Source organism: Pseudomonas sp. YH-1 (genome assembly GCF_051990045.1).
In the GTDB taxonomy this organism is placed as follows: Bacteria; Pseudomonadota; Gammaproteobacteria; order Pseudomonadales; family Pseudomonadaceae; genus Pseudomonas; species Pseudomonas nicosulfuronedens.
On sequence record NZ_CP178184.1, the window covers coordinates 4,996,343 to 5,054,013 of the forward strand.

Below are 57,671 nucleotides of genomic sequence, written 5' to 3' on the forward strand. Positions count from 1 at the left end.
TTGGCGCCCAGCAACGCGAGTACTTCGCCCGGGCGGATGTCGAGGTTCAGGTCGACCAGCACGCGGTTCTCGGCAAAGGATTTGCCGACGCCATCGAGGCGGAGGAATGCGGCGGTAACGGACTGGGTGGACATGGGGCTCTCTGTACGAGACGCGAGTCGGCGCGGAAGAGCGAGAGCGCCGTATCAGAGCTTCGCCGTTGGACTGAGCGGCGATTCTTTTATAATCTCAAATCATGCATCAACTTATTTTTAATATCGTTTATGCATAAGCTAACAACCGCTCCACCGCTGCGCCCCTCGCTGTTCGCCCAGCAACAGCGGCCGAAAAAACGGCTGACGCGTCCGCAGGCGGACGGTTAGCATCCTGAGCATTCAACCCGGAAGTGAGTAGTCGAGATGGCGAACGAAACCTACATTCCCCCCCGCGTCTGGACCTGGGACAAGAGCAACGGCGGCACCTTCGCCAGTATCAACCGGCCCATCGCCGGCCCGACCCATGACAAGCAGCTGCCGCGCGGCAAGCACCCGTTGCAGCTGCATTCGCTGGCCACGCCCAACGGCGTGAAGGTCACCATCCTGCTCGAGGAGCTGCTGGAACTGGGCGTGACCGACGCCGAGTACGATGCCTGGCCGATCAAGATCGGCGACGGCGACCAGTTCGGCAGCGGTTTCGTCGAGATCAACCCGAACTCGAAGATCCCCGCCCTGCTGGACACCAGCGTCAAGCCGGAGCTGCGCATCTTCGAATCGGGCTCGATCCTGGTGTACCTCGCGGAAAAGTTCGGCCACTTCCTGCCCAGGGACCTGGCCAAGCGCACCGAGACGCTGAACTGGCTGTTCTGGCAGATGGGCAGCGCGCCCTTCCTCGGCGGCGGCTTCGGCCACTTCTACGCCTATGCGCCGGAGAAGTACGAGTACCCGATCAACCGCTACGCCATGGAGGTCAAGCGCCAGCTCGACGTGCTCGACCGCCAGCTCGCCGAAAACCGCTACATCGCCGGCGACGAGTACAGCATCGCCGACATGGCGATCTGGCCCTGGTACGGCGCGCTGCTGAACAACCAGGTGTACGAGGCGGCCGAGTTCCTCGACGTGGAGAGCTACACCCACGTGCGCCGCTGGACCGACGAAATCGCCGCGCGCCCGGCGGTACAGCGTGGCCGGCGGGTCAACCGCACCTGGGGCGATGATGCGTTGCCGGAGCGGCACAGTGCGGAAGATTTCACGCGCTGAGGCTGTCACTGATATCCCCGAGTGAATCGGGTTCGCGAGCAAGCTCGCTCCTACAGGACCAGCGCTGGCTTTGGCTTTGGCTTGATGAGTCTTCCAGAGAGACGCCCACACGCTCCGAACCGCCCCGTTCAGGAGGCCTCGTTGAATTGGAGTTTCAGGGGTTGAGCGACACGGATGTCGCGAGAGCGCTGTCGGGCCAGGGATGGCCCGTCAGCGCGTGCCCCTGAAACTTCAATTCAACGAGGGAATTTTTCGCCTAGGCGAAAAACCGGATGTCCGGGGCAAGACCTTTTGGTTCCTTTTGGGGCGTTTGCCAAAAGGGACTCGCCCGAGGGGGCGAAACCGGAAGTTCGCGCGCACGCCGAAGCGACGCTGGAAACCAAGGCGCGAGGCATACACATCGCGGACGGAGTCCGCTCCTACGAACAGGCGCCGTGCCACAGCGGTTCGCGAGCAAGCTCGCTCCTACGAAAAGCAAAAAACCGGGCCCTCTTTCGAGGCCCCGGTTTCTGCATTTCAGCGATCGCTTACTTGCCAGCCGTCAGCGCGTTGTAGCTGGTCATCAGATTCCGGTAATCCGGAATGTGGTTGGAGCACAACGCCGCCAAGCCTTCGATGTCGTTGCGCCAGTCGCGGTGCAGCTCACAGGCCACGCCGAACCAGGTCATCAGCTGCGCACCGGCCGCTTCCATCCGGCGCCAGGCGGCGTCACGGGTCATCTCGTTGAAGGTGCCGGAAGCATCCGCCACCACGAACACATCGAAGCCTTCGGCCAGGGCCGACAGCGCCGGGAATGCCACGCAGACCTCGGTCACCACGCCGGCGATGATCAGTTGCTTCTTGCCGGTGGCCTTCACCGCCTTGACGAAGTCTTCGTTGTCCCAGGCGTTGATCTGGCCGGGGCGGGCGATGTATGGGGCGTCCGGGAACTGGGCCTTCAGCTCGGGTACCAGCGGGCCGTTGGGGCCGGTTTCGAAGCTGGTGGTGAGGATGGTCGGCAGGTTGAAGAATTTGGCCAGGTCACCCAGCGCCAGCACGTTGTTCTTGAACTTGTCCGGATCGATGTCGCGGACCAGCGAGAGCAGACCGGCCTGGTGGTCGACCAGCAGGACGGCGGCGTTGTCTTTGTCCAGGCGGTTGTAGGTGGCGTTGGTCATGGTGAAATCCTCGATTTGCTTTCAGTGGGGCCGGCTGGGCCGGAAGGTTTTGGACTCGTCTGCAGTGCGTCACTGCATGGGAAGAGAGATTAAATTCGACACCCTTGCTCCACCAGACGGCAAAATTCGCTTCTAGCGTTCCATTTAAAGAACGATAAATAGCAACAATGCCGCCGGAGGTCGGGGCTAGCCCGCGTGCCGCCAGGTGGATTGACGCCTCTCGTCCAGGAAACGGCGCTGCCAGCTCAGCGGCGTGACGCCTTCGATGCGGCAGAAGATCCGGCAGAAATGCGCCTGGTCGCAGAAGCCGCATTGCAGGCCAATCTCCGCCAGCGCGAAGGCCGACTCGCGCATCAGTTGCTTGGCCTTTTCCACCCGCAGGATTCGCATCCAGGCCTGGGGCGAGTGGCCGGTGGTGACCTTGAACTTGCGGGTGAAATCGCTGCGTGACAGCGCACAGGCGGCAGCCAGGTCGCTGACCGTGATGCCGACGTCCAGATGCTTGAGCAGCAGCGCCTGGGCGCGCTCCTTCTGCCACGGGGCCAGGTCGCGCTTGGGGGCGCTCACTGGAATCTGGCTGATGAGTCTCTGAAACATGCTGGTCCCTCCCCTGCGATCTGCAGACCATTCTTTGTGGGCGCAGGGGTAGCGGCGAGTTAAAGCTGGTTAAACCGCATTAACCCGCAGAAGAGGAAAGACAGCAGTTCGACGGCCAGGAGCGAAGAATTCCAGGGTCCGCACGGCAGCTCGCGAACATGCCGAACGCGCCGGCAACTTGCCGCCTTGCCTTGTACTGCGTGGCTTGCAGCTCAAGAGAACGGCACAGCTGGCAGCCGGGCACCGTTTCGCCAGCCGTGCTACAGCGTGCCTGGCGTTAATCCTTATTAAGCCCGCCGGCAAAACTCCACGACCGGCACAGGATGGCTCAACGATGAGCCGTCGTTTACCCTGACCGCCATGACAGAAGAACGGCCAATCGACCGCAGAGTCGATGGACCTGTGCCACCAGGGCTGATGCCTGGACCGGCGTGAAACCTGCCCCCAGCGTGTGAAAGCGACGACCAGACGATGATTCCCGAGCCCGTGGCCACGGTCGAAACCGTGCTTCATTTCGGCCCCTACCAGATCTACCCCGCCTCCCGTGTGATCCTCGAAGCCGGCCGCCCGCTGCGCCTGGGACAACGCGCGCTGGACATCCTGCTGGCGCTGCTGGAGCGCGCCGGCCAGGTGGTCAGCAAGCGCGAACTACTGGCCCGAGCCTGGCCCGGCCAGGACATCGACGAAGGCAACCTGCGGGTTCACATGACCGCCCTGCGCAAGGCGCTGGGGGACGGCCAGAATGGTCGGCGCTTCATCGTCACGATCGCACTGCGCGGGTACAGCTTCGTCGAGCCACTGACGGCCTCGGCACAGGCGACGCCCGCTCCCGATGACGGCCAGTCGGCGGACCACAACCTGCCGCCCCGGCGCAACCGCCTGCTGGGCCGCGAAGCGGAGCTTGCACGCCTGGTCGCCGAGCTGCCGCGTCGTCGCTGCGTCAGCCTGGTGGGCTGCGGCGGCATCGGCAAGACCAGCCTCGCCCTGCACGCCGCCGAACACTTCATCGGCCAGTATCCCCACGGCATCCGTATGCTCGATCTCACCCAACTGCAGGACGCGCGACCGCTGAACAGCACGCTCGCCTGTGCGCTGGGCCTACCGGGGCTGGCAGGCGAATCGCTGGAACAGCTCTGCCGCCAGGTCGCCGACCGGCAGATGCTGCTGCTCATCGACAACTGCGAGCACCTGATCGAGGCCGCCGCGCACCTGGTGGAATGCCTGCTGCGCCACGCGCCGCGGATTCATATCCTCGCCACCAGCCGCGAAAGCCTGCGCGCCATCAGCGAATACATCCTGCCGTTGCGGCCGCTCGATTGCCCGCCGGTGCAGGTCGGCAGCGTCGAGGACGCCCTCACCTACCCCGCCGTCGCGCTACTCATCGAGCGAACCCGTGAGAGCCACGAGGACTTCGAACTCCGCACCGAGGACCTGCCGCGGATTGGCGAAATCTGCCGGCGCCTGGAAGGCATTCCGCTGGCGCTGGAACTGGCCGCCGGCCACCTGGGCCTGGCCGACGGCAGCCTCGACGCGCTGCTGCAGGACGGCTACCTGGACCTTCCGCTGCAATCGGAGGAATCGCCCAACCGCCACGAACACCTGCGCGCGATGCTCGACTGGAGCTATGCGCTGCTGCGCTCGGCGGAGCAATCCTGCCTGCGTCGCCTGAGCGTGTTCCGCGGCGGCTTCACGTTGGACTCCATCGCCGCCGTCCTCGGCCAGCCAGTGGACCTGGGCGCGGCCTTCGTGCTGGTGAACCAGCTGACCGCCAAGTCGCTGCTGACCACCGAGATCCGCAGCGACGAGGTCACTTACCGGCTGCTCGAACCGACCCGCCTGCACGCGCTGGAGAAACTCCAGGCCGCCGGTGAACTGCACGAAGCCCGCGAGCGCCATCTGCAGCTCTGCCTGAGCACAATGCAGGCTGCGCAGAACGAATGGGAAAGATCCGCCTCGCTGGGGTGGCTGAAGCGGCACTCACCGTGGCTCGCGGAAATCCGCGCCGCTCTCGACTGGGGCCTGCGCGCAGAAATCCGACACACCCAGGCGATCCATCTCGCAGCCTGCTCGGCGCCGCTGTGGCAGGAGCTGTCGCTGCTGCATGAATACGGCCCCTATGTCAGTGCGGCGCTCGGTCTGCTCAGCGCCGAATCCGCTTCGTCACTGCAACTGGCCATGCGCCTGGAGCTGGCGCTGGGCAACACCACCTACCACGATGTACGCAATCGTCAGGCGGACGAGGCCTTCCAGAACGCCCGCTTCCTGGCGCAGCAGCTTGGCGATCTCGACGGTGAACTCACCGCGCTGTCCGGCGGCCTGGCCGTGCTGCTGTGGGCTGGCCAGTACCAGCAGGCGGCCGAGCAGAGCCGCCACTTCGACCGACTGAGCAACGGCCAGGGCGAGATGCTCGCCACCAGCGCCCTGCGCCTGAAGGTGCTGGCGCTGCATTACTCGGGCAATCAGGTACGCGCCCAGGCCGTCGGCGAAGAAGTGCTGAATCGTCTGGAGCAACAGCGCCGGGCCAACCGCTTCGCCCCTTGCCTGGGCGTGCAATACGACCAGCAGGTCGCCTCCCTCGCCACCCAGGCGCGCACGCTGTGGCTGCGGGGCCGGCCCGAGCAAGCGGAGCGCATGGCGACACAGGCCATCGAACTGGCCCGCGAGATCGACCACAGCGCTTCCATCGCTTACAGCCTCGCGGTAGCCGGCTGCGTCATCGCCTTCTACAACGGCGAGTTCGACAAGGCCCGCCGCCGCGTGCGGCAGATGATCGAAGTCGCCGAGCGCCACCGCGTGCCGTTGTTCACCGACTGGGCGCGACACTACGCCTGGGCCATGCAACTCGACGAAACGGTTGGCGCCGCGACACCCGCCGTCGGCCTGGTGCGCGACATCGTGCAGACCCTCGGCGGTCGCCCCCTGCCCTCCGACCAGGCGCAGCTGATGCGCGCACGGACCGGCGCGGCGGGTTGGTGCGCTCCGGAAATCCTGCGCAACGAAGCCGTTGCCCTGCTGGCGCGCGGCGATCGCGAATCCCTCCTGGGCGGGGAAACCCTGCTCACCCGCGCCCTGACGCTGGCCCAGGAGCAAGGCGCGCAGGCCTGGGAGCTACGCTCGGCCACCTGCCTGGCGGAGCTGTGGAATGCGCAGGGCCAGCCGGAAGCCGCGCGGCAACTGCTGGAGCCGGTCTACCTGCGCTTCACCGAGGGTTTCGACTCACCGGACCAGCGCCGTGCACGGCAATGCCTGGAGCTCGTCAGCGCTCGCTGAGAGTCAGTAACGGCAGCGTCTCGGCACAAACCCCTTGTGCAACGCGGCGCACGAATAGAGAATGCGATTCATTGTCATTTGAACCCTTCCCCGATCATGTCGTCCGCTCCGCCCTCTTCCCTTCAACGGCTTTACGTCGAACACAATGGCTGGCTCAGGCAATGGCTGCGAGTGCGCCTGGGCAACGCCCAGGATGCGGCGGACCTGGCGCAGGACACCTTCCTGCGCGTGCTCACCTCGCGCAATACCGAGGCCATTCGTGAGCCGCGCAGCTACCTCAGCTCCATCGCCCGCGCGCTGATGATCGACGGCTTCCGCCGCCGCGCCATCGAACAGGCCTACCTGGAGAGCCTGGCGGCGCGGCCGGAGCCGCTGGATATTTCGCCGGAGCTGCGTCTGTCGATCCTGGAGACCCTGACCGCCATCGACAACATGCTCGACGGCTTGGGCGAGCGAACTCGCCAGATATTCCTCGCGGTGCAGCTCGAAGGGCTCACCTACAAGGCCGCCGGCGAACGTCTGGGCGTGTCGGTGACCACGGTGAAGAACCACATGATCCGCGCCATGACCCGCTGCCTGCTGCTGTGCGAGGACTGACTTCATGACACCAGACCTCAAGGTGCTCGAAGCCGCCGCCACCTGGTACGTACAGTTCAGCGCCCACCCGCCGCGCGACAGCGAACGCCAGGCGTGGCGCCAGTGGCTGGAAGCGGACCCCGCGCACCGCCTGGCCTGGGAGCGCGTCGAGCGCCTGCAGGGGCAATGGGCGGCACTGCCTCGGGACGTTTCGCTGAACACCCTCGCCGGAGTGCGCGCACGTCGGCGCGCGGTGCTCAAGACAGTCGCATTGCTGATTTGCGCGGGGGGTGCGGGCTGGTTGGCGACCGGTTCGCGCCCCTACCAGGCGCTGCTGGCCGGCGAGCGTACCGGAGTGGGCGAACGACGCCAGCTGCAACTGGCGGACGGCACACGCGTCGACCTCAACACCAGCACCGCGCTGGACGTGGCCTACGACGAGCGCCTGCGCCAGATAAAACTGCGTGAAGGCGAAATCCTCGTGGAAACCGGCAAGGACCCTGCCGGCCGCCCCTTCATCGTACAGACCGCGCAGGGCACGGTGCGCGCGCTGGGCACCCGCTTCAGCGTACGTTGCCACTCGAAAGACACCCGCGTGAGTGTGCTGGAGCACGCTGTGGAGCTACGCGCCCTGGAAGCAGCGGATCGACCACGGCGGCTGGAGGCCGGCCAGCAGGCGCGCTTCGACGAAGCCTGGGTCTCGCCGCCGACACCACTGCGCGAGGGCGAGGGAGCCTGGGCCAAGGGCATCCTCACCGTGGTGGACTGGCCGCTGGGCGAGTTCATCGCCGAGCTGGACCGTTACCGCCATGGCCTGCTGCGTTGCTCGGACGAGGTGGCGGGCCTGCGTTTGTCCGGCGCCTACCGCCTCGACCAGATCGACGCGATCCTGCAGAACCTGGGCAAGTCGCTGCCCGTCCACGTGACTTATCGCACCCGCTACTGGGTCACCGTCGAGGCGGCCTGACCGGCGCCGGAAAAAATCTTCAGGAAGGGTTGCCGATTTTCATTCTCGTTCGGCCAACACAGGAAGCAGCCATGAGCGCTGCCACTGCGTACCCGCCAACGAAAGGAAAATCGAATGTCGTACTCCCCTCCGAGCGCCGCCCGGCCCCTGTCCCGCGCCATCCACCTGGCGCTGCTGAGCCTTGCACTGGGTGGCACTTCGGCCCTGGGCGCACTGCCGAACCTGGCGCTGGCGCAATCGCTGGAGAACAGCCAGGTGACGGCCTTTCAGGTCCAGCCGGGCGAGCTCGGCCAGGTCCTGAGCCAGTTCGCCACCGACGCGCACATCACCCTGTCTTTCAGCGCCGAGCAGACGCGCGGCCGGCATAGCGCCGGATTGCAGGGCAGCTACAGCATCGACGCCGCTCTGGCGAAGCTGCTCGCCGGCAGCGGCCTGCGCGCCCAGCGCGAGGACAACGGCGGCTACGTGCTGGTGCGCGACGAGGGCGCGCTGGAGATGGACGAGACCACCATCACCGGGCAGCTGGGAGCCACCACCGAGGGCACCGGCTCGTACACCACCGGCTCGACCAGCACCGCCACCAAGATGAACCTGTCGATCCGCGAGACGCCACAGTCGATCAGCGTCGTCACCCGCCAGCGCATGGACGACCAGAACCTGCAGAGCATCTCCGAGGTGCTCAACCAGACGCCCGGCGTGACCATGTCCCAGGACGGCGGCGAGCGCTTCAACATCTACTCCCGCGGCAGCGCCATCAACACCTACCAGTACGACGGCGTGACCACCTACCAGGAGAACCAGACCCGCACCATGCCCAGCACCCTGATGGACATGGCGATCTACGACCGCGTGGAGGTGGTGCGCGGCGCCACCGGCCTGATGACTGGCGCCGGCGACCCCAGTGGCGTGGTCAACGTGATCCGCAAACGCCCGACCCGTGACTTCCATGCCTACGTGCAGGGCGGCGTCGGCTCCTGGGACTACAAGCGACTGGAGACCGACGTCTCCGGCCCGCTGACCGACACCGGCAACCTGCGCGGGCGCATGGTCGCCGCGAAGCAGGTCAACGACACCTTCATGGACTGGTACAAACAGGACCGTGACATCGTCTACGGCGTCATCGAGGCCGACCTCACCGACACCACGGTGGCGCGCCTGAGCATCGACCACCAGCGCTATCGCCCCACCGGCGCGCAGGGTGTGCCGATGCTCTACACCAACGGCGAGCAGACCGATTTCTCGCGCTCGACCAGTTCCGGCGCGCGCTGGAACGAGGACCGCTTCGACACCAACAACTACACCTTCGGGCTCGAACAGCAGCTGGCCAACGACTGGCAGCTGAAGGTCGCCGCGACCTACATGGAGGTCGACCGCGACACCCGCACCGGCTCCTACCAGAGCTCCACCGGTATGTCCTACATCCCCCCCGAGGGCATCGCCAACATCAACCAGGCGTACTCTGAAGCCAACCAGCGGCAGAAGGCTGTCGACGCCACTGTGCAGGGTCCGTTCGAGCTGTTCGGCCAGACCCACGAGCTGATCTTCGGCGCCAACTACCTCGACTACGTGAACCACCATTACGCCTGGACCGGGCCGACGGCGAAGGTGGACTTCAATACCTGGAACAACGAGCTGCCCAAGCCCGACAAGGACGGCTTCGCCCCCTCGCTGGACTACGACGTGGACACCCAGCAGAGCGGCTACTTCGGCGCCGCGCGTTTCAACCTCATGGACGACCTGCACCTGATCCTCGGTGCCCGTGGCAGCAACTACCACTATCACTACTACTCGAAAAGCATCGCCTCGGGATACGTGCTGGACTACGGCATGACCGAGCGCGGGGTGGTCACGCCCTATGCCGGCCTGGTCTACGACCTGACGCCGGACCAGTCCGTCTACGTCAGCTACACCGACATCTTCAAGCCACAGTCCAGCCAGGATCGCAGCGGCAAGGTGCTCGACCCGGTGGTCGGCAAGAACTACGAGGTCGGCTGGAAAGGCGCGTTCTACGACGGCCAGCTCAACGCCAACGTCGCCGCCTACCTGATCAAGCGCGACAACGTGGCCGAACTGGACGCCGGCTACACCGTGCCCGGCACCGACGAAGACGCCTACAAGGCAGTGAGCGGTGCCAAGACCAAGGGTATCGACCTGGAACTGGCCGGCGAACTGGCGCCCGGCTGGCAGTTGCAGACCAGCTTCAGCCACTCGCGTACCGAAGATGCCGACGGCGAGCGGCTGACCACCCAGCTACCGCTGGACACCTTCCGCCTGTGGAGCACCTACGACCTGCCCGGCCAATGGAACCGCCTGACGGTGGGCGGCGGCGCCAGCTGGAACTCCAGCAACTCGCTGTACTTCAGCCGCTACAACAGCCGTGTGGGTCAGGACGACTACACCGTGGTCAACCTGATGGCGCGCTACCGTCTCACCGACCAGCTCTCCACCACGCTGAACCTCAACAACGTACTGGACGAGAAGTACTACGCGGGGTTCTCCGGCAGCTACGCCCATTACGGTGCGCCGCGCAACCTGATGATGAACGTGCGCTACGACTTCTGAGCGCCTTGCCCCGGAACCTACGTAAAGGCCGCCGACGCTTGCTGTCGGCGGTCTGCATTGTGACGAGGAAAGGAATCTCGTAAACTAGAATAGTTCTCATTTAATGATTTCCCGTCATGGACTCGACACGGCGCGCGCCACAGGACAGCATCGGCACTCTCTACCAGGGCCATCACCACTGGTTGCTGGGCTGGCTGCGACGCCGCCTGAACTGCCCGCACCACGCGGCGGATGTCGCCCAGGACACCTTCATTCGCGTGCTCACCGCCGGCAGCTACGTCGCCCCGCGCGAACCCCGCGCCTTTCTCGCCACCGTGGCGCGCCGGCTGCTGATCGATAACGGTCGCCGCCAACGCCTGGAGCAGGCCTACCGCGAAGAGCTCGAGCGCTGCGCCGAACACATGGAGCAGGCGCCCTCCCCCGAGCAGATTCTCCAGGCCATCCAGGTCCTGGAAAGCATCGACCGGGCACTCGCGCGCATGAAACCGCGGGTGCGCGAAACCTTCATCCTGCGGCACCTCGACGGCCTGGCCCAGGACGAGATTGCCCGCCTCCACGGCGTCTCGGTGAAGACGGTGCAGAAAGACCTGATCGACGCCCTGCTGGCCTGCGATACTGCGATGACGGGGGCCGTATGAAAGCGTCAGACACCACGCTGCGCCAGGCAGCCGAGTGGCTGGTCCGCCTTGACGGCAAACCTGACGAAAATGCCCACCGCGACTTCCAGGCCTGGCTGGGCGAGTCCCCCGAACATGCCGCCGCTGTCGCCCGCCTGCAGGGCCATCTGGAACCCTTGCAGGGCCTTGCCAGCCGCGCGGCGGGCAAGGCCTTGCGCCGTCCGCGCGGCAAGCCCGCGGTGCGCGCGGTCCAGACGCTCGCGTTCGCCGCCTGCCTGCTGGGCACTGCGATGCTCGCTGGTCGTTACTGGCAGCAGGGCTACTGGCTGGCCGACCTGAACACTGCCAGCGGTCAGCGACTGGACCAGGTGCTGGCGGACGGCAGCCAGGTGCACCTGGACAGCGACTCCGCCATCGACCTGCAGATCGACGCCAACCAGCGGCGCATCCGCCTGCTTCACGGCGAGGTATTGGTGGAGGTTGCCAAGGACAAGCGCCCCTTCTACGTCATCACCCCGCAGGGCAGCGTGCGCGCCCTCGGCACGCGGTTCAGCGTGGAGCGCCAGGAACACGGCACCGTCGTGACCATGCTGGAATCCTCGACACTGATCGAAAGCTCCGGCAAGAGCCTGCAGCTCGATGCCGGCCAACGGGTACGCCTGGCGGAAGACGGCCCCGGCCAGGTCGAGCCGGTGGACGCCCACGCCCTGGATGGCGCCTGGCGTGATCGGCAGTTGCTCGCCCAGGACCAGCCACTGTCGGATGTTCTGGAGCGACTCTCGCGCCAGCAACGCGGCCTGCTGCTGTTCGACCGGGCAGCCCTGGCATCCCTGCGCGTCACCGTGATGCTGCCGCTGGACGACAGCCCGCGCGCCCTGCGCCTGCTCCAGCGGACGCTGCCGATCCAGGTCAGCCAGTTCACCCCCTGGGTGACTCGCGTGTCGCTCCGGGAAGACGGGGTACAAGAATAATTTTCATTTCCACTTCGCGTTTTCGATTCTCGGTCGTCCTCCTTGGGCCAACACCTTCACGAGAATCGAAAACATGAGCTTGTCCCGCTTCCTTCCCCCTCACCGCAGCCTGGCTTTCGCGGTCCGGCTGGCGGCTGTCGCACTGCCCGTCGCCCTTCCGGGCATGGCCGTCGCCCAGCAACAGGTGCAGCGCTACGACATCCCCGCCGGCCCGCTAGGCACGGTGCTCAGTCGGTATGCCCAGCTCAGTGGCGTTCCCATCTCGTTCCAGACGCGGCAGGTGGCCGGATTGAGCAGTCAGGGTGTCCGTGGAGAATTCAGCGTGGGCGAAGGGTTCGCGCAGGTGTTGCGGGGTACTGGGCTGATGGCGCAGTCGAGCGAGGATGGCTTCCTCCTTGCCCCGCTGCCACCCACCGAAGGCGCGCTGGAGCTGGGCGACCTCACCGTGGTTGGCCAGGGGCTGGGCGCCACTACCGAGGGAACCGACTCCTACACCACCGGCAGCTCGAACAGCGCCACCGGGCTCAACCTGTCCCTGCGCGAAACCCCTCAGACCATCAGCGTGATGACCCGCCAGCGCATGGACGATCAGAACCTGCGAAGCCTGGGCGAGGTGCTGCAGCAGACGCCGGGCATCAACGTGCAGAGCCCCGGTAGCGACCGCCTCTACGTGTTCTCCCGCGGCCTGGCAGTGGACAACTACCAGTACGACGGCATGCCGACCACCTCCTTCGCCTTCACCCAGGCGCTGCCGCAGGCGCTGTCGGACATGGCCATCTACGACCGGGTGGAAGTGTTGCGTGGAGCGACCGGCCTGCTCTCGGGCAGCGGCGACCCTTCGGGCACGGTCAACCTGGTGCGCAAGAAACCCACCGACACCTTTCGTGGCCACATCGATGCCGGCATCGGCTCCTGGGACCTGTATCGCGGCGAGGTGGACGTCTCCGGTCCGCTGAACGACAGCGCCTCGTTGCGCGGCCGGGCCGTGGCGGCCTACCAGCAGGGCAACAGCTTCACCGACTACCTGCAGCAGGAAAAGACCATCGGCTACGGCGTGCTGGAAGCCGACCTGAACGAGGACACCCTGCTCACCGTCGGTGTCGACTACCTGCGCAGCGATCCGCGCGGCTTCTCCACCACCGGCCTGCCAGTGGTGGACAGCCAGGGCCGCCAGTTCAAGACATCGCGTCACGACAACCCCGCCAGCCGGGACAGCACCAACCGGCAGGAATCGATCAACGCCTTCGCTTCGCTGGAGCACAAGCTGGCCTACGACTGGAAGCTCAAGGTCGCGGCCAACTACCTGTACGGCACCCGCGACTATGACTCGATCATCGTCGGCACCACCACCGGGTTCGTGAATGCGCAGACCGGCAACGGCCTGAGCTACACCGCCACCAAGGGCGACAATACCCAGGAGCAGAAAGGCCTGGATGTGATGGCCAGCGGGCCTTTCCAGCTGTTTGGTCGCGAGCATGAACTGGTCTTCGGCTTCAACCTGCAGGACTACGAAAACCGCCGCAACGGCTTCGGCAACCTGCTGGCCAATGGCACCAGCAACAACGGCGTCAGTGGCAAGCCGGTGAATATCTACACCTGGGACAACTACGCGCCGACCGCCAGCTACAACTTCAACCGCGAGGACGACAACATCGACCAGTGGCAGAGTGGCGTGTACCTGGCAACGCGGCTCAAGCCCACCGACGACCTTTCGGTGATCCTCGGCTCGCGGGTCTCCGACTACCGCTACGACGCGGAACTGATCTACCACGTCGCCAGCCTGATGCCTTACGGCACCGACGACCAGGTGCGCGTGCACGGCGAGGTCACGCCGTACGCCGGCGTCGTCTACGACCTCAGCGAAAACCACTCTCTCTACGCCAGCTACACCAGCATCTTCAAGCCGCAGCCCTACCGCGACCGCTCCGGCAAGTTGCTCGATCCGCGCCAGGGCGACAACTACGAGATCGGCCTGAAGAGCGAGTTCTACAACGGCCGCCTGAACACCTCGGCCGCCCTGTTCGAGGTCAAGCTGGACAACGACGCGATCGCCGACGGCACCGTGGACGGGAACGACCTGATCACCGCCTACCGCGCTTCGAAGACCACCACCAAGGGCATCGACCTGGAAGCCAGCGGCGAGCTGCTGCCGGGCTGGAACCTGGCCGCCAGCTACAGCCACAGCGTGGTCAAGGACGCCGACCATGACCGCGTGAAGACCACCATCCCCACGGATCTGGTGAAGGTCTTCACCACCTACCGCCTGCCAGGCGAACTGGATCGCCTGACCCTTGGCGGCGGGGTCAACTGGCAGAGCGGTATCCACATGACCGTGGATTCCTGGCGTCTGCCGGGGCCGGCAAAGGTCAAACAGGACGACTACGCCACCGTCAATCTGATGGGCCGGTATGACATCACTCGCCAATGGTCTGCCACCGCGACGGTGAACAACCTGTTCGACAAGAAGTACATCAGCTCGCTGGACGAGAACTTCTACAGCGGTTCATGGGGCGACCCGCGCAACGTCATGCTCAGCACTCGCTACGAGTTCTGATCGGCAACCAATGCGCCGGGCCGAGCCCGGCGCATCTGGATCAGAGGCCTAGCCAACGGCCTATTCCCAATCCAGCCCTCGCCCCTTACAATTGCGATTAATTCTTATCCGCACTCGAAAGGGAGTTCGTGGTGTCCGGAGTTCTGCCGCCTTCGCCGCTGCACCAGCAGATGGACAATCTCTACCGTGCCCACAGCAGCTGGCTCACCGGTTGGCTGCGCAAGCGCCTGGCCGACCGCGACAAAGCAGCTGACATCACCCACGACACCTTCCTGCGCCTGCTCACCGGCACCGTCGCGCATCCGCTGCGCGAGCCCCGGCACTTCCTCGCCACCGTGGCCAAGCGGGTGATGATCGACCACCTGCGCCGACGCAGCCTGGAACAGGCGTATCTGGAAGCGCTGGCCCACGAGCCGGAGCTGCTGGCCTGCTCGCCTGAACAGCAATTGCTGGTGCTGGAAACCCTGTTGCAGCTCGACGCCATGCTCGACGGCCTGGGCCACAAGGTGCGCCAGGCCTTCCTCCTCGCCCAGCTCGACGGGCTGGGCTACGCGGAGATCGCCCAGCGTCTCGGTGTCTCGGTCAGCTCGGTGACCAAGTACATGGCCAAGGCCACCGAGCAATGCCTGCTCTTCGCCCTGGATGCCGAAGCATGAACGCCGCAAAGCAGCGTCTGGCCCTGCGTGACGCCGCGCACTGGCACGCGCGCCTGGGTGCCGCTCCGGGCTGCACGAAAACCCTGGGGCAGTGGCAGGCCTGGCACCAGCAGGACGCCCTGCACCAGTGGGCCTGGCAGCGCCTGCAGAACTTCCAGGCGGAGCTCCAGGGGCTCTCCGGGCCATTGGCGCGGCATACGCTGGCAGCCGGCGAGCCGCGACTGGACCGACGCACCGTGCTCAAGGGGCTGCTGCTGGGCATCGGCAGCGCCGGGATCGCCTGGTCAGGTTACCGGCAGATGCCGGTGTGGATGGCCGACCTGCGTACGCGCACCGGCGAGCGCCGCAACCTGACGCTGGAGGATGGCACGCAGATCGCCCTGAACACCGCCAGCGCCGTGGATATCCGCTACGACGCAGGCCAGCGCCTGATCATCCTGCGCGCTGGGGAAATCTGGGTGCAGACCGCCAAGGACTCGCGCCCCCTCAGGGTGCGCAGCGCCCAGGGCGAGATGCGAGCGCTCGGTACGCGCTTCAGCGCGCGCCAGTACGACGGGCACACGCAGCTGGACGTCTTCGAGCACGCCGTCGCCGTACGCAACGCCCCGTTGGCTACTGAAGTCATCGTGCAGGCCGGCCATCGCCTCGACTTCGGCACCGGCCCTTTGCCGCAACCGCGCCCGACCACCCAGGACCAGGCCGAGTGGCGCAATGGCCGTCTGGTGATCGACGACTGGAGCCTGGAGCACGCGCTGGGCGAACTGCAGCGCTACCGACCGGGCTTCATCCAGTGCGCGCCGGAAATCGCTGGACTGCGAGTATCTGGCGCTTTCCCGCTGGACGACACCGACCGCGCCCTGGCTGCGATCAGCCAGGCACTCCCCGTACGGATCGAGACGCGCACACGCTTCTGGGTCCGTGTACTGCCGCGCGGCTGACGCGTCGCGGAACCTTTTCGAAAAATATTCTCATTGCCAATTGTCGATTTGCAGCCGCTCGCACGACTCCTTCTGCAAAACAGCCTCAAGGCATCCGAAGGAGTCTTCATGTTCCGCGCCACCCTCCCTCTTTTCCGCAGCGTGCCCCACTCCCGCAAACCCTTGGCCGTCGCCATCCTGGGCGCCAGCCTGGCCTTGCAGGTCGGGATTCTCCAACCGCTGCTCAGCACCACTGGCCAGGCCCGCGCGGAATCCGCCACGCGCCAGTACTCCATCGAGCCCGGCCCGCTGGGCGCCGTGCTCAGTCGCTTCGCCAGCGAGTCGGGCGTGGTGCTGTCGTTCGACGCAGGCCTCACCAGCGGCAAGCGCAGCCAGGGCCTCAGCGGCCGCTACTCGCTGGAACAAGGGTTCGCGCAACTGCTCGCCGGCAGCGGGCTGAAAGTGATGCGCAGTGATTCGGGCGACTACCTGCTCGCGCCACGCGGCAGCGACGACGTGCTGGAAATGGACGCCACCAGCGTCACCGGGCAACAACTGGGCGCCACCACCGAAGGCACCGGCTCCTACACCACCGGCAGCTCCAGTACGGCGACGAAGCTGAACCTGTCCCTGCGCGAAACCCCGCAGTCGGTGAGCGTCATCACCCGCCAGCGCATGGACGACCAGAACATGCAGAACCTGGACGATGTGCTGCACAACACCACCGGCATCACCATCATCCGCAATGGTGCAGAACGCTCCGAGTACGTCGCGCGAGGGCAGCTGGTAGACAACCTGCAAATCGACGGCGTGCCCACCAACATCAGCAACTCCTACTCCATGGATGCGCTGTCCAAGCCGGTCACCGAGATCTACGACCGCATCGAGGTCGTACGCGGCGCCACCGGCCTGATGGAGGGTGCGGGCAACCCGGCAGCCGCCATCAACCTGGTGCGCAAGCGTCCCACCGTCGAGCCGCAGTTGCAGGTGACCACTTCCGCCGGCTCCTGGGACAACTACAAGACCGTGGTGGACGCCTCTTCCGCGCTGAACGACCAGCATACGCTGCGCGGCCGCACGGTCATCAGCTACAACAACGCCAACAGCTACCTGGACACCCAGCAGAAGGAAAACCAGCTGTTCTACGGCATCCTGGAAGCGGACCTGGGTGAAAGCACACTGGGCACTCTGGGCTACAGCTTCCAGAAGGAGCGCAACAGCGGCTACGACTGGTCAGCACTGCCCACCCAGGCCGATGGCAAGTTCCTCCCACTGTCGCGCAAGACCTCGCTGACCGGTGACTGGAACCATCTGGACAAGCGCAACACCACCGTCTTCGCCAACCTGGAACACCGCTTCGACAACGACTGGAAGATCGTCGGTGCGCTCAACCAGACCTGGGCCAAGTCCGACTTCCTCGGCAACTTCACCATGCTGGTGCCGGGCACCCAGAGCAGCTTCCGTCTGCAACCCCGGCTGTTCCGCTACGACGATACCCAGACCAGCCTCGACGGATACGCCCAGGGGCCGTTCCAACTGCTGGGCCGTCAGCACGAACTGGTCGTCGGCCTGAACGCGCGCAAGGATGATTTCGACTACCACGGTGGCAACGACGTCGGCTACAGCTACGTCTTCGACATCAACGACTACGCCAGCAGCTTCAACCCGCCCAGGCCCACCGGCCTGGACGTGAACAAATGGAAGTACAACATCACCCAGGAGCAGGAAGGCGTCTACGCCGCCAGCCGCTTCAGCCTGACCGACAGTACCAGCCTGATCCTCGGCAGCCGCATCAGCTGGTTCAAGACCGAAACCCTGACCAACGTCACCCGTCGCATCGAAAGCGAGTACTCGGAAAACGGCGAGGTCACGCCTTATGCAGGCATCGTCCAGGACCTCAACAACAACCTCTCCGCCTACGCCAGCTACACCGAAATCTTCAAGCCACAGAACAACCTCGACCGCAACGGCTCGATCCTCGACCCCATGACCGGCAGCAACTACGAGCTGGGCCTGAAGGGCGAATTCCTCGACAAGACCCTGAATGCCTCCCTGGCGCTGTTCCAGACAGACCAGAGTGGCCGCGCGGAGTACGTGGATGATGAGGAGCTGTGCCCGGCCGGTTGCTACCGCGCTTCGGAGAAAGTGCGCAACCGGGGCGTTGACCTCGACTTCAACGGCGCCCTGACGCCGGACTGGAACCTGTCGGTGGGCTACACCTATACCCAGTCCAAGTACGTCGGCGGCGAGCAGAAAGGCGACGACTACACCCAGTCCGCACCGCGCCACCTGTTCAAGCTCGCCACCGATTACCGCCTGCCTGGCGACTGGTCGAAGACCCGCGTGGGCGGCAGCTTCTACGCGCAAAGCAAGATGGTGCAGAGCGAGTACGGCGAGGACTACAAGATCGAGCAGGACGCCTACCACCTCACCAGCCTGCACGTGATTCACGAACTGGATCGCCACTTCGAGCTCCAGTACAACCTCGACAACGTGTTCAACAAGAAGTACTACCAGACCGTCGGCAACACCAACTACTGGAACTTCCAAGGCGAGCCGCGCAACTTCAACCTCACCTTGCGCGCGAAGTTCTGACGCTGGCCTGCCCGGCGTCATGGCCGGGCCGCACCTTCCCCCTCGCGTCATCGGCACAGCCCGCCCGGCACAGAGCGCCAGAAGCGGCTTGACATTAAAGTTAACTTTAAACTTAGGGTGAACCCATCCGCCGCCTGGCTCGAAACGCCGGGCGGCCCCACCCGGGTCAACCAGAAGGTCAAGCAGATGAAGGCACGGTTCAAGGAAGTCGAGTTCGGCTCGCACAGCGTTGAAGTCATCGACGGCGGTTACTACGACCGCTACCGGATGAACCCGGACCTCGACGAGGTGGCGAAGGACCCTGCCGTCGGTAACATCGACTACTTCCGGCGCATTCCCAAGCAGATGGTCACCTCGCGCGTCGGGCCGACCTGGGCACCGAACTTCTACTACCGCACCTGCAGCATCCAACTGCTGTTCCTGGCACCCATCGACCGTCTACGCGCTACGCTGCCGGCGCCCCTGGAACCGCTACGCGCCCTGCCCGGCCTGGGGCTGGTGGCTCTGACCTTCTTCTCCTACTCGGTGTGTGACAACGACCCTTACGATGAAGTCTCGGTCGCCATCGTCATTCGCCGCCCAGGCGCCAAGGGCAGCCATGCCCTGGAGCTGCTCGACTCCATGCGCCGTCGCAACTTCGTCGCCCATGTGCTGGCCCTGCCGGTCTCCACCGAGATTGCGCGGGTTCGCGGCGTACATGGATACCAGTTGCCCAAATGGCGCACCGACATCGAGGTGAAGATTGGCAGCGAGGTGACGGCAAGCATCCAGGGGCCCAACGGCAAAGCCGATCTCATCCTGCAGGCGCCCCTGCCGGCGCTGGAGATCGCCATTCCGCAATCGCGCCTGGGCACCACCACCATGGTTCATCAGGTCGACGGCCGCTGGCACCAGACGCGCGTGCAGAGCAATACCCTGGCCTACGCACAGAAGCTCCTGCCCCTCAATGTCCGCCTCAGCCGCAACGGCGGACCGTTGAGTCAGTTGCTGGACGGCCTGGGCGCATCTCGCCTCCTGCGCCTGGATGTGGTCAAGGACGCGCAGATCGCGCTGCACCTTCCTACGCTTCTGGAAGGCCTGCACTGAACATCACCACCGCGACCCGAAAGGCTGAGTCCCCATGAGCAAGCGCATCCTCCATGTCGTCAGTAACGTCGCCCACTATGCCGACCCGGCCGACCCCACCGGGCTCTGGCTGTCGGAGCTCACCCATGCCTGGCAGGTCTTCGCCGAGCATGGCTTCGAGCAGCACATCGTCAGCCCGAAGGGCGGCGTCTCACCGCTGGAGCCGCGCTCACTGAAATGGCCGAATGCGGACGCCACGACCAAGGCCTGGCTGGCCGATCCGCCATGCATGGCATTGCTGGAAAGCACCGCGCGGCCGGAGCAGATCGACCCGGCCGACTACGCGGCAATCTACTTCACCGGCGGCCACGCGGTGATGTGGGACTTCCCCGACAGCGAGCCGTTGCAGCGCATCAGCCGCGATATCTACGAGCGAGGCGGCATCGTCGCTTCGGTCTGCCACGGCTACTGCGGCTTGCTCAATACGCGGTTGAGCGACGGCAAGCGGCTCGTGGCAGGACGCCGGGTCACCGGTTTCTCCTGGACGGAAGAAGTCCTCGCTGGCGTCTCTCGCAAGATGCCGTACAACGCGGAAGAAGAAATGCTGCGGCGCGGGGCACGCTATGAGAAAGCACTACTGCCCTTCGTCTCCAAGGTGGTCGTGGACGAGCGCCTGGTCACCGGGCAGAACCCGCAATCGGCCAAGGCGACTGCCGTGCAGGTGGCGGGGCTGTTGTCTCGCTCAATCGGCTGAAGCAGCTACCAGCACGAGCGCCTTCTGGCGACTACCGCACCTGGCCGCGTAGCGACCAGCGCTGGAACAGCCACATGCCCCCCAGCATGGCCAACAGGAACAGCATGCCCTGCTGCGAGCCGCTGCCCAGCAGGACCAGTGCCGGCCCCGGGCAGATGCCCACCATGCCCCAGCCGATGCCGAACAGTGCAGAGCCGGCCAGCAAGCGACGATCGAGGCCGCTGGTGGTCGGCAACTGCAGCACTGTGTCCAGCAGCGAGCGGTTGCGTCGACGCGCCAGCAGGTAGGCCGGCGTCGCTGTCGACAGCGCGCCGATCATCACCAGTGCCAAGGTCGGTGACCAGAGGCCGGTGACATCGAGAAAGCCCAGGACCTTGGCCGGATCGCTCATGCCCGACAACAGCAAGCCAAGGCCGAAGGCCAGCCCACAGACGAGGGCGATCAGGTTCTTCCCCACGTCATACCCCTCCCCACAGGTGGCGGATCAGGAACAGCGTCAGCATGCCGGTCGCCATGAAGGTCAGGGTCGCCGCCAGGGAGCGCGGCGAGAAACGCGCCAGGCCACAGATACCGTGGCCGCTGGTGCAACCGCTGGCCATGCGCGTACCGATGCCGACCAGCAGGCCGCCCACCAGCAACAGCGGCCAGCCGGCGTCGATGCGTACTTCGGGCAGATGCCCGGCAGCGCGCACCAGCAGCGGCGCCAGCACCAGGCCGAGCACGAAGCACCAGCGCCAGCCGTTGTCCTGGCCCTGGCGTCGTAGCAGGTTGCCGAGGATGCCGCTGATGCCGGCGACCTGCCCGGCGCCCAGGATCAAGGCCCCGGCCGCCAGGCCGATGAGCATGCCGCCGCCCAGCGCCGGCCAGGGTGTAAAGGTGTTCCAGTCAATGCTCACGGGCAGGTCCTCGAAGCAGTACGCCACTCAAACAATATACTATTTTATATAATGTTAAGGACCAGCCTGGCTAGTCGAGAGGATCAGAGGACCTCGCGATTTCGCCTGCGCGAGGCAATTCCCTATACTCGGGCTTCTTCATCGCCACGGGACTTTCATGGATATCCAGCAGATGCGCCTCGCGGCTGCCGAGGCCGCCAACGTGCTGCGCTCATTGGGCCACCCGGATCGCCTGCTGCTGCTCTGCCAACTGAGCCAGGGCGAACGCTCGGTGGGCGAACTGGAAGAACTTCTGGGCATCCAGCAGCCCAATCTCTCCCAGCAACTGGGGGTATTGCGCAGCGAAGGACTGGTCAGCACAAGGCGCGAAGGCAAGCGCATCTTCTACTCGGTCAAGGACCCGCAGATCCTCCACCTGCTCGGTACTCTCTACCTGCTCTACTGTCCGCGCTGACACGCCAGCTGAGCTGCCGGCGGCACGCCCAGGGCGCCACCCCCCTATAGAACCAGAACGCCTAAGTATTTTCTTTAATATTATAATTAAACATTATGCATTATATTAAATTGACAACCCTCAGATCGGCCACTTGGCCAACGACAAGGGGGAGTCACCAGCATGAAATGGGGAAAACACGTCTTCGGCGCACTGCTCGCTGCCGGTAGCTGCAGCCAGGCGCTCGCCACCAACGGCTACTTCGTCCACGGCTACGGCATCAAGGCCCAGGGCCAGGCCGGGGTAAGCATTGCGCAACCCCAGGACGCCCTGGCGGCGGCCAACAACCCGGCGGGCACCGTCTGGATCGGTGATCGCCTGGACCTCGGCGCCACCCTCTTCGCCCCGGACCGCGAGGCCGAGATCCGCGGCAACGGCGCTGGCGCCAACGGGCACTACAACGGCAATGCGAAGAACGTTTTCCTGCTCCCCGAATTCGGCGTCAGCAAACAGCTCTCCGACCAGCTCGGGATCGGTCTCGCCGTCTACGGCAATGGCGGGATGAACACCGATTACCGGAAGAACCCCTACGCCGCTTTCGGCAGCACCGGCAGCGCGGGCGTGGACTTCGCCCAGGTATTCGTCACCCCCTCGCTGGCCTACAAATTCACCGAACGGCAATCCTTCGGCATCGGCCTCAACCTGGTCTACCAGCGCTTCGCCGCCAAGGGCCTGGGTGCCTTCACCAGCCCTGGTTTCTCCAGCGACAGCGACAACCTCACCGACCGTGGCCACGACACCTCGACCGGGGTCGGCTACCGCCTGGGTTGGCAAGGCGAGCTACTCGACGGCCTGACGCTCGGTCTGACCTGGTCTTCCAAGATCCAGGCGCGCAAGTTCGACCGCTACGCCGGCCTGTTCGCCAACGGCGGCAGCTTCGACGTGCCGGAGAACTACGGCGTCGGCCTGTCCTTCAAAGCCACGCCGCAACTGACCTTGGGCGCCGACGTGCAGGAGATCAAATATGGTCATGTGCGCTCGGTCGCCAATGACTTCGACCTGCAGTCGGTTTTCGCTGGCAACGCGCTGGGCACGGACCAGGGACCAGGCTTCGGCTGGCGCGACATCACCGTCTACAAGTTCGCCGCCAGCTACGCACTGACTCCCGAGCTGACTCTGCGCGGCGGCTACAGCCACTCCGACCAGCCCATACCCGGCAGCCAGACCTTCCTCAACATCCTCGCCCCCGGCGTGATCCAGGACCACCTGAGCCTCGGCCTGACCTGGGCCACCAGCGACACTGGCGAACTCAGCCTGGCCTACACCCATGGCTTCGAAAAGCAGGTCGACGGCGACGGCTCGATCCCCGCGGCATTCGGCGGCGGCGAGGCCAACCTGAAGATGAGCCAGGACATCTTTGGCCTGTCTTACGGCTGGAAGTACTGAGTCAGCGTAGGAGGAACATCGATTCGCCGTCGTTTCGCGAGCCCGAAGCGGATGCCCCAAAGGCATGGAAAGTATTCGCCGAATGCACTGGCGCATGAGCTGAAGCGCGTCCTTTAATGGACGCGTTTATCGCTGGAATGCATGGAAATTAAATTTAATATTCCATAAAGCCATCCGCCTTCGTGCACCGCCTCCTCATCGTGAGACCGCCATGAGCAAACGCCCGAACTTCCTGCTGATCGTCGCCGACGATCTGGGTTTCTCCGACCTCGGAGCCTTCGGCGGCGAGATCGACACGCCCAATCTCGATGCCCTGGCCACCGCCGGGCTGCGGCTCACCGATTTCCACGCAGCCTCGGCCTGCTCGCCGACCCGCGCGATGCTGCTGACCGGCACCGATCACCACCTCGCCGGCATCGGTGCGATGGCCGAATTCAGCGATGAAACCATCCGCCGCAATCCCGGCTACGAAGGTCATCTCAACCAGCGCGTGGTCAGCCTCGCGGAGCTGCTGCGCGATGCTGGCTACCACACCCTGATCTCCGGAAAATGGCACTTGGGGCGCACCGCGGAAACCTCGGCAGCGGCACGTGGATTCGAGCGCTCTTTCATCCTCGAAGGAGCGGCGCACAATCACTACGGCTGGTCGCCAGAGGTGCCGCCGCACAAGATGCCGCGCCTGCTGCATGCAGTCGAAGGCACCTACCGCGACGGCCTCGAGCCGGTCACGGAATTGCCCAGGGATTTCTACTCCTCCGATGCCTTCACCGACCGGCTGCTGGACTACCTGAAGGAACGCCCGGCAGACGACGCCCGGCCCTTCTTCGCCTACCTGCCCTTCTCCGCCCCGCACTTCCCATTGCAGGCGCCGGACGAACTGATCGCCAAGTACAAGGGCCGCTACGACGCCGGTCCCGACGCACTGCGCGAGCAGCGCCTGGCGCGACTCAAGGCGCTGGGCCTGATCGCCGAGGATGTCGAAGCTCACCCGGTGGTTGCCGATACGCCGAACTGGCACGAACTGGACGAGCAAGGCCGCCAGCAGTCCGCACGCGCCATGGAAGTCTATGCCGCCATGGTCGACCGTCTGGACTGGAACGTCGGCCGGGTCGTCGAGCACCTGCGCGCCAGCGGCGAACTGGACGACACGCTGATCCTGTTCCTCTCCGACAACGGTGCCGAAGGCGCCGCGCTGGAGGCCCTGCCCATCGTTGGCAAGCGGGCCCAGCGCTTCATCGGCAGGCACTACGACAACCGCCTGGAAAACGTCGGCCGCGCCAACTCCTATGTCTGGTATGGCCCCCGGTGGGCCCAGGCAGCCACCGCACCGTCACGTCAGTTCAAGCTGTTCACCAGCCAGGGAGGGATTCGCGTACCGGCCTTCATTACCTGGCCAGGTCTGCGCCTGCAGGGCAGCATCAGCCATGCCTTCGCCACCGTGATGGATGTCCTGCCGACCCTGCTGGAGCTCGCGGGAGTCCAGCATCCAGGCACTCGCTATCAGGGCCGCGACGTACTGCCGATCCGAGGCCGCTCGCTGCTGGCTTACCTGCAGGGTGAACAGGCTGAGCCGCACGCCCAGGATGAAACCACCGGCTGGGAATTGTTCCGCGCCCGCGCCGTCCGCCAGGGAAGCTGGAAGGCACTGTACATTCCCAAACCGGACGGCCCTGGCCGCTGGCAGCTGTATGACCTGGCGAGCGATCCCGGCGAGATCCACGATCTGGCCGAGCAGGAGCCAGAGCGCCTGCGCAGTCTGACCGAGCAATGGCAACACTATGTCGACGAGACCGGCGTGCTCGACTTCAGTTTCGCCGGCCGCCTCTTCCGCGAACTCACACGCGCGCTGCTACGCGTCTTCACTCGTCAACCGCGGACATTGTGAACGGAGCAACCCGCCAACTGCTTCCCAGGCATATTTTCCATGCCGGAAATGCATCGCATCGGCGGTCCCCGGCTGCAGCCCGCACCTCATCAGCGACGCGAATCGGCAAGGATTTATTAATCCGAAAAGTTATTTAAATAACAAAAACAATTCCTTCAGGAGCTATATAAAACCCACCATCATGGTGCTCAGAACACCACCGGCGCCCATCACAGACAGGCGCTGGGTCGTTACCCAGCCGAGTAGCGCACATGCACGCCGACACCATCGCCACCTGGGCCCAGGTCATTGCCCGCGCCTTGCAGGCCCATGGCTACGATCCCAAACCACTGCTGCGCACCGCCGGCATAGACCCGGCACAGCTCAATGACGCCAACCTGCGTATCCCCCTGGAGCGCATGAGCGCCCTCTGGCGCGCGGTGGAGCGCACCACCGGCGATCCCGCCTTTGGCCTGAAGGTCGCCGCCCACAGCCTGCCGACAGACTTCCATGGTCTGCTGTTCGCCCTGCAGAGCAGCGCCACCGTGGGTGAGGCGCTGGAACGAGTCGTGCGTTTTTCCCCCGTGGTCAGCACCTCCGGCCAAGTCAGCCTGGAGCGCAGCAGGGGCGTCTGCCGGCTGGTCTATCGGCGCATCCCACGCGCCCAGGTCGAACAGATGGCCACCGAAGCACTGCTTGCTTCGGGACTGCGCCATGCCACCTCGATCTGGGGGCTGGGCGCAGTGCGCTGCGTGCATCTGGCCCGCCCGCGTCCGGACGACCCCGAAGCCTGGGAGATGCGCTTCGGTCAACGCCTGGAGTTCGATGCCCCGCACAACGCCGTGGACTACGATCCGACGCTGCTCGACGTCCCCCTGCGCAGCGGCAACCGCGAGCTGGCGCAGATCCTCGACGGCAGCCTGAACAGCTACCTCAAGCGCCTGTCCGGACACGACCTGCCGGAACAGGTGCGCCAGTCGATCGTGCGCCAACTGCCCAGTGGCGAGGTCCAGCAGACACTGGTAGCCGAGGAGCTGGGCATGAGCCCGCGAAACCTGCATCGCCACCTGCTGCGCCATGCCACCAGCTTCACCGAACTGCTGGAGGAAACCCGCCGCGAGCTGGCCTTCGAACACCTGCGCCAGGCGCACTGCTCGGTCAACGAAGTCTGCTACCGGCTGGGCTTCAACGAACCCAGCAGTTTCAATCGCGCGTTCCGCCGCTGGACCGGCCAGAGCCCGGGTCAATGGCGACTGCGAGAACTGGGCCAGTCCGAACCGCCGGCCACCATTCGCCCCGCTGCCGGGTTCGCCCTCGCCCTGTGAACCCAGGCCTTGTCCGCGGCGGACCATGGATTGTCCGCCAAAGCCCATCAGCCTCCATCGAGCTTGCCTAGCATCGGCATCCAGAGGGGTGACCAGCCCCCGCTCCGCCGACTTCAAGCCGTGCGTGCCACGGCCCTGCTGCAAGGACAAGCCATGCATAGACTCATTCCGCGCGCCCGTCGTTCCGGCCTGGCGCTGCACCCGCTGACCCTGGCGCTGCTGCTGGCCACCGGCAACGCCTTTGGCGACGAGCCGGACACCACCAGTGATGGCCAACCCACCGTCGACGCTCTGCAGACGGTCACCGTGACCGCCCGCCGCCGCGAAGAGAACGCCCAGGACGTGCCGACGCCGATCACCACCCTGAGCGGCGACACCCTCGACAAGCAGCGCATCTACAAGATCCAGGATTTGCAGCAGGCGCTGCCCAGCGTCAACGTCGCCTACATCCACGCCCGCCAGTCGAGCCTGGCGGTACGCGGCATCGGCAACAACCCGGCCAGCGACGGCCTGGAAGGTTCCGCCGGCATCTACCTGGACAACGTCTACCTCGGTCGGCCCGGCATGGCGGTGTTCGACCTGATGGACATCGAGCAACTGGACCTGCTGCGAGGCCCGCAGGGCACCCTGTTCGGCAAGAACACCACCGCTGGCGTGCTGAACATCACCACGCGCAAGCCGACCTTCATCCCCGAGAGCAGCGTCGAGGCCTCCGGCGGCGAGAATGGCTACTTTCAGGGCAAGGGCAGCTTCTCCGGCCCGCTCACCGAGACCCTCGCCGGGCGCCTGTCGCTCTACCGCACCCGTGACGACGGCTATCTGAACAACCTGGCCGACGGTCGCACCCTGCTGGGCGGCGAGCGCGAGGGCGCCCGCGGCCAGTTGCTGTTCCAGCCCAACGACGACTTCAACCTGCGCTGGATCAACGAATACAACAGCGAGAACTCCAGCCAGGGCAGCGGCGTGATCTACGGCGGCTCCGACCTGTTCTGGCGCCGCGCCGCGCTGGTCGGCGCGCACCCGGTGCAAGGCAAGTCCAACATCGATGGCCGGCAGAATGTCAGCGTCCACCAGAACGCCAGTTCGGTGGAAGCCAACTGGAACCTCAATGGAGGCTACAAGCTGACCTCAATCAGCGCCTACCGCTACTGGCACTTCAACCCGGCCAACGATTCGGACGAGCTGGACGTCCCGGTCATCCGCGACCTGGGCTACGAAATCCACGACCGCCAGTTCTCCCAGGAAATCCGCCTGGCCTCGCCCACCGGCGGCGCCTTCGACTACGTGGTGGGCGCCTACGCCTTCCGCCAGAGCCTGAACAACCGCTACTTCGTCAACCTCGGTCCATTGGCCGACCTCAACCTGATCGGTGCGAACCTCAATGCGCTGAACAACGTCAGCAGTACCAGCAAGGGCTGGATCGACACCGACAGTTTCGCCCTGTTCTCCCAGGGCACCTGGCACCTGACCGACAAGCTCGACTTCACCCTCGGCCTGCGCGGCACCTACGAGGAGAAGAAGGCCCAGGTCGAGCGCTCGTCCCCCGTGGGCGGCGCTCCGGTCAGCGGCCTGCCGGCGGCGATCCGCGCCAGCCAGGCCGGCGCCTACGACTCCGGCGACCTCAGCCTGCACAACGCCGCACCCTCGGCGCTGCTGAGCCTGAGCTACCGGTTTGACGACAACCTGCTTGGCTACGCCTCGCTGTCCCACGGCGAGAAATCCGGCGGGGTAAACCTTACCGTGGGCAGCGCGCCGAGCGCCGGCGCCGACTCCCTGCTGGTCGGCCCGGAACGAGCCAATGATGCCGAACTGGGGATCAAGAGCACCCTCTTCGACCGCCGCCTGCAGCTCAACGCCAACCTGTTCTGGACCGGAATCACCGGCTACCAGGCCACCACCTACTACCAGCCCTCGGGTTCGCTGACCGGCTACCAGGTGCTGGCCAATGCCGGCGACCTGCGCTCGCGCGGCCTCGAGTTCGAAGCCACGGCCCTGCCGTTGCGCGGCCTGACACTGAACTTCAACGGCTCGTTCAACGACGTCACCTACCTGTCGTTCAAGGACGCCCCCTGCCCAGCCGAGGTCAGCAGCCAGCCCAATGCACCGGCCACCTGCGACCTCTCGGGCGAGCGGGTAATGGGCGCCTCGCGCTGGATCGCCAACCTCAACGGCGAATACAAGTGGCAGCTGGACAACCGCTTCGAGCCCTACGTCACCGCCAGCTATGCCTACCGCTCCGAAGCCGAGGGCACGCTGGACAACTCCAATCTGTCGAAGATTCCCGGATACGGCCTGGCCAATTTCTCCGTGGGCCTGCGCCACGAGGTCGGCGACGGTCTGCTGGATGCCTCGCTGTGGGTGAAGAACGCCTTCGACAAGGAGTACTACCAGGCGGTCATCGCCTCCTCCAACGGCCTGTACGTGGGCTATCCCGGTCAGCCACGGGTCACCGGCGTGACCCTGCGCTACGATTTCTGAGGTACACATGAGCCAGACACAGATCAGCCTCGGCGCCTTCCTGATGGGCAGCGGTCACCACCTGGCCGCCTGGCGCCACCCCCTATCGCCGCCGGGCGCCCTGGACCTCGGCCACTTCCGCCGGCTGGCGCAGACTGCCGAGCGCGGCCTGTTCGACGCGATCTTCTTCGCCGACAACCTCGCCCTGCTCGGCAGCAACGAACTCGCCGCACAGACCACCCACGGCGAAGTGTTCGACCCTTTGCTGCTGCTCGCCTCACTGGCCTCGGTCACCGAGCGCATCGGCCTGATCTCCACGGTGTCAACCAGCTTCAACGACCCCTACCTGCTGGCTCGCCGCTTCGCTACCCTCGACCACCTGTCCGGTGGCCGTGCCGGCTGGAACCTGGTGACCTCGGCGACCGACCAGGAAGCGCAGAACTTCGGCCTGGAGCAGCACTTCGAGCACGCCGACCGCTATGCCCGCGCCGAGGAGTTCATCGATGTGGCCCGTGGCCTGTGGGACAGCTTCGCCGACGATGCCTTCCTGCGTGACAAGCCCGGCGGCCGCTACTTCGCCCCGGAGAAACTGCGCACCCTCGCCCACCATGGTGACTACTACCGGGTGCGCGGCCCGTTGAACCAGCCTCGCTCGCCACAGGGTCATCCGGTGCTGGTGCAAGCGGGATCGTCGGAGCCGGGCAAGGCGCTGGCCGCGCGTACGGCCGAGGTCGTGTTCACTGCGCAGCAGACCCTGGAGGACGCCCGTGCGTTCTATACCGACCTCAAGGGCCGACTGGCCGCCCACGGCCGGGAGGCGGACGAACTGAAGATCATGCCGGGCATTTCCCCGGTCATCGGGCGCACCCAGAGTGAAGCCGAGGACCTGCAGGCCGAGCTGCAAGGCCTGATCGAACCGCAACTGGGCCTTGCCCTGCTCTCGGGCATGGCCGGCGGCCTCGATCTCTCGCAGTTCCCGCTGGATGGCCCCTTGCCGGAGCTGCCGCCCAGCAATGCCATGAAGAGCCGCCAGGCGTTGTTCGTCGAATTGGCCCGGCGTGAAAACCTGACGTTGCGCCAGCTCTACCTGCGGGCTTCCGGCGCGCGCGGGCACTGCACGCTGGTGGGCGACCCCAGGCAGATTGCCGACCACCTGGAAGCCTGGTTCAGCGCCGGCGCCGCCGATGGTTTCAACATCATGCCGCCGTTGCTGCCCCACGGCCTGGACAGTTTCGTCGAACTGGTGGTGCCGGAGTTGCAGAAGCGCGGCCTGTACCGTCGTGAATACCGTGGCAGCACGCTGCGCGAACACCTCGGGCTGCGTCGGCCTGAACGTCGCTAGACAAATCAGGCCGGCGCCATGGCCGCAGGCGTGTCTACTGGTCGCGTACCAGCAGCACCGGACGCTTGCTCGACTGCAGGACGCCTTCGGCCACGCTGCCCAGCATCAGGCGGTGCACGCCACGGCGACTGTGGGTGCCCATGACGATGGCGTCGGCCTTGACGGCATCGGCCTCGGCCTCGATACGGTCGGCCACTTCCTCGCCGGTGGTCTCCATCGTGATCCGCTGGTACGTGGCGGGCACGGCGTACTCCTCGACCACCTCCCGCGCCTTGCTCAGGATGTCGTCAGCGGCCTTGAGCGCGGCGGCGTGCAGCGCCTCGGCGTCATAGTACTTGGCGTAGTAAGGCAGGTGCCCCAGCGGACGGTCGACGATGGTGATGACGTGCAATTCACCGCCACTCAGGCGGACCAATCGTGCACCTTCGGCCAGGGCTCGGAGGGAAACGGGGCTGCCGTCGACGGCGGCCAGTACGTGCTCGTACATGCTGTGCTCCTCGTTGGTTGGGCAGTACGACCTTAACCGCGCGGGTCGGCAACGCCCTTGTGCCGTGTCAATGTATACGCCGGGAGTCGTCTCAGTGCGCCGGCACCGTCTCTTCGCGACAGGCGGACGGGCTCTGTCCGGTCCAGCGCTTGAAGGCCCGGCGGAAGCCGCGCACGTCGCTGTAGCCGAGCGCTTCGGCGATACGTTCGATGGGCATTCGAGGGTTGCTCAGCAGGCTCATGGCACGTGCGCGGCGGACCTTTTCCTGTAGCGCCTCGAAGGTCATCTGCTGCTCGCCCAGGCGCCGGCGCAGGGTGCGGCTGCTCATGTTGAGGTCGGCAGCGATCTTGTCGATCTGGCAACCCTCGGGCAGGTCGCGAAGGATGGCGCGTTCCACACTTTCCAGCAGCCCGGTTTTCTGTTGCTGTGGTGCGCCGACCGTCTCCAGGAGGTCAAGCGCCTGGCGCAGGGCGACGGGCTGGTGGCTGGGCAGTTGCAGGTCCAGCCAGTGACTGGCGATGAGCATGCGGTTACGTGCGCAACCAAATGCCAGGTTCGGGCCGAGCAGGCGTTGATACTCCGCCTCGTAGCTCGGCGCGGCATGGGTAAACTCGAACCGCAGGGGCTGGAAGGCGTTGCCGATCAGCGCGCGGTTGTACACCAGCACACTGGCAAAGAACTCCTCCACGGCAAAGATCTGCACGTCGGCGTAAGGCAGTCGGCACTCGACTTCAATGGCGCTTTCCTCGGGCCCTTCCAGCAGGTTGCACAGCGTCATGCCGCCCGTGGTGTGCTGGAAGCGCCGGCCCACCTCGAAGGCATCGCGCAGGGTCCTGCACAGCGACAGCACGTGGCCGAGCAAGCCGAGGGTGCCGAGTACATTATGGTCGCCCACCCAGAGGCCCAGGCCGCGCTCGGGCAACGCCTCCAGCGCGCGCTGGATCATACTCACGGCCTGGCGGTAGGAGATGCGCCGCGCCGGGTCCTGCAGTTCCTCGACGTTGAAGCCGAGCCCGAGGCACAGCCGCTCACCGCTCACGCCCTTGCTGCTGGCGACCTCGGCAAGGGTCTGCAGCAGGAAGGGCGAAACCTGGGCCAGATCGAGCTGGGCATCGACGGGGGAGCTGGGCATGGGACTGTTCTCGAACCGGGACGCCTGAAGTTCTTGTCATGGGCCGGTGCGCGGCGAGGCCATCATAACGTGGTCACGGGCGTTTCTGGTACGAGCGTAACAGAATATTACAGGGCGTCCGTCAGGCCCGGTCCTTCGGGCCACGAGCGTTTCGTGGACAGAAAAAACCCCAGGCCGGCAGCCTGGGGTTGTTCATCGAGCCGAACCGGAGCTCAGCTGTAGACAGGCCAGTGCTCGACGATGCGTCCTCCGCGCACCGCCAGCAGGTCGCCGAATTGCAGCAGGATCGACTCGGACTGGGTCGGGCGCAGGAACATCTGGTCATCCACCTTCAGGCCTACGGCGCTGGAGCCGTTGACCATCTCCTGGTTGGAGCTGCGTCCGTACAGGCCGTTGAACTGCAGTCCCCTGGGCGACTCGGGCTCGGCCATCCAGTTGCCGCCATAGACGAAGAAGGTCTCGCGCTGGTTGGGGTCCCACCAGGAGAACAGCTGCGATTTGCCGTCCAGCGCCGGAATCCGCACCGGGCCGGTGCTCTTGATCACCGGCGTGGCGATGAAGGCAGCCGGCTGGTGGTCCACCAGGGATGGCAGGTCATAGTGCGTCGGCTTGACCAGCGCCGAGCCCACCGACACCTCGGTGCTGGTGCGCTCGTTCTCATGCATCCGGTAACTCGGACTACCGGCGGTATTGAGCGTCAGCCCCGGCTTCCACAGCGGCGCATGGCGGGTGCGCGCGTAATCGACGAAGCCGTCGTAAAGCTGCATGACCTTGGCGAAAAGCTCCTCCGAGGAACCGAGGACTTCCGGCACGCCCATGCCGACGAAGGGGTCGTAGCCCATGAAGCCGGCGAACTCCAGGTGCTGCGGGTTGGCGCCGATGATCGTGAGCATCCGGTCCAGGGTGTCGTGGTCGGCCACGCCACCCCGGTGAAGTCCCACGTCCAGCTCGATATTGATCCGCAACCGGGTGTTGCGCCCTTGCGCCAGCGCCAGGTACTGCTGCAGGCGCTCGGGGGTGTCGAGCAGCCATTGCAGCTGGGTCGTCGGGTCGAACGAACCGCGAAGGTTCTCGTAGAACTGCTGCGCCGACCCCACCGGCAGCGGCTTGCCCAGCAGCAGGTCCGAATCGGGGAAGCGTTCTGCATCGTGATTGAGGAAGGGCTGGTGGAACGACATCATCCGCCGGGTGCCGGCACGCTGGGCGATGTAGTCGAGCAATTGCGGCGATGGCAGGGACTTCTCCACCACGCGCAGGTGTTTGCCGGTGCGGGCTACCGATTGCATCACCACATCGACGTTGTGGTCCAGCCGGTCCAGGTCGATCAGCATCACCGGGCGCATCGGCCCGTGTTCGCGCAGCTCGCGGTTCAGCCGGCTGAAGTAGTCGTCGTACGGGGCGCCGTGGTCGCCCGGTCGCAGCCAGGCGCCGGCACCGGCGAGCAGGACGCCCGCGCCTGCCGCGCCGACGAGGAAATTGCGTCGTTTCATGGGTTGTTCTTCCTTGTCAGGCCACGCCCAGGATCGATGACAGGTGGGCATTGAGGAACTTGCCCTGCGGGTCCAGCTCGCGGCGCACCTCGGTGAACTCCTTCCAGCGCGGATACAGCGGTTGCAGCGTGCGCGCGTTCAGCGTGTGCAGCTTGCCCCAGTGCGGCCGGCCGGCGTACTTCCAGAAGATCGGTTCGACGGCGGCGAAGAAGTTGTGGTGGTCCATGCTGTAGTGCTGGTGCACGGAGATGGAGCAGCTGTCGCGCCCCTCGAACATGCTCAGGGGAATGTCGTCGGCTTTCACGTAGCGGTATTCGATGGGGAACCAGGTGCGCAGGTCCTTGTCGTTGATCAGCTTGAGTATCTCGCGCAGGCAGGCCGGGCCGTGTTCGGCGGGCACGGAGTACTCCATCTCGTTGAAGCGCACATTGCGCACGTTGGCGAAGATGTCGTAGGAGTCGCCGACCCGGTCGTCGAAGCTGGCGACATGGCGCAGGCTGTTGAGCAGGAAGCGCCGCGCGGCGGGGAAGTCGCTGCCGTACTTGTCGAGGTTCTCGATGATGCTGACATAGCCGTTGCCGCCCTCCTCGGCCGGGTCCAGCGGCGGCGTGGCCGGGTCCTCGGTCTCGTTCAGGGCGATGGACAGCGCGTAGTCGGAGTGGGTCAGCACCTGCATCTCCCAGTGCTGGTTCTCGCGGGTGTTCTTCTCCACGTCCTCCAGCAGTTCCTCGGTGCTGGCGATCCACTGTCGTTCGCGCAGGCGAAAGGCCGCGCGGTTCTGCAAGCGCACTCGGGTAGCGACCCCGAAGGCGCCGAGGGACACCCGCGCGGCGTTGAACACCTCGGGGTGCCGCTGGGCATCGCAATCCAGCACCTCGCCACTGGCGGTCACCAGTTGCAGGCCGGTCACGCGGGTGGAATAGGAACCGAAGCGGACGCCGGTGCCGTGGGTCGAGGTGGAGATCGCCCCGGCCAGGGTCTGGTAGTCGATGTCCGACATGTTCGGCAGCGCTTGGCCGATCTCCTTCAGCGCCGGCCCCATGAGCGACATGGGCGTACCGGCAGCGAACTCCGCCTGCAGCGTGGCGGCATCGTGGCCGAGCAGACCGTTGAAGTAAGCCAGCGAGACCAGCGTGCCATCCGTGGGCACCAGAGCGCTGAAGGAATGCGCCGAGCCGACCGGACGCACGTTGCCCTCGGCCTGGCGGATGACCTGGACCAGTTCGTCGAGACTCTGCGGGGCCAGCCGCGCCGCTGGCAGGCAACTCTGCCCGCCGGACCAGTTGCGCCAGGGGATCAGCCGTGGCGCACGGGCCAGTTCGGCTGCCAACGGGCTGGTCGACAGCGCGGCGAAAGCGCCGGCAATACCGGCGTTTTGCAGGAGCTGGCGCCGGGTAAGTTGAATAGGCATCGAAGGAACCCCGCGCTTACTGGATCGTCTGGCCGGACATGAAGGAGATCAGCGCGAGGAACTGCTCCTCGGAACACTGCATGCACATGCCCATCGGTGGCATGCCCTTGAAGCCGTTGATGCTGTGGTCCAACAGGCTGTCGGCGCCCTGGGCGACACGCGGCTGCCAGGCTTTCGCGTCACCGGTCTGCGGTGCTCCGGAGGCCGGGTTGGCGTGGCAGAGCTTGCAGCTGCTGTCATAGACCTTCGCCAGGGCAGGATCAGCAGGCGCCAGGGCGGCGGTGTTGTGGGTGGTTGTCGGCGCGGCATCGTCACCACAACCGCCGAGCAGAGCGGACAAGGCCAGCAAGGCAAAAGCGAGCCAGGGTGTTGCGGGTTTGTACATGGAACCCCCTTTTCTCCCCGTGCGCGACGGCACGGATTCTTGTTGTCATGGGTAGCCGGCAGGTTAAGCCAGGGGCCAGCGGTGCCCGAGGGCATTACCGGCCACCAAGGGGGTTCTGAGCGGACAGCGTGGCAGCTTTGCCCCTCTGTCGGTTTCAGGATGCGCAGGGTCGCTGCGGTGCAATCCTTGAACACAAGGGATGGCAAGCTTCCATACTGTCGAGGACCAGGCGCGCCCAGATGCCTGGCCGGATAATAAGAATGGCGCCCCGAAAAGCCACGCAGACCGTGACGTGGCCGGTACGCCGCAGCCGAAGGATTCCGGATCGCCGCCCATGGCAGGCATCCGTGATATCGAGGTGCGCTGTATGCCTGATGATTCGCTTCACCTGCCCCTGATCCACGATGTGCTGGAACGTCTCAAGGCCACGCCCGGCGCCCTGCTGCCGGTGCTCCACGCCATCCAGGACTGCGTCGGCTACATCCCCGACGATGCCCTCCCCGAGATTGCCCACGCCCTGAACCTCAGCGTCGCCGAGGTGCGTGGGGTGATCAGCTTCTACCACGACTTCCGCACCTCACCTCCGGCCCGTCACACGCTGCGCCTGTGCCGGGCCGAGTCCTGCCAGAGCCGGGGCGCCGAAGGCCTGGCTGCACAGTTGCGCGAACAGCTCGAACTGGACGACCACGGCACCAGCGCCGACGGCCGCATTGCCCTGCGCCCGGTCTACTGCCTGGGCGCCTGCGCCTGCTCGCCAGCGCTGGAACTGGACGGCCGGGTGCATGCGCGCCTCACCCCCGAGCGCCTGCGCAAGCTGGTGAACGGCTGCCGGGAGGACGCCAAATGCTGAAGCTGTTCATCCCCTGCGATTCGGTGGCCCGTGCGGTGGGCGCCGACGAGGTGACCGACGCCCTGGTCGCCGAAGCCGAGCGCCGCCAGTTGCCGCTGGACATCCAGCGCACCAGCTCGCGTGGCCTTTACTGGCTGGAACCACTGCTGGAGCTGGACAGCGACGCCGGCCGGCTGGGCTTCGGTCCGCTGACGGCGGAAGACGTGCCCGCCCTGCTCGATGCCCTGTCCGGCGACGCGACCAACCATCCTCTGGCCCTTGGGCGGGTGGAAGAACTGCCCTACCTGAAGAGCCAGCAGCGCCTGCTCTTCTCCCGTGCCGGCATCACCCGGCCACTGTCGCTGGACGACTACCGCGCCCACGGCGGCTTCGAAGGGCTGGCCCGCGCCATCGGTCTGGATGGCGCCGACGTCGTCGCCGCGGTGCTCGACTCCGGCCTGCGCGGCCGTGGCGGCGCGGCCTTTCCCGCCGGCATCAAGTGGCGCACCGTGCATGATGCTGCAGGCCCGCAGAAGTATGTGGTGTGCAACGCCGACGAAGGCGATTCCGGCACCTTCGCCGACCGCATGCTGATGGAGGGCGACCCCTTCCTGCTGATCGAGGGCATGGCCATCGCCGGCCTCGCCGTCGGCGCGACCATGGGCTACGTGTATGTGCGCTCGGAATACCCGGACGCCATTGCCACCCTCAACCAGGCGCTGAAGCTCGCCCGTGACGCCGGCTACCTCGGTGAAGACGTCTGCGGCAGCGGCCGCGCCTTCGAGCTGGAAGTGCGGGTTGGCGCCGGCGCCTATATCTGCGGCGAGGAAACCGCCCTGCTGGATTCACTGGAAGGCAAGCGCGGCGTGGTCCGTGCCAAGCCGCCGTTGCCCGCGCTGCAAGGCTTGTTCGGCCTGCCGACGCTGGTGCACAACGTGCTCACCCTGGCCTCGGTACCGATCATCCTGGCCAGAGGCGCGCCGTTCTACCGCGACTTCGGCATGGGCCGTTCGCTGGGCACCATGCCCTTCCAGCTGGCCGGCAATGTCCGCCACGGCGGGCTGGTGGAACGCGCCTTCGGCCTGACCCTGCGCGAGCTGGTGGAAGGCTACGGCGGTGGCACCGCCAGTGGCCGCCCGCTGAAGGCCGCGCAGGTGGGCGGTCCTTTGGGTGCCTGGGTACCACCGTCGCAGTTCGACACCCCGCTGGATTACGAGGCTTTCGCTGCCGTCGGCGCCATGCTCGGTCACGGCGGCGTGGTGGTCGCCGACGACAGCCTGGACATGGCGCGCATGGCACGCTTCGCCCTGCAGTTCTGCGCCGAGGAATCCTGCGGCAAGTGCACGCCCTGCCGCATCGGCTCGACCCGTGGCGTGGAGGTGGTGGATCGGCTGATCGCCACCACCGATATCAGCGCCCGCCAGCAGCAGGCGCAATTGCTCGGCGACCTCTGCGACACCCTGCAATACGGCTCGCTCTGCGCCCTCGGCGGAATGACCGCCTTCCCCGTGGCCAGTGCCCTCAAGCACTTCCCCGCCGACTTCGGTCTGGCGACTTCGGAGGCCGACTCGTGATCAATTTCTTCGATCCCGCAAAGTCCAGCACGAGTGATATCGACCTCGGCACACCCGCCCGCGACAGCGCCGTGCAGGTCAGCCTGAACATCGACGGGCGCGAAATCAGCGTGCCCGCCGGCACCTCGGTGATGCGCGCTGCAGCCCTGTTGGGCACCAGCATTCCGAAACTCTGCGCCACCGACAGCCTGGAAGCCTTCGGCTCGTGCCGCATGTGCCTGGTAGAGATCGACGGCATGCGCGGCTACCCGGCCTCCTGCACCACGCCGGTCAGCGAAGGCATGGTGGTACGCACGCAGACGCCCAAGCTGGCGAACCTGCGCCGCAACGTGATGGAACTGTACATCTCCGACCACCCGCTGGACTGCCTGACCTGCTCGGCCAACGGCAACTGCGAGTTGCAGACCGTGGCCGGTCAGGTCGGCCTGCGCGAGGTGCGCTACGGCTACGACGGCGCCAATCACCTGGAGGACGCCAAGGACGTCTCCAACCCCTACTTCGACTATGACCCGAGCAAGTGCATCGTCTGCAACCGCTGCGTACGCGCCTGCGAGGAAACCCAAGGCACCTTCGCCCTGACCATCGAGGGGCGCGGCTTCGAGTCCCGCGTGGCGGCGGCCGGCGGCGAGAACTTCCTCGACTCCGAGTGCGTCTCCTGCGGCGCCTGCGTGCAGGCCTGCCCCACCGCCACGCTGATGGAAAAGAGCGTGGTCGAGATCGGCCAGCCCGAACGCGCCGTCATCACCACCTGCGCCTACTGCGGAGTGGGTTGTTCCTTCCGCGCCGAGATGAAGGGCAACCAGCTGGTGCGCATGGTCCCGGACAAGAACGGCCAGGCCAACCACGGCCACTCCTGCGTCAAGGGCCGCTTCGCCTGGGGCTATGCCACGCACCCGGATCGCATCACCAAGCCAATGATCCGCCAGCACATCAGCGATCCCTGGCAGGAAGTCAGCTGGGACGAGGCGGTCACCTACGCCGCCAGCGAACTCCGGCGCATCCAGACGAAGTACGGGCGCGACTCCATCGGCGGCATCACCTCCAGCCGCTGCACCAACGAAGAGACCTACCTGGTACAGAAACTGGTGCGCGCGGCGTTCGGCAACAACAACGTCGATACTTGTGCGCGGGTCTGCCACTCGCCCACCGGCTACGGCCTGAAGCAGACCCTGGGCGAGTCTGCCGGCACCCAGAGCTTCGACTCGGTGATGCACTCCGACGTGGTGCTGGTGATGGGCGCCAACCCCACCGACGCGCACCCGGTGTTCGGCTCGCAGCTCAAGCGTCGCCTGCGCCAGGGCGCGCAGCTGATCGTCATCGACCCGCGGCGCATCGACCTGGTCGACTCGCCCCACGCCCGCGCCGAGCTGCACCTGCAACTGCGCCCCGGCACCAACGTCGCCATGCTCAACGCCCTGGCCCACGTCATCGTCACCGAGGGGCTGGTCAAGCAGGACTTCGTCGATGCGCGCTGCGAGGCCAGCGACTTCATCCGCTGGCGCGATTTCGTCAGCCTGCCGGAGAACGCCCCGGAAATGCTAGGCCCGGTCTGCGGCGTGCCGGCCGAAGAGATCCGCGCCGCCGCCCGCCTTTACGCCACCGGCGGCAACGCGGCGATCTACTACGGCCTGGGCGTCACCGAACACAGCCAGGGCAGCACCGCGGTGATGGGGATCGCCAACCTCGCCATGGCCACCGGCAACGTCGGCCGCGAAGGCGTCGGGGTGAACCCGCTGCGCGGCCAGAACAACGTGCAGGGCTCCTGCGACATGGGCTCCTTCCCCCACGAGCTGCCCGGCTACCGGCACATTTCCAACCAGACCGTACGCAGCCAGTTCGAACAGGCCTGGGGCGTGACCCTGCAGCCCGATCCCGGCCTGCGCATCCCCAACATGTTCGAAGCAGCGCTGGGCGGCACCTTCAAGGCGCTGTACTGCCAGGGCGAGGACATCGCGCAGAGCGACCCCAACACCCAGCACGTCACCGCCGCCCTCTCCGCCATGGAGTGCGTGGTGGTGCAGGACATCTTCCTCAACGAGACCGCCAAGTTCGCCCACGTGTTCCTGCCGGGCAGCTCCTTCCTCGAAAAGGACGGCACCTTCACCAACGCCGAGCGGCGCATCTCGCGGGTGCGCAAGGTCATGGAACCGCTGGGCGGCAAGGCCGACTGGGAAGCCACCGTGGCCCTGGCCAACGCCCTGGGCTACCCGATGGACTACACGCATCCGGCGCAGATCATGGACGAGATCGCCCGCCTGACGCCGACCTTCACCCGCGTCAGCTACGCCGAACTGGACCGCCACGGCAGCCTGCAGTGGCCGTGCAACGACGCCGCACCCGACGGCACCCCGACCATGCACATCGAGCAGTTCGTGCGCGGCAAGGGGCGCTTCATGCTCACCGGCTACGTGCCCACCGAAGAGAAGGTCAACGCCCGCTACCCGCTGCTGCTCACCACCGGGCGCATCCTCAGCCAGTACAACGTCGGCGCCCAGACTCGGCGCACCGACAACGTCGCCTGGCATGAGGAAGACCGCCTGGAAATCCACGCCAGCGATGCCGAGAGCCGAGGCATCAACGACGGCGACTGGGTCGGCGTGGGCAGCCGCGCGGGGCAGACGGTGCTGCGCGCCAAGGTCAGCGAGCGCGTCGCACCGGGGGTGGTCTACACGACCTTCCACTTCCCCGAATCGGGCGCCAACGTGATCACCACTGACAACTCCGACTGGGCCACCAACTGCCCGGAATACAAGGTCACGGCAGTGGAAGTGGTGCGCGTGTTCCAGCCATCGGAATGGCAGAAGCGTTACCAGGCGTTCAGTGACGAGCAACGGCGCCTGCTCAAGGACCGCCGCCACGCCCAAGCCGCGCAAGCCGAGGTGCGCCGATGAGCGTCGAGAACCTGATCAAGATGGCCAACCAGATCGGCCAGTACTTCTCCACCGAGTCGGACCACAAGCTGGCGGTTCACGGCGTTCGGCAGCACCTGCAGAACTTCTGGACGCCGGCCATGCGCCGCGAGCTCAAGGACTGGCAGGATCGGAACCCCGGCGACGAGCTGCACGCTCTGGTGCGGGCGGCATTGGCGGAGCCGGCAGCTCAGGCCTAGCCGGGCTCCGCAGGACCTCAGGCGTGCTTGCCTGAGGCCGTCTCGGCCGGCACGGCGTACTGCGGCTTGAGCTTGCCGTCCTGGTCGAGCAGCCACGCATCCATGATCTCGCGCACCACCGGCCCGGCCACGCGGCCGCCGGCCTCGCCGTTCTCGATAGTCACCGAGACCACGATGGACGGTTCGCTGGCCGGAGCAAAACCGACGAACAACGCGTTGTCGCGGTGCCGCTCCTGGGTCTTCAGGCGGTTGTAGCGCTCGCCCTGGCGGATCGCGACGATCTGCGCGGTGCCGCTCTTGCCGGCGATGCGGTACTGCGCACCCTGCCCCGCCGCTCGCGCGCCGCCGCCCGGGTCGTGCATCACCAGCTGCATGCCGTAGTTCACCGCGTCCCAGTCGTGGGGGTTGCTCAGGTGGATGTCGGGCATGGGATGGGCATCGACAACGTCTTCGCCGCCTACCGACTCGGCCAGGCGCGGACGGTGCCAGGCACCCTTGCTGGCAATCAGCGAGGTCGCTTCGGCGAGTTGCAGCGGCGTCACCTGCATGTAGCCCTGGCCGATGCCAAGGATCACCGTCTCGCCGGGGAACCAGGCCTGGCGGCGGGTAGCGCGTTTCCACTCACGGGACGGCATCAGGCCGGGAGATTCCTCGGCCATGTCGATGGAGACCTTGCTACCCAGCCCGAAGCGCGTCAGGTAGTCGTGCATGCGGTCGATGCCGAGCTTGTGCGCAACGTCGTAGAAGTAGGTGTCGTTGGAGCGCTTGATGGCCGTGCCCAGATCCACCCAGCCGTCGCCGCTGTGGTTCCAGTTGCGGTACTTGTGGTCGTAGTTGGGCAGCTGGAAGTAGCCCGGATCGAAGACCCGCGTGGCCGGTGTGATGGTGCCGGTATCCAGCCCGGCGATGGCCACCACCGGCTTGATGGTCGAGCCCGGCGAATAGAGTCCGCGCAGCGCCCGGTTGAACAGCGGCCGGTCGATGGAATCGCGCAGCTCGGCATATTGCGCAGAGCTGATGCCGTTGACGAACAGGTTCGGGTCGAAGCTCGGGTTGCTGACCATCGCCAGCACCTGGCCGGTGTTCGGGTCCAGCGCCACCACCGAGCCACGGCGATCGCCCAGGGCCTTCTCGGCGGCGACCTGCAGGTCCACGTCCAGGCCGAGCACGATGTTCTCGCCGGCCACCGGCGGCACCTTCTTCAGCACGCGCATGACGCGGCCCTGGGCGTTGGTTTCGACTTCCTCGTAGCCGACGTGGCCATGCAGCTGCGGCTCGTAGAAGTGCTCGATACCGGTCTTGCCGACGTACTCGGTGCCCCGGTACTCGGTGCTGTCCAGGCGCGCCGCCTCGCGCTCGTTGATCCGCCCGACGAAGCCGACCGAGTGGGCGAAGTGCTCGCCATAGGGGTAGTGGCGGACGAACTCGGCATCCACATCGATGCCCGGCAGCTTGTAGCGGTTGACCTCGATGAGGGCGATCTGCTCCTCGCTCAGGTCGTGCAGCAGGGTCACCGGTTCGAAGGGATGGCGGCTCTTCTTCAGCGCCTTGTCGCACTGCAGGCGCTGCTCGGGGCTCAGGTGAAGGATATCGGTCACCTGGTCGAGCACCACCTGGGAATTGCCGGCGCGCTCGCGGGTCAGGGTGAGGTTGAAGCTGGGCAGGTTCTCGGCAAGCACCTTGCCGTTGCGGTCGAAGATCAGCCCGCGTTCCGGGGGGATCGGCAGGACATGGATGCGGTTGTTCTCGGAAACAGTGGCGTTGGTCGCGTAGTCGGTGACCTGGAGGAAATACAGCCTCGCCACCAGGGTCACGCTCATCAGGGCCACCAGCGCGCCGCAGGCGATCAGGCGACGGTTGACCAGCGTCGACTCCTGCTGGTGGTCCTTGAGTTTGATCGGATCGTGCATCGGGATTCCAGAAGGCCCCCATCGACCCGGCGGAAAGCGTTTCACCCTTGCCGTGCAAGGGAGCTTTCCAATCGATGCGGCCTGTTTGCAGCAGAGCGGGAAAGGAAGAAACCGGCAGTGCCCCGTGCGGTGCGCTCACGCGTCGGCAGGCAGTCCGGCGCGGCATGGTAGCAGACTGGCCGGGCGGATTCTGACCGGCAGTCGAGGCGTCGGCCTTTCACCTCCTCAGAGCCCAGCGATCCCCGCTCGCGCCACTTGCGCGTCCTGCTCGGCCCTGACGCCGGAAACTCCCACGGCACCGACTACCTGCCCACCTACCAGGATCGGCACGCCGCCTTCGAGGGAGGTCAGCAGCGGCGCGCTGAGGAAAGCGCTGCGACCGCCATTGACCATGTTTTCGTACTCACGGGTTTCGCGTCGGCCGATGGCGGCGCTGCGGGCCTTCTCGGTGGCGATGTAGGCGCTGGCCTGGGCACAACCGTCCAGGCGCACCAGTGCCAGCGGGTGCCCGCCATCGTCCGCTACGGCGATGCAGACCGCCCAGCCCTGGCGCCGGGCTTCGTCGGTGGCGGCAGCGACGATGCGGGTGACGTCGGTCTGCTCGAGTACGGCTTTGTGTTGCATGGCATCTCTCTTGAACGGTCTCGTGAACGGCGCGCAGCACCGAGGGGAAGAATCAGACCACCGAGCCTTCCGGCGGCTGCTCCAGCACCGCCACGACCACGGCGCTGCCGACGATCAGCACGATGCCAACCAGCGACAGCAGGCTGAGCACCTCGCCCCAGATCAGGTAGCCGAGCAGGCTTGCCCAGATGATGCTGGTGTAGGTGTACGGCGCCAGCGTAGCGGCATGGGCACGGCGTACGGCGATGGTGAACAGCAGTTGCCCGAGGGTCGCGAGCAGGCCGAGGGCGAGCATCAGGCCCAGGTCCGGCAAGCTCGGCGTGCTCCAGGAAAACGGCAGCGTGGTGCCGGTGACCAGCGTGCCGACCACGGTGAAATACAGCACCGTGGTGGTGGAGTCGTCGGTCGCGCGGATGCGGCGGATCTGGATCATCGACAACGCCCCGAAGAAGGCACTGGCCACCAGCAGGCCCGGCCCGAGCAGGCTGGCCTCGGCGTTGTCCGGCTTGACCACCATCAGCACACCGATGAAGCCCAGCACCGCCGCCAGCGCGTTGCGCGGCAGCAGGCGTTCACCCAGCAGCAGCGGCGCCAGCACGATCACCAGCAGCGCCTCGGAATAGGCGATGGAGATGGCTTCGCTCAACGGCACGTAAGGCAGCCCGGCGAAGAACAGCGCCGAAGAACCCAGCAGCGTCACCGCGCGGATACTCTGCCCGCGCACATCCAGTTTCTTCCAGCGCTCAGCCAGCGGCCGGCCACGAAGGCAGAGGAGAAACGCCGGCAGCACCCCGAAGGCCATGCGGAAGAAGGTCACCTCGTTGGCCGGGTACTTCAGCGCCACCACCTTGGCCAGCGCATCCACCACGGCGAAACAGAACATCGACAACAGCATCAGGCCCACGCTGCGCATGGCATGGCTGCGAGGGGCGACAAGGGTCAGCTGGGGCATGTCGTGATCTCCTGTTTCGAGGGTGGATGGATGCGCCGCCAAGGCTTCAGCGCGAGCTGAAGCGGCTGGCGAGGAAGGGCGTCACCGGCACGCTGGTGACCAGATCGCTGGCCTGCTCGGCGAGCAGCTGGCCGGTGATGGCGCCCAGGGTCAGGCCGATATGGCCGTGGCCGAAGTTGTAGAAGACCTGAGGCAGGCGCCGCGATGGGCCGAGCACCGGCATGCTGTCCGGCACCGAGGAGCGGAAGCCCATCCACTGCGACACCGGCTCGTGCTGCAAGCGCAGGAAGCGTCGTGCGCCACGGGTCAGGTAGCGGTAGCGCGCCGGGCTCGGCAGCGCCTCCAGCCCAGCGAATTCCACCGTGCCGGCGACGCGCAGGCCCTGCGCCATGGGTGTCATGTAGAAGCCGCCGGCACCCCAGCAAACCGGGCGATTGAGCACCTGCCCGGCATGCCCGAAGAGCACGTGGTAACCGCGCTCCGTGTCCTGCGGCACCGCATCGCCCAACTGATCCACCAGCGTGCGCGACCAGGCGCCGGTACACAGCGCCACGCGGTCGGCAGTCAGGTGCTCGCCGGCCACCAGCTGCGCCTGCACCGCGTCCCTGCCCTGCCCGGCCGGTTCCAGGCCCAGCAGCTCGCCACGGCGAAACTCGCCGCCCAAGGCCAGGAAGCGTTCGAACAGAAGCAGGCTCAGCGCGTAGGGATCAAGCGTGCGGCTCACGCCGGGCAGCTCCACCGCGCAACTCGCGCGTGCGTTGAGCGCCGGTTCCTGCTCGCGCAACTCGCCCCCTTCGACGAAACGGATCGGCACGTCGAAGCGCCGGTGGTAATCCACCATAGCCTGCGCATCGCGGCGTTCATGCTCCTCGAAGAGGTACAGCGAACCGTCATGACGGATCAGGTCGTTGGCGCCGGCCTCGTCGAACAGTCCCTGCCACGCGCCCATGCAGGGGCGCAGCAGGGTGTTGAGGTCGCGGCCGATGGCTTCCACGCGATCACGCCGCGAGGCTGCCAGGAACCGCAGCAGCCACGGCGCAATGCGCGGCAGGTAGGCCGGGCGGATCGCCAGCGGGCTGTCCGGGCGCAGCAGCATGCCCGGCGCCTTGCGCCAGATGCCGGGCGTGGCCACCGGCTCCACCGAGTAGGTGGCGAAGGTGCAGGCGTTGCCGAACGAAGTGGCGAGGCCGGGCGGATTGCGGTCCAGCAGGGTCACGCGGAAGTCACGGCGCTGCAATTGCAGCGCCGTGGCCAGGCCGACCACGCCGGCGCCGACCACCAGGGCATGGCGGCGCAGGTCGTTAGGCTGGGTCATTTGCCGCTCATCACGCGGGTCCACAGGCGGGTGCTCATGCGCATCCCGGACGGCGACAGGGTCTTGATCGGGAACAGGGTGTCGAGCACTTCCTGCGGCGGGTACACGGCCGGGTTGGCGCGCAGTTCCGGCTTCACGTACGAGGTCGCGGCGGCGTTGCCGTTGGGGTACTGCACGGCGTTGGTGATGTTGGCGATCACTTCCGGCTGCAGCAGGTAGTTCATGTAGGCGTAGGCGTTATCCAGGTGCGGCGCGCCCTTGGGAATCACCACGGTGTCCACCGCGATGGTGCTGCCTTCGCGCGGCAGGCTGTAGCCGATCTTCACGCCGTTGCCGGCCTGCTGGGCGGTGGTCATGGCCTGCAGCACGTCGCCGCTGAAGCCGATGGCGACGCAGATGTTGCCGTTGGCCAGGTCGCTGACGTACTTGGACTGGTGGAAGTAGCGGATCGACGGGCGAATGGCCTGCAGCGCCGCTTCGGCGGCCTTGAAGTCGTCCGGGTTCTGGCTGGCCGGATCACGGCCGAGCACCTTGAGGGTGATGGGCACCATCTGGGTGGCGTTGTCGATGACCGCGATACCGCACTGGGCGAGCTTTTCCGCGTTCTTCGGATCGAACAGCAGCTGCCAGCTGCGGGTAACGTCGGTGTTGCCGAAGATGGCCTTGATCCTGTCCTCGTTGTAGCCGATGCCGACAGTCACCCAGAGGTAGGGAATGGCGTAGCGGTTACCCGGGTCGCTGACCTCGAGGATCTTCATCAGCTTGGGATCGAGGTTGTTCCAGTTGGGCAGCTTGCTCTTGTCCAGCTCCTGGATGGCGCCGGCCTTGATCAGCCGCGGCAGGAAGTGGTTGGACGGGCTGGCCAGGTCATAGCCACTGGCGCCGGTCATCAGCTTGGCTTCGGTGGTCTCGTTGCTGTCCACCAGATCGTAGGTGGTCTGGATGCCGGTCTGCTGGGTGAAGTTCGCCAGGGTATCGTCGGCGATGTAGCTGCTCCAGTTGGCGATGGTGACGGTCTGCGCCGCCTGGGTGGTGCCAGCCAACAGCGACAGGGCCAGGCCTGCCAGGGTCATGGGACGGATGATCATGCTGCCCTCGGTTTTTGTTTTCGGGATGGTCTTGGTTTGCGTGGGTAAAGCGGTGAGTCAGGCCTCGGCGCGCGCGCGGCGCACTTCCCAGGCCATGCGCAGCGAGGCGCCGATATCGAAGAACGGGCTGGGCGGCAGGTAGCCGGGGCTGGCCTGGGACAGCACGTCGGCCAGCACGGGCGAGCTGTCGCCCACCGCCATCTCCACCAGCAGGCGCCCCCACAGGGTGCCGCGCGCCACGCCCGAACCATTGCAGCCGGCGACGGCATGCAGACCCTGGTCGATGCGGGCGAAGTACGGCTCGCCGGAGCGGGTGCCACTCAGGTGGCCGGTCCAGGTGTAGGCGATGTCAGCCTCGACGATGCTGGGAAAGCGCTTCTGCAAACCGACGAGATGACGGCGGCGACGCTCGGCCAGTGCACTGTTGTCGAGATCGCGATGGCGGTATTCGACGGTGTTGCGGATCAGCAGCCGGCGACCCGGCAGCAGGCGTACGGTGCCGCCGCCCGGTAGTGGCGCGAGCACGCCCCACTGGCGCTCGCCGAACAGTGACTCCCAGCGCGGCTCGTCCAGCGGACGGGTGATGCTGGCGCTCAGTTCCAGCGGGAAGGTGCCGCTGTCCTGCAAGCCTGCGCGGGCAATGAAAGCGCCGAGGCAGACCAGTACCTGTGGAGCCTGCACCTCACCCTGCGCGGTCCGCGCTACCCAGCCCTGGCCGCTGCGGCGCAGGTCGCTCACGTCGCTCTGCTCGAAGAGCTCTACAGACGCCGGCAGGCTGTCCGCGAGTCCTTTCACATAGCTCGCCGGTTGCAGCAGCGCATTGCCGCCCGCGCAATGAATGGCCCGCGCATAGAAGCCACTGCCCAGGCGTTGCTCCAGCGCCAGGCCTTCGTAGTAGCGCGCGTTGGCGCCCACCGACGCCAGGGTAGCGAGGATGCCGTCGATATCGCCCAGGTGCTCGGGCCGATGCGCGGCGAAGTGATAGCCGTCCTCGAAAAACTCGCAATCGATACCCAGCCCTGCAATCCGCTGGCGAACTTCCTGCGCCGCCGCGATACCGATGCGCGAGGCGACCTGGTAGGCCGCATGGCCGGGCTGCCCGAGGCGTTCGCTGGCGGCAGGCAGTTCATGGGCGACGACGAAACCGGAATTGCGCGCGGAAGCACCCTGGGCGATGCGCTGGCGCTCCAGCAGCACGATGCGCTGTTGGGGGAAACGCGCTGCCAGCGTGTGGGCAGCGGACAAGCCGGTGATGCCGCCACCGATGATCAGCCAGTCCGCCCGCTGGGTGCCGTTCAGCGTCGGCCGCGCGGGCAGCTCGCCCGCCAGGGCGATCCAGCCACAGTGATTGTTCATTACCCGGCACTCCTTCACAATCCATGCGCCGGGCGTATCCAAGCGATTTCCCCGATGGCGCGTCATGACCAGAATCTACGGGCAGTTTCGCTGGCCGCACCAACGCTCATTTTTCATCCTGGTATTCTCAAAACGCATAGATTGCAGAGGGAAGCGTCATGGACAAACTGCTGCGTGTTCCCTCCCTGCAAGCCCTTCAGGCCCTGGTGCAGGTCGCCGACTCCGGCAGCTTCACCGCCGCCGCGCAACAGCTGCACCTGACCCAGAGCGCCATCAGCCGACAGGTGCAACAGCTGGAGGAGTACTACCGCGTGCCGCTGTTCGACCGCACCAGCCGCAAGGTGGCGCTGACCGACGCCGGTCGCGAAGTGCACGCGGTGGCCGAGGGCATGCTCCAGCAACTGCTGCGCCTGGAAGAGCGCCTTGCCCCGGCCTCGGCGGAGCGGCCGTTCCGCATCCGTATTTTCGTTTCGCTGGCGGTGCGCTGGCTGCTGCCGCGCCTGAGTTCCTTCTACTCGCGGCACCCGGAGCTGTGCCTGTCCATCGAGACGGTGGGCGGCGAAGTGGTGGACGACGGCGGTGACTGCGACGCCTACGTGCTCTACCTGCCCAGTGGCAGCGACCCGCAGGGCCGAGCGCTGACGCCGCTGTACGACGAATACCTGATCCCGGTCTGCGCCCCCCGCCTGGACGACGGCCAGGAGCCGCCGCGTTCGCTGGAGGAACTGGCGCGCCACCCGCTGATCCACGCTTCCAGCGGCGGCCTGGAATGGCCGCAGTGGCTGCGCGCCCAGGCCGCTCCGCCGCCTGCGCAGTTCAAGCACATGCTGTTCAACCTCGACGACCTGGCGCTGGACGCCGCCACCCGCGGCCTGGGCGTCGCCATGACCGACCGCATGCTGGCTCACGACGCATTGCAGCGCGGCGACCTCATCGTGCCCTTTGGCGAGGCACTGAAAACCGGCGGCCGCTACGCGCTGTGGCTGCGCGACAGCGGCGCCGCCCACCCGGCCTGTCAGCCGGTGCTCGACTGGTTCGAGGAACAGCGCAACCAGTTGGAGTCCTGAGGCGCGCTCGCCTCAAGGCCGAGCCAGTGCGACCATCAAATGCTAATCACTTGCATTTACAGAAGAGAAACGAATCAGTAGACTCGCCCGCCTGACACCGGAAGCCGCAGCTCGCGAAGGCCTGCAGAATGGAATGGAACGGAATCAATCTGCGCTGGGCCTACACCGACCTGCTGCTCGGCCTGAGCCGCAAGACCCAATGTGTGCAGCTCGCCTATGACGTGCTGCACGATGCATTCATCCGCTTCATCCTCGCCAGCCAACGCACCGCCATCGAGCAGCCCAACGCCTACCTGCGGCGGGTCGCGCATTCCGTCCTGATCGACCACTACCGCGACGCCTCGCGTTTCTATCCCCTGCCCGAGGGTGATCTCGAGCCCTGGATGGATACCCGCGAGGACGCCGAGTTCGCCCCCTCCGCCGAGCACCTGGCCGACCTGCAGCAACGCCTGGAAGCCATCCAGCGCATCCTCGAGTGCCTGCCGACGCGCTGCCGGGAAGTGTTCTGGCTGGCGCGCATAGAGGGTCACCGCCAGGTGGAGGTCGCCCGGATGCTCGGCATCAGTATTTCCATGGTGGAACGCCACCTGGTCCGCGCCCTGCTGAACCTGCGCGAAGCGCGCGAGCAGCTGTCCTCGTGAGCGCCAGACGGCAGCAGGCGGCACGCTGGTTCACCCGCCTGCTGGACCTGCCCGGCGATCATCCCGAGCGCCAGGCGTTTGCCCGCTGGCTCGCCGCCGACCCGCAGAACGCCAAGGAGTACCAGGCATTCAGCGAACTCTGGGGCAACTTCTCGAGCACGCCGCAGACCCAGGCGCTCGCCGGCGCCATGGAGAACCTGAGTCGCCGGCGCTTCGTGCGCAACGGGGCGGTGGGCGGCTTGCTGCTGGCGGTCGCCGCCGGTTGGCTGGTGTCGATGCGCAGCCGCCAGGGCGAGCAGATGCTGATGACCGGCATCGGCGAGCGACGCCGCTTCACCCTGGAGGACGGCAGCGAAGTCTTCCTCGACGCCGACACCCGGCTGCATGTGCTGTTCAGCGAATCGACCCGCCAGGTATTCCTGCTGCGTGGCCGCGCGATCTTCAACGTGGAGCATGCGCCTGCGCGCCCGTTTGTGGTCGATGCCGGCGCCGCGCAGGTGCGCGTGCTGGGCACGCGGTTCGTCGTCGAACGGCTGGAGCCGCAGGTACGGGTGAGCGTCGCCGAGGGACGGGTCGAGTTCTCCAGCGCCGGCCAGCGCCTGGTACTCGAACGCGACCAGGTCGGCGAGCTCGATGCCCTGGGGCAGTTGCACGCCCTGAAGCGCCCGGCGAGCAATGCCTTCAGCTTCTCCCAGGGCAACCTGGTGTTCGAGCGCGCCAGCCTGGGCGAGATCGCCGCCACCCTGTCGCGCTATCGCGAGATACCCGTGAAGGCACGGCAACCGACCGCGCAATCGATCACGGCCGTGGTGCAGCTGGCGGATGTAGAGAGCTTCCTCGCCCTGCTGCCCGAGCTGGCCGCTGTTCGCATCGAGCAAGGCAGCGGGGTCACGCTGCTGGTGCCGCGCTGATTTTCTTCCGGACCAGGTAGGGGTTTCTTCGCGCTGCTCCGTCATTGGTTATCCAAGTCCCTGACGAGCTTTGCCATGAAGTCGATTTCCCTCAAGTCCCTGGCGGTCTCCAGCACCCTGGCATTCACCCTTAACGCCTTCGCCGCACCGGTGGCGCTGGACCTGCCACCGCAGCCCCTGGCGACCTCGCTCAAGCAACTGGCGAACCTCGCCGGCGTGACCCTGGCGATGGACGACCAACTGGTGGCAGACCGCATCGCGCCCGCTCTCAAGGGCAACTACGAATTCAACGGCGCGCTGGACGAGCTGCTCGCCGGCTCAGGCCTTGGCGTTCGCCAGCAGGGCGGCGCGTGGCTGATCGTCCGTCGCGACACCTCCGACGTGCTGGACCTCTCCTCCACCACCGTCAGCGGCCGTGGCCTGGGCACGACCACCGAGGGCACGCACTCCTACGCCACCAAGGCCATCACCATCGGCAAAGGTGAGCAGACGCTTCTGGAAACCCCGCAGTCGGTCACCGTCATCACGCGCCAGCGCATGGATGACCAGAACATGAACAACCTGCAGGACGCGATGCGCCAGGTCACCGGCGCCACGGTGAAGACCTACAACACCGGCTCCAGCCTCAACGACGTGTACATGCGCGGCTTCCTCGTGGACCAGGTGCAGGTCGACGGCGTTTCGCAGATCACCGGCCAGGGGGACATGGCGACCAGCTTCGACCTGGCCATGTACGACCGCGTCGAAGTCCTGCGCGGACCCGGCGGCCTGTACGCCGGCTCCGGCGAGCCGGCCGGCACCATCAACCTGGTGCGCAAGCGCGCGCTGGGGACCTTCGGCCTGAGCGGGGAAATGGCCGCCGGCTCCTGGGATCGCTACCGCAGCATGGTCGACGTCACCGGCCCGCTGAACGAGGAAGGGACGATCCGCGGCCGCTCGGTCATGGCCTATGAGCACAACAAGTCCTTCGTCGACTATGTGCAGAACGAACGCCCGATGTTCTACGGCCGCCTGGAGATGGATCTGGCCCCCAGCACCACCCTGTCCTTCGGCGGCGCCTACCAGAAGAACAACTCCACGCCGGCCTTCGGCCTGCCCGCCTACGCCGACGGCACCCTGCTCGACGTGCCGCGCTCCACCTACATCGACGCGAAGTGGAACCGCATGAAGGAGGAAACCTGGGAAGCCTTCTCCGAGCTCGACCACACCCTGGACAACGGCGGCCAGTGGAAGACCTCCCTGACCTACCGAGACGCACGCCTGCCACAGCGCGAGTTCAGCTGGACCACCTGGGTGGTCAACCCGGACACCCAGACCGCCGATGCAGCGCGCTACTCGTACTACGAGCGGATCAAGACACTGGGCCTGGACAGCTTCGTCACCACGCCCTTCAGCCTGGCGGGGCGCACCCATGAACTCACCCTGGGCGGTGAATACCAGCACCTGGACAAGGCCTTCACCTACGGCTCGGTGGACCTGGACCACGACGGCTACGCCGACGAGGTGCCGATTGGCATCGACGGCGCCAACGACCTCCCACGCCTGGACATGCCGCACACCAACTTCAACTACACCAAGAGCCGCCAGTACGGCCTCTATGGCCGCACCAAGCTCAGCGTGACCGACGAACTGGACGTGATCCTGGGCTCGCGCGTGACCTGGTACGACGCCGACGCGAAGAACGCCAACACCTTCTTCAACAACTTCGGCTCCCCGTCTACCCAGACCAACGCCAAGGTCATTCCCTACGGCGCGCTGATCTACAAGCTCACCCCGACACTGGCGGCCTATGCCAGCTACACCAGCGTGTTCAAGCCGCAGAGCGAGACGGATGCCAGTGGCGAGAAGATGATCGCGCCGCACAAGGGCAAGCAATACGAGGTGGGCCTGAAGCAGGAGCTGATGGACGGCCGCCTGAATGCCTCGGTCGCCCTGTTCCGCATCTACGACGAGAACCGCGCCCAGTGGAGCGGCAGCCCGGTCAACGCCTATGAAGCGCAGGGCAAGGTGCGCAGCCAGGGCTGGGAAGCCGAGCTGACCGGCAACCTGACCGACAACTGGAGCATCGTCACCGGCTACGCCTTCACCATGACCCGCCTGCTGGACGACGACCCGAACAATGGCCTCAGCTCGGGGGACACCTTCAGCACCATCACGCCCAAGCACAACTTCAACCTGTGGTCCAAGTACGAATTCCTCGACGGCACGCTGAAGGGTTTGCATGTGGCCGGCGGTACCCGCGTGGTCAGCGAAACACTCTATACGCGCAGCAATACCGACTTCGTCCAGCCCGGTTACGCGGTCTCCACGGCCCAGCTCGGCTACCGGTTCAACGACCACCTGAGCTCGACGCTGACCGCCAACAACCTCTTCGACCGCAAGTACTACGAACGTGTCGACAGCGCCTGGGGCTCGAACTTCTACGGTGAGCCACGCAACCTGATGCTGACCCTGCGCGCCACCTATTGAGGCAAGGCGTTCCCACCCTCGACGTGGGAACGCAACCCCGCGGGAATCTCGCTGCGCAAGCCTTCCACGGCTTTCCAGGCGGCGCCCCGCGCGCGGGTCAGCACGGCCTGCTTCCACTCCTCGGTATCCACGTAGAAGGCATCGCGCAGTTGCTGCTTGATGCGCCGCACCTTGGTCGTCGGCGCATCGGGTGTCCGATGCAGCCACTGGTCCGCGCGCAGTGCTTCGAGAACCTGCGGACCGGGCACGGTGCCGAACTCCAGGCTCATGGAGATCAGCAGCGCCTGCGGGCACTCCTCGAATGCCGCATGGACCAGCTTGCCGCTGAGCTTCACCGACACGCTGTTGCCCTCCTCCGTGGAACGCACCTCATCGCCCCACCACGTGCGGGCGCGAACCAGCGCTTCGGGACGCGGGTCGCCCGAGTAGATGTATTCGCCGTAGCCGGTAGGACCGAGGCCGGTGTGTACGTCGATCCAGGCCATCTCGCGACATTGCCGGCCATGCTGGCGCAGCACCTTGCGCACGGTACGGTTGCTCCAGGTCGGCTGCGAGCCGGAAAAGAACAGGCCATCGGGATGACTGGCCTGGCCGGACGAGATCGCCTTCTGCAACTCCCAGCGACCGTGGCGCAGCGCATAGACGAGCAGGCGCAGACGCCCCAACGGGCTGGGCCAGCGCCGTGGCGCGAGCACCGGGTCCAGGCGCGCGTAACCGGGGTTCTCCGGCGCTGCCTGGGCGAAGTCGCGGAAGTTGCGGTTGAGGTCGACGTTCTCCTGGGTCCAGCGACGCCACCAGGAGAAGCCGTAGGGATTGGCAGCGTGCAGGTAGAGCACTGCGCAATCGTTGCGGCGCGCGTGCTCGCGCCATGCGCTGTCGGCGAGCAGCGCGCTCTGCACGCCCGAGCCGCAGAAGCCTTCGACACCGTGGCAGCCGCTGCTGACGATCAGCAGGCGCTGCGCATCCATCGGACCTTCACGGGCGATGTCCACCGCCAGCGTCTCGCCGTCGCGCCCGCTCAGTGGATGGACGTGGGACTCCACCGGCAAGCCGGCGGCCGCACAGGCGTCGAGGAACTTGCTGCGCGCCTGGGCGTAGCTCTGGGAGAAATACGACGATGCATTCATGGCGACTCCGGCCGTTTCCTGTGGCAAATGGCGGCCGGCAGGATGCATCAGCGCGAAAACGCGGAGTAATGATCTCTACACATGAGCATTGAGACTGGTTATGCCGGTCACGCCTGTTCCGCACGGAAAGCAGCTGCCATTTCCTCGGCCAGCAACCGGGCTTCACGGGTCATCAGTTCCTCCGCCCGGGTGACCAGCGAGATGCTCGCCACCGGCGTGGCCTCGGCGATCCGCAAGGGCTCAAGCACCTGGGCCACCATCGGCAGAGCCAGCATGCGCTGCGACCAGAAACTCACCGCATCGGTGTTGGCTGCGAGTTCCAGGTAGAGCAGCGACGAGGAGCATTCGGTGATGCGCTTGGGTGGCGCCACCTGGCGTTCGCGGAAGAACTGCCCGGCCAGGGCGACTTCAAGCGGGTCGGAGAGCAGCCATTCGAGGTCCAGAAGCTCGTGCAGCGATCGCGCGGCCGCCAGGGGATGCCCCTTGCGTACCGCCAGCGCCGAAGGCTGCGGCGCCAACTCGCGCCAGACCTGCCCGTCGGCCTGATCCGCCTTCGGCTGGGTCGTCAGCACCAGGTCCAGCCGGCCCTCCTTCAGCCCTTCGAACAGCTGCACCGAACGTAGCTCGAAGATCTGCAGCTGCACGTTGGGGTACAGCTCGCGGTAACGCCTGAAGCAATTGGCGAAGGCGCGATTGGGCGTCACCGGCGACACGCCGATGGCTACACGGCCAGCCATCTCACCCTTCAGGGTGTCGATCTCTTCGCGGGCGCGGCGCACTTCCTCGGTGACCAGCCGAGCCATGCTGACCAGCCGTTCGCCATAGGGCGTGACCGTCACCCCACGATTCGAGCGCACCAGCAGCGGCACGCCCAGCTCGCCTTCCAGTTCCTTCACCGCCTTGGACAGCGACGGCTGGGTCACGTCGAGCAGCCGCGAGGCTTCCTGGATGCTGCCGCTCTCGGCGATGGTGCGCAGGGCGCGCAATTGATGCAATTTCATGGCGAAATCCGGCCAGTTCCTCGAATTCGCGCCACCTTAACCAGTATCAGGCAGGCTTGAAAAGAAGCCGGGGCCAGGCCCGGCCTCTCTCCGCCCGACGATCACTCCGCCATGTTCAGGTCCGGCAGCGGCTGCTGGAACATCCGCGTGGCGCTGGCCAGGCAGACGAAGCCCAGGCACATCCAGGCGAAACCGATCATGAACGACATGCCCGACAGGCTCGACCACAGCCAGATGGTGCTCAGGAAGCCCACCGCCGGCAGCGCGCCGTAGCGCAGGTAATTGCCCTTGCCGGTGAGGCGCTCGTCGACCAGGTAGTGCTTGATCACCGCCAGGTTCACCGCGGAGAACGCGAACAGTGCGCCGAAGCTGATCATGTTGGCGACGGTATCCAGGGTGACGAACAGGGCGATCAGCGAGAGCAGGCTGATCAGCATGATCGCCGTGGCCGGCACGCGTTTCTTCGTCACCAGCTTGCCGAACACGCGGGGCAGCGCGCCGTCCCGGCCCATGGCGAACAGCACGCGGGAGACGCTCGCCTGGGACACCATCGCCGAGGCGAAGCAGCCGGCCACGTAGGTGGCGGTGAAGAAGGTCACCAGCCACTCGCCGCCGATACGGCGCAGCACGTCCAGCGACGCGGAGTCGGCATCGGTGAGCGCCTGCCATTCGGGGAATACCAGTTGGCCGAAGTAGGCCATGACGATGAACAGCACGCCGCCGATCAGGGTCACCAGCATGATCGCCGCCGGAATCTGCCGACGCGGCTCGGGCGTTTCCTCGGCCATGGTCGACACGGCGTCGAAGCCGAGGAACGACAGGCACAGCACCGCCGCGCCGGACATCACCAGCGGCAGGCTGAAGTGCTCGTCATAGAAAGGCTGCACCAGCGGCACCGGTTCGGCCTGGGCGCCCAGGTGGCTCACCGACAGCGCGATGAACACCACGACGAACACCATCTGCGCGACGATCAGCACCCAGTTGACGCGGGTGATGGATTCGATACCCACGAGGTTGAGCAGGGTCACCAGGACGATCGAGCCAAGGATCCAGATCGACAGCGGTACCGAGGGGAAATAGTCGGTCATGTAGATGCCGATCAGCAGGTAGCTCAGCAGCGGCAGGAAGATGTAATCCAGCAGCAGCGTCCAGCCCGCCAGGAAGCCGAACGCCGCACCGAAGGTCTTGCGTGTGTAGCTGTAGACCGACCCCGAATACGGATGCGCCTGCACCATCCGTCCGTAGCTGTACGCAGTCAGCAGCATGGCCGCCAGCGTGAAGAGATAGGCCGCCGGCAGGTGGCCCTTGCTCATGCGGGTGACCAGGCCGTAGGTGGTGAAGACCGCCAGCGGCACCATGTAGGCCAGGCCGAACAGCACCAGCGCCGGGATGCCCAGCGACTTGCGGAAGGACCGCGAGGGCGACTCGTGAGATTGATGGGCAGGCAAGGAAGTAGCGGACGCGCTTGTTGTTTTTTTCATGGCTGACTCATGGACTGCGAGCGACGGGCGCTCGTTGGGCTGGAACGGCGTGATGCCGGTCGAGGCTTCCTGGGCAGCGGTCGGGAGCCCGGCGGTTTCAGCCGGGGCAAAGCTTCGGGCAGCCGCTGCCGGAAAGATTCAGCGGAGGTCTGGCGGGGTCGCCCGGCAGGCTGTTCGGGTCAGGCGGAGCCTGGTCAGCGGAGCCGGGAGGCAATGCGCAGAAGCGCTCTTCTCCGGTACGGCGAGTACGAGGTCGCCATCGAGCGTTTCATCGATGAAAGTCTGCGCTGCAAAACACTGCCGCCACTCGTTGAACGCTTGCACCCGGGCACTCCTGTTGACCGCCTCGAAGGACGTTGTTGTTGGAATGGGGGCGCATGGTGCTTCAGCTTTTCGCCGAGGAAAATTAGTAAAAATATCTTCGCGGCCAATGAAAAAAATGGCCGGCCGTTGCGGACCTGCGGTCAGGGTCCGCTGTCGGGAACGGCTTCTCAGGCTTCCAGCAATCCGAGCTTTTCCAGGCTTCGGGCAGTCGCCACGATGGCCTCCTCGGCCGGGCGCGGCGACCAGCCCAGGAGCTTGCGTGCTTTGGCGTTGCTGGCGTTCATGCGCAGTCCGAGCAGCGGAACGGAGCCCTTGAGCGCCGGATCCTTGAGCGCGCCCAGGCGCACCACCCAGTTGGGCAGCACTCGCGTCGAGACCTTCGCCGCCACGGTGCCCATGCGCTCCTTGAGAATCCGTGCGACATCACCCAGCCACAGGCTGTCACCGGCGGTGGCGATGAAGCGCTCACCCCTGGCAGCATCGTGGGTCATGGCCAGCACGTGCAGGTCGGCCACGTCGCGCACATCGACGAATCCGCAGTTGATCTTCGGACTGCCCGGCTGACCGGCGAGCAGGCTTTTCACCAGGCGGATGGAGTGCGAGTAATCGGCGCCGAGCACTGGGCCAAGCACAGCCACCGGGTTCACCACCGACAGTTCCAGGCCTTGCCCTTCTTCAGCGATGAAGTCCCAGGCGGCGCGTTCGGAGAGGGTCTTGGATTTCTGGTAGAGC

The 57,671-nt window shown here is 66.0% G+C and carries 47 protein-coding genes (2 of these 47 running past the window's edge); 27 read left to right on the forward strand and 20 right to left on the reverse strand.

Features of this window, described 5'->3' with window-relative positions:
- A protein-coding gene (locus tag ACKI1H_RS22755) for a sugar ABC transporter ATP-binding protein (RefSeq protein WP_440466427.1) crosses the window boundary here: on the reverse strand, positions 1-134 show its beginning. It extends 1,414 nt beyond the left edge of the window; 134 of the gene's 1,548 nt are visible here — the first part of the coding sequence; its start codon is at positions 132-134; the stop codon falls past the left edge of the window.
- A gap of 264 nt (positions 135-398) precedes the next feature.
- Between ACKI1H_RS22755 and yghU the strand changes: the two genes are divergently transcribed.
- Positions 399-1,235, forward strand: a complete 837-nt coding sequence (yghU, locus tag ACKI1H_RS22760) for a glutathione-dependent disulfide-bond oxidoreductase (protein ID WP_440466428.1) — start codon at positions 399-401, stop codon at positions 1,233-1,235.
- Positions 1,236-1,762: 527 nt separating this feature from the next.
- Here the strand turns inward: yghU and ycaC are convergent.
- Together ycaC and ACKI1H_RS22770 are read right to left on the reverse strand one after the other, a co-directional pair.
- On the reverse strand, positions 1,763-2,392 hold the full coding sequence (ycaC, locus tag ACKI1H_RS22765) for an isochorismate family cysteine hydrolase YcaC (protein WP_045214256.1): 630 nt from the start codon (positions 2,390-2,392) through the stop codon (positions 1,763-1,765).
- A 186-nt stretch (positions 2,393-2,578) separates the two neighbouring features.
- Positions 2,579-2,989, reverse strand: coding sequence for a helix-turn-helix domain-containing protein (locus ACKI1H_RS22770; protein ID WP_138525227.1), 411 nt, complete (start codon positions 2,987-2,989; stop codon positions 2,579-2,581).
- Between the two features lie 471 nt (positions 2,990-3,460).
- Here ACKI1H_RS22770 and ACKI1H_RS22775 point away from each other — a divergent pair, with 471 nt between their 5' ends.
- From ACKI1H_RS22775 to ACKI1H_RS22830, 12 genes are all read left to right on the forward strand, one after another.
- Complete coding sequence (locus ACKI1H_RS22775; protein WP_440466429.1) at positions 3,461-6,259, forward strand: ATP-binding protein; 2,799 nt, start codon at positions 3,461-3,463, stop codon at positions 6,257-6,259.
- Between the two features lie 96 nt (positions 6,260-6,355).
- Positions 6,356-6,856, forward strand: a complete 501-nt coding sequence (locus ACKI1H_RS22780; protein ID WP_138525229.1) for a sigma-70 family RNA polymerase sigma factor — start codon at positions 6,356-6,358, stop codon at positions 6,854-6,856.
- A 4-nt stretch (positions 6,857-6,860) separates the two neighbouring features.
- The gene (locus ACKI1H_RS22785) at positions 6,861-7,802 is read left to right on the forward strand and encodes a FecR domain-containing protein (RefSeq protein ID WP_440466430.1); all 942 of its coding nucleotides are present in this window, start codon (positions 6,861-6,863) and stop codon (positions 7,800-7,802) included.
- A 114-nt stretch (positions 7,803-7,916) separates the two neighbouring features.
- Entirely contained in the window at positions 7,917-10,364 is a 2,448-nt protein-coding gene (locus tag ACKI1H_RS22790; RefSeq protein ID WP_440466431.1) for a TonB-dependent siderophore receptor, read from the forward strand.
- A gap of 116 nt (positions 10,365-10,480) precedes the next feature.
- Complete coding sequence (locus ACKI1H_RS22795; protein ID WP_440466432.1) at positions 10,481-11,002, forward strand: sigma-70 family RNA polymerase sigma factor; 522 nt, start codon at positions 10,481-10,483, stop codon at positions 11,000-11,002.
- Positions 10,999-11,952: a FecR family protein gene (locus ACKI1H_RS22800; RefSeq protein ID WP_440466433.1), complete on the forward strand. Its 954-nt coding sequence runs from the start codon at positions 10,999-11,001 to the stop codon at positions 11,950-11,952. Before ACKI1H_RS22795 ends, ACKI1H_RS22800 begins: the two co-directional genes overlap by 4 nt.
- 73 nt (positions 11,953-12,025) lie before the next feature.
- Positions 12,026-14,506, forward strand: a complete 2,481-nt coding sequence (locus tag ACKI1H_RS22805; RefSeq protein WP_440466434.1) for a TonB-dependent siderophore receptor — start codon at positions 12,026-12,028, stop codon at positions 14,504-14,506.
- Positions 14,507-14,676: 170 nt separating this feature from the next.
- Entirely contained in the window at positions 14,677-15,162 is a 486-nt protein-coding gene (locus ACKI1H_RS22810) for a sigma-70 family RNA polymerase sigma factor (RefSeq protein WP_138525320.1), read from the forward strand.
- Positions 15,159-16,100: a FecR domain-containing protein gene (locus tag ACKI1H_RS22815; protein ID WP_440466435.1), complete on the forward strand. Its 942-nt coding sequence runs from the start codon at positions 15,159-15,161 to the stop codon at positions 16,098-16,100. The genes ACKI1H_RS22810 and ACKI1H_RS22815 overlap by 4 nt, the downstream gene beginning before the upstream one ends.
- A gap of 108 nt (positions 16,101-16,208) precedes the next feature.
- Positions 16,209-18,674, forward strand: a complete 2,466-nt coding sequence (locus ACKI1H_RS22820) for a TonB-dependent siderophore receptor (protein ID WP_440466436.1) — start codon at positions 16,209-16,211, stop codon at positions 18,672-18,674.
- A 117-nt stretch (positions 18,675-18,791) separates the two neighbouring features.
- Complete coding sequence (locus tag ACKI1H_RS22825; protein WP_440466437.1) at positions 18,792-19,760, forward strand: acetoacetate decarboxylase; 969 nt, start codon at positions 18,792-18,794, stop codon at positions 19,758-19,760.
- A 34-nt stretch (positions 19,761-19,794) separates the two neighbouring features.
- Positions 19,795-20,493, forward strand: a complete 699-nt coding sequence (locus ACKI1H_RS22830; protein ID WP_440466438.1) for a type 1 glutamine amidotransferase domain-containing protein — start codon at positions 19,795-19,797, stop codon at positions 20,491-20,493.
- Positions 20,494-20,524: 31 nt separating this feature from the next.
- On the opposite strand, the gene ACKI1H_RS22835 is transcribed toward ACKI1H_RS22830, so the two are convergent.
- Together ACKI1H_RS22835 and ACKI1H_RS22840 are read right to left on the reverse strand one after the other, a co-directional pair.
- Positions 20,525-20,950, reverse strand: a complete 426-nt coding sequence (locus tag ACKI1H_RS22835) for a DUF6691 family protein (RefSeq protein WP_440466439.1) — start codon at positions 20,948-20,950, stop codon at positions 20,525-20,527.
- 1 nt (position 20,951) lies between these two features.
- The gene (locus ACKI1H_RS22840; protein WP_440466440.1) at positions 20,952-21,389 is read right to left on the reverse strand and encodes a YeeE/YedE family protein; all 438 of its coding nucleotides are present in this window, start codon (positions 21,387-21,389) and stop codon (positions 20,952-20,954) included.
- Between the two features lie 157 nt (positions 21,390-21,546).
- Here ACKI1H_RS22840 and ACKI1H_RS22845 point away from each other — a divergent pair, with 157 nt between their 5' ends.
- The 6 genes from ACKI1H_RS22845 to ACKI1H_RS22870 all read left to right on the forward strand — a co-directional run bounded on the left by ACKI1H_RS22845 (position 21,547) and on the right by ACKI1H_RS22870 (position 30,256).
- Positions 21,547-21,843 carry an ArsR/SmtB family transcription factor gene (locus ACKI1H_RS22845; RefSeq protein ID WP_138525241.1) on the forward strand — a complete coding sequence of 99 codons (297 nt, stop codon included), beginning with the start codon at positions 21,547-21,549 and terminating at the stop codon, positions 21,841-21,843.
- A 162-nt stretch (positions 21,844-22,005) separates the two neighbouring features.
- On the forward strand, positions 22,006-23,268 hold the full coding sequence (locus ACKI1H_RS22850; RefSeq protein ID WP_440466441.1) for an OmpP1/FadL family transporter: 1,263 nt from the start codon (positions 22,006-22,008) through the stop codon (positions 23,266-23,268).
- Between the two features lie 211 nt (positions 23,269-23,479).
- Positions 23,480-25,153 (forward strand): arylsulfatase, encoded by a 1,674-nt coding sequence (locus tag ACKI1H_RS22855; RefSeq protein WP_440466442.1) that lies wholly within the window; start codon positions 23,480-23,482, stop codon positions 25,151-25,153.
- A gap of 251 nt (positions 25,154-25,404) precedes the next feature.
- The gene (locus ACKI1H_RS22860) at positions 25,405-26,457 is read left to right on the forward strand and encodes an AraC family transcriptional regulator (protein ID WP_138525244.1); all 1,053 of its coding nucleotides are present in this window, start codon (positions 25,405-25,407) and stop codon (positions 26,455-26,457) included.
- A 153-nt stretch (positions 26,458-26,610) separates the two neighbouring features.
- The gene (locus ACKI1H_RS22865; protein WP_440466443.1) at positions 26,611-28,935 is read left to right on the forward strand and encodes a TonB-dependent receptor; all 2,325 of its coding nucleotides are present in this window, start codon (positions 26,611-26,613) and stop codon (positions 28,933-28,935) included.
- 7 nt (positions 28,936-28,942) lie between these two features.
- On the forward strand, positions 28,943-30,256 hold the full coding sequence (locus tag ACKI1H_RS22870) for an LLM class flavin-dependent oxidoreductase (protein ID WP_440466444.1): 1,314 nt from the start codon (positions 28,943-28,945) through the stop codon (positions 30,254-30,256).
- A gap of 34 nt (positions 30,257-30,290) precedes the next feature.
- Here the strand turns inward: ACKI1H_RS22870 and ACKI1H_RS22875 are convergent, their stop codons facing one another.
- From ACKI1H_RS22875 to ACKI1H_RS22895, 5 genes are all read right to left on the reverse strand, one after another.
- The gene (locus ACKI1H_RS22875; RefSeq protein WP_440466445.1) at positions 30,291-30,743 is read right to left on the reverse strand and encodes a universal stress protein; all 453 of its coding nucleotides are present in this window, start codon (positions 30,741-30,743) and stop codon (positions 30,291-30,293) included.
- A gap of 91 nt (positions 30,744-30,834) precedes the next feature.
- Positions 30,835-31,875 (reverse strand): AraC family transcriptional regulator, encoded by a 1,041-nt coding sequence (locus ACKI1H_RS22880; RefSeq protein ID WP_440466446.1) that lies wholly within the window; start codon positions 31,873-31,875, stop codon positions 30,835-30,837.
- Between the two features lie 212 nt (positions 31,876-32,087).
- Positions 32,088-33,296, reverse strand: a complete 1,209-nt coding sequence (locus ACKI1H_RS22885) for a DSD1 family PLP-dependent enzyme (protein ID WP_440468901.1) — start codon at positions 33,294-33,296, stop codon at positions 32,088-32,090.
- 85 nt (positions 33,297-33,381) lie between these two features.
- A complete protein-coding gene (locus tag ACKI1H_RS22890; protein WP_440466447.1) occupies positions 33,382-34,776 on the reverse strand; it encodes a D-arabinono-1,4-lactone oxidase in 1,395 nt (464 codons plus the stop codon).
- 16 nt (positions 34,777-34,792) lie between these two features.
- Positions 34,793-35,161: a c-type cytochrome gene (locus ACKI1H_RS22895; RefSeq protein ID WP_440466448.1), complete on the reverse strand. Its 369-nt coding sequence runs from the start codon at positions 35,159-35,161 to the stop codon at positions 34,793-34,795.
- Positions 35,162-35,528: 367 nt separating this feature from the next.
- Here ACKI1H_RS22895 and ACKI1H_RS22900 point away from each other — a divergent pair, with 367 nt between their 5' ends.
- Genes ACKI1H_RS22900 through ACKI1H_RS22915 form a run of 4 tightly spaced genes read left to right on the forward strand, consistent with a single transcriptional unit; the run spans position 35,529 to position 40,673 of the window.
- On the forward strand, positions 35,529-36,011 hold the full coding sequence (locus ACKI1H_RS22900) for a formate dehydrogenase subunit gamma (RefSeq protein WP_440466449.1): 483 nt from the start codon (positions 35,529-35,531) through the stop codon (positions 36,009-36,011).
- On the forward strand, positions 36,005-37,564 hold the full coding sequence (locus ACKI1H_RS22905) for a formate dehydrogenase beta subunit (protein ID WP_440466450.1): 1,560 nt from the start codon (positions 36,005-36,007) through the stop codon (positions 37,562-37,564). Before ACKI1H_RS22900 ends, ACKI1H_RS22905 begins: the two co-directional genes overlap by 7 nt.
- Positions 37,561-40,455, forward strand: a complete 2,895-nt coding sequence (gene fdhF / locus ACKI1H_RS22910) for a formate dehydrogenase subunit alpha (protein WP_440466451.1) — start codon at positions 37,561-37,563, stop codon at positions 40,453-40,455. Before ACKI1H_RS22905 ends, fdhF begins: the two co-directional genes overlap by 4 nt.
- On the forward strand, positions 40,452-40,673 hold the full coding sequence (locus ACKI1H_RS22915; RefSeq protein WP_440466452.1) for a formate dehydrogenase subunit delta: 222 nt from the start codon (positions 40,452-40,454) through the stop codon (positions 40,671-40,673). Before fdhF ends, ACKI1H_RS22915 begins: the two co-directional genes overlap by 4 nt.
- A 17-nt stretch (positions 40,674-40,690) precedes the next feature.
- Here the strand turns inward: ACKI1H_RS22915 and mrdA are convergent, their stop codons facing one another.
- The 6 genes from mrdA to ACKI1H_RS22945 form a co-directional block, all read right to left on the reverse strand.
- The gene (gene mrdA / locus ACKI1H_RS22920) at positions 40,691-42,583 is read right to left on the reverse strand and encodes a penicillin-binding protein 2 (RefSeq protein WP_440466453.1); all 1,893 of its coding nucleotides are present in this window, start codon (positions 42,581-42,583) and stop codon (positions 40,691-40,693) included.
- Between the two features lie 225 nt (positions 42,584-42,808).
- Entirely contained in the window at positions 42,809-43,207 is a 399-nt protein-coding gene (locus ACKI1H_RS22925) for a heme-binding protein (RefSeq protein WP_440466454.1), read from the reverse strand.
- Between the two features lie 52 nt (positions 43,208-43,259).
- The gene (locus tag ACKI1H_RS22930; protein ID WP_440466455.1) at positions 43,260-44,159 is read right to left on the reverse strand and encodes a DMT family transporter; all 900 of its coding nucleotides are present in this window, start codon (positions 44,157-44,159) and stop codon (positions 43,260-43,262) included.
- 46 nt (positions 44,160-44,205) lie between these two features.
- Complete coding sequence (locus ACKI1H_RS22935) at positions 44,206-45,474, reverse strand: NAD(P)/FAD-dependent oxidoreductase (RefSeq protein ID WP_440466456.1); 1,269 nt, start codon at positions 45,472-45,474, stop codon at positions 44,206-44,208.
- The gene (locus ACKI1H_RS22940; RefSeq protein WP_138525260.1) at positions 45,471-46,562 is read right to left on the reverse strand and encodes a polyamine ABC transporter substrate-binding protein; all 1,092 of its coding nucleotides are present in this window, start codon (positions 46,560-46,562) and stop codon (positions 45,471-45,473) included. The genes ACKI1H_RS22935 and ACKI1H_RS22940 overlap by 4 nt, the downstream gene beginning before the upstream one ends.
- A gap of 57 nt (positions 46,563-46,619) precedes the next feature.
- Complete coding sequence (locus tag ACKI1H_RS22945) at positions 46,620-47,918, reverse strand: NAD(P)/FAD-dependent oxidoreductase (protein ID WP_440466457.1); 1,299 nt, start codon at positions 47,916-47,918, stop codon at positions 46,620-46,622.
- 158 nt (positions 47,919-48,076) lie between these two features.
- Here ACKI1H_RS22945 and ACKI1H_RS22950 point away from each other — a divergent pair, with 158 nt between their 5' ends.
- The 4 genes from ACKI1H_RS22950 to ACKI1H_RS22965 all read left to right on the forward strand — a co-directional run bounded on the left by ACKI1H_RS22950 (position 48,077) and on the right by ACKI1H_RS22965 (position 53,006).
- On the forward strand, positions 48,077-48,985 hold the full coding sequence (locus ACKI1H_RS22950; protein WP_440466458.1) for a LysR substrate-binding domain-containing protein: 909 nt from the start codon (positions 48,077-48,079) through the stop codon (positions 48,983-48,985).
- 128 nt (positions 48,986-49,113) lie between these two features.
- Complete coding sequence (locus ACKI1H_RS22955; RefSeq protein WP_440466459.1) at positions 49,114-49,626, forward strand: sigma-70 family RNA polymerase sigma factor; 513 nt, start codon at positions 49,114-49,116, stop codon at positions 49,624-49,626.
- Positions 49,623-50,537 carry a FecR family protein gene (locus ACKI1H_RS22960; RefSeq protein ID WP_440466460.1) on the forward strand — a complete coding sequence of 305 codons (915 nt, stop codon included), beginning with the start codon at positions 49,623-49,625 and terminating at the stop codon, positions 50,535-50,537. Before ACKI1H_RS22955 ends, ACKI1H_RS22960 begins: the two co-directional genes overlap by 4 nt.
- A 75-nt stretch (positions 50,538-50,612) precedes the next feature.
- Positions 50,613-53,006, forward strand: a complete 2,394-nt coding sequence (locus ACKI1H_RS22965; RefSeq protein ID WP_440466461.1) for a TonB-dependent siderophore receptor — start codon at positions 50,613-50,615, stop codon at positions 53,004-53,006.
- On the opposite strand, the gene ACKI1H_RS22970 is transcribed toward ACKI1H_RS22965, so the two are convergent.
- The 4 genes from ACKI1H_RS22970 to ACKI1H_RS22985 all read right to left on the reverse strand — a co-directional run.
- Positions 53,000-54,133 carry a M14 family metallopeptidase gene (locus ACKI1H_RS22970; RefSeq protein ID WP_440466462.1) on the reverse strand — a complete coding sequence of 378 codons (1,134 nt, stop codon included), beginning with the start codon at positions 54,131-54,133 and terminating at the stop codon, positions 53,000-53,002. The genes ACKI1H_RS22965 and ACKI1H_RS22970 overlap by 7 nt on opposite strands.
- Positions 54,134-54,240: 107 nt before the next feature.
- On the reverse strand, positions 54,241-55,134 hold the full coding sequence (locus tag ACKI1H_RS22975) for a LysR family transcriptional regulator (RefSeq protein ID WP_440466463.1): 894 nt from the start codon (positions 55,132-55,134) through the stop codon (positions 54,241-54,243).
- 101 nt (positions 55,135-55,235) lie between these two features.
- Positions 55,236-56,615: an APC family permease gene (locus tag ACKI1H_RS22980; RefSeq protein ID WP_440466464.1), complete on the reverse strand. Its 1,380-nt coding sequence runs from the start codon at positions 56,613-56,615 to the stop codon at positions 55,236-55,238.
- A 491-nt stretch (positions 56,616-57,106) separates the two neighbouring features.
- Positions 57,107-57,671 carry the 3' portion of an SDR family oxidoreductase gene (locus ACKI1H_RS22985; protein ID WP_440466465.1) on the reverse strand. The gene runs 467 nt beyond the window's last position, so the window shows 565 of its 1,032 coding nt (coding positions 468-1,032); its start codon lies off the right edge, out of view — the gene reads right to left on this strand; the stop codon is at positions 57,107-57,109.

Excerpts from the sequence above, each read along its gene's own strand:
- ACKI1H_RS22845 (WP_138525241.1), top strand. The coding sequence starts at position 21,547 with ATGGATATCCAGCAGATGCGCCTCGCGGCTGCCGAGGCCGCCAACGTG.
- ACKI1H_RS22925 (WP_440466454.1), bottom strand. The coding sequence starts at position 43,207 with ATGCAACACAAAGCCGTACTCGAGCAGACCGACGTCACCCGCATCGTC.
- ACKI1H_RS22895 (WP_440466448.1), bottom strand. The coding sequence starts at position 35,161 with ATGTACAAACCCGCAACACCCTGGCTCGCTTTTGCCTTGCTGGCCTTG.
- ACKI1H_RS22795 (WP_440466432.1), top strand. The coding sequence starts at position 10,481 with ATGGACTCGACACGGCGCGCGCCACAGGACAGCATCGGCACTCTCTAC.
- ACKI1H_RS22790 (WP_440466431.1), top strand. The coding sequence starts at position 7,917 with ATGTCGTACTCCCCTCCGAGCGCCGCCCGGCCCCTGTCCCGCGCCATC.
- ACKI1H_RS22945 (WP_440466457.1), bottom strand. The coding sequence starts at position 47,918 with ATGAACAATCACTGTGGCTGGATCGCCCTGGCGGGCGAGCTGCCCGCG.
- ACKI1H_RS22805 (WP_440466434.1), top strand. The coding sequence starts at position 12,026 with ATGAGCTTGTCCCGCTTCCTTCCCCCTCACCGCAGCCTGGCTTTCGCG.
- ACKI1H_RS22980 (WP_440466464.1), bottom strand. The coding sequence starts at position 56,615 with ATGAAAAAAACAACAAGCGCGTCCGCTACTTCCTTGCCTGCCCATCAA.
- ACKI1H_RS22850 (WP_440466441.1), top strand. The coding sequence starts at position 22,006 with ATGAAATGGGGAAAACACGTCTTCGGCGCACTGCTCGCTGCCGGTAGC.
- ACKI1H_RS22830 (WP_440466438.1), top strand. The coding sequence starts at position 19,795 with ATGAGCAAGCGCATCCTCCATGTCGTCAGTAACGTCGCCCACTATGCC.
- ACKI1H_RS22915 (WP_440466452.1), top strand. The coding sequence starts at position 40,452 with ATGAGCGTCGAGAACCTGATCAAGATGGCCAACCAGATCGGCCAGTAC.
- ACKI1H_RS22780 (WP_138525229.1), top strand. The coding sequence starts at position 6,356 with ATGTCGTCCGCTCCGCCCTCTTCCCTTCAACGGCTTTACGTCGAACAC.
- ACKI1H_RS22870 (WP_440466444.1), top strand. The coding sequence starts at position 28,943 with ATGAGCCAGACACAGATCAGCCTCGGCGCCTTCCTGATGGGCAGCGGT.
- ACKI1H_RS22875 (WP_440466445.1), bottom strand. The coding sequence starts at position 30,743 with ATGTACGAGCACGTACTGGCCGCCGTCGACGGCAGCCCCGTTTCCCTC.
- ACKI1H_RS22820 (WP_440466436.1), top strand. The coding sequence starts at position 16,209 with ATGTTCCGCGCCACCCTCCCTCTTTTCCGCAGCGTGCCCCACTCCCGC.
- ACKI1H_RS22930 (WP_440466455.1), bottom strand. The coding sequence starts at position 44,159 with ATGCCCCAGCTGACCCTTGTCGCCCCTCGCAGCCATGCCATGCGCAGC.
- ACKI1H_RS22900 (WP_440466449.1), top strand. The coding sequence starts at position 35,529 with ATGCCTGATGATTCGCTTCACCTGCCCCTGATCCACGATGTGCTGGAA.
- ACKI1H_RS22860 (WP_138525244.1), top strand. The coding sequence starts at position 25,405 with ATGCACGCCGACACCATCGCCACCTGGGCCCAGGTCATTGCCCGCGCC.
- ACKI1H_RS22775 (WP_440466429.1), top strand. The coding sequence starts at position 3,461 with ATGATTCCCGAGCCCGTGGCCACGGTCGAAACCGTGCTTCATTTCGGC.
- ACKI1H_RS22970 (WP_440466462.1), bottom strand. The coding sequence starts at position 54,133 with ATGAATGCATCGTCGTATTTCTCCCAGAGCTACGCCCAGGCGCGCAGC.
- ACKI1H_RS22955 (WP_440466459.1), top strand. The coding sequence starts at position 49,114 with ATGGAATGGAACGGAATCAATCTGCGCTGGGCCTACACCGACCTGCTG.
- yghU (WP_440466428.1), top strand. The coding sequence starts at position 399 with ATGGCGAACGAAACCTACATTCCCCCCCGCGTCTGGACCTGGGACAAG.
- ACKI1H_RS22815 (WP_440466435.1), top strand. The coding sequence starts at position 15,159 with ATGAACGCCGCAAAGCAGCGTCTGGCCCTGCGTGACGCCGCGCACTGG.
- ACKI1H_RS22785 (WP_440466430.1), top strand. The coding sequence starts at position 6,861 with ATGACACCAGACCTCAAGGTGCTCGAAGCCGCCGCCACCTGGTACGTA.
- ACKI1H_RS22880 (WP_440466446.1), bottom strand. The coding sequence starts at position 31,875 with ATGCCCAGCTCCCCCGTCGATGCCCAGCTCGATCTGGCCCAGGTTTCG.
- ACKI1H_RS22810 (WP_138525320.1), top strand. The coding sequence starts at position 14,677 with ATGGACAATCTCTACCGTGCCCACAGCAGCTGGCTCACCGGTTGGCTG.
- ACKI1H_RS22940 (WP_138525260.1), bottom strand. The coding sequence starts at position 46,562 with ATGATCATCCGTCCCATGACCCTGGCAGGCCTGGCCCTGTCGCTGTTG.
- ACKI1H_RS22865 (WP_440466443.1), top strand. The coding sequence starts at position 26,611 with ATGCATAGACTCATTCCGCGCGCCCGTCGTTCCGGCCTGGCGCTGCAC.
- ACKI1H_RS22905 (WP_440466450.1), top strand. The coding sequence starts at position 36,005 with ATGCTGAAGCTGTTCATCCCCTGCGATTCGGTGGCCCGTGCGGTGGGC.
- ACKI1H_RS22950 (WP_440466458.1), top strand. The coding sequence starts at position 48,077 with ATGGACAAACTGCTGCGTGTTCCCTCCCTGCAAGCCCTTCAGGCCCTG.
- ACKI1H_RS22800 (WP_440466433.1), top strand. The coding sequence starts at position 10,999 with ATGAAAGCGTCAGACACCACGCTGCGCCAGGCAGCCGAGTGGCTGGTC.
- ycaC (WP_045214256.1), bottom strand. The coding sequence starts at position 2,392 with ATGACCAACGCCACCTACAACCGCCTGGACAAAGACAACGCCGCCGTC.
- mrdA (WP_440466453.1), bottom strand. The coding sequence starts at position 42,583 with ATGCACGATCCGATCAAACTCAAGGACCACCAGCAGGAGTCGACGCTG.
- ACKI1H_RS22935 (WP_440466456.1), bottom strand. The coding sequence starts at position 45,474 with ATGACCCAGCCTAACGACCTGCGCCGCCATGCCCTGGTGGTCGGCGCC.
- ACKI1H_RS22855 (WP_440466442.1), top strand. The coding sequence starts at position 23,480 with ATGAGCAAACGCCCGAACTTCCTGCTGATCGTCGCCGACGATCTGGGT.
- ACKI1H_RS22975 (WP_440466463.1), bottom strand. The coding sequence starts at position 55,134 with ATGAAATTGCATCAATTGCGCGCCCTGCGCACCATCGCCGAGAGCGGC.
- ACKI1H_RS22965 (WP_440466461.1), top strand. The coding sequence starts at position 50,613 with ATGAAGTCGATTTCCCTCAAGTCCCTGGCGGTCTCCAGCACCCTGGCA.
- ACKI1H_RS22890 (WP_440466447.1), bottom strand. The coding sequence starts at position 34,776 with ATGCCTATTCAACTTACCCGGCGCCAGCTCCTGCAAAACGCCGGTATT.
- ACKI1H_RS22770 (WP_138525227.1), bottom strand. The coding sequence starts at position 2,989 with ATGTTTCAGAGACTCATCAGCCAGATTCCAGTGAGCGCCCCCAAGCGC.